At 33.1% G+C, this 46,011-nt stretch carries 49 protein-coding genes; 10 read left to right on the top strand and 39 right to left on the bottom strand.

Translation table 11 applies throughout. The features are described 5' to 3' along the window. The 3 genes from QZU81_RS05820 to QZU81_RS05810 all read right to left on the bottom strand — a co-directional run. Nucleotides 1–666, bottom strand: a 666-nt coding sequence (locus QZU81_RS05820) for a hypothetical protein (protein ID WP_295590251.1), incomplete at its 3' end; no start/stop codon positions are given. Nucleotides 667–688: 22 nt separating this feature from the next. Further along, nucleotides 689–1,771 carry a hypothetical protein gene (locus tag QZU81_RS05815; RefSeq protein WP_295590248.1) on the bottom strand — a complete coding sequence of 361 codons (1,083 nt, stop codon included), beginning with the start codon at nucleotides 1,769–1,771 and terminating at the stop codon, nucleotides 689–691. 51 nt (nucleotides 1,772–1,822) lie between these two features. Continuing rightward, on the bottom strand, nucleotides 1,823–7,135 hold the full coding sequence (locus QZU81_RS05810) for a CotH kinase family protein (protein WP_295590244.1): 5,313 nt from the start codon (nucleotides 7,133–7,135) through the stop codon (nucleotides 1,823–1,825). Nucleotides 7,136–7,247: 112 nt separating this feature from the next. Between QZU81_RS05810 and QZU81_RS05805 the strand changes: the two genes are divergently transcribed. Beyond that, the gene (locus QZU81_RS05805) at nucleotides 7,248–7,373 is read left to right on the top strand and encodes a hypothetical protein (protein ID WP_295590241.1); all 126 of its coding nucleotides are present in this window, start codon (nucleotides 7,248–7,250) and stop codon (nucleotides 7,371–7,373) included. A gap of 33 nt (nucleotides 7,374–7,406) precedes the next feature. Here QZU81_RS05805 and QZU81_RS05800 read toward each other — a convergent pair whose 3' ends face one another. From QZU81_RS05800 to QZU81_RS05745, 12 genes are all read right to left on the bottom strand, one after another. Next, nucleotides 7,407–7,949: a hypothetical protein gene (locus QZU81_RS05800; RefSeq protein WP_295590239.1), complete on the bottom strand. Its 543-nt coding sequence runs from the start codon at nucleotides 7,947–7,949 to the stop codon at nucleotides 7,407–7,409. Nucleotides 7,950–8,042: 93 nt separating this feature from the next. Beyond that, nucleotides 8,043–8,990: a hypothetical protein gene (locus tag QZU81_RS05795; protein WP_295590236.1), complete on the bottom strand. Its 948-nt coding sequence runs from the start codon at nucleotides 8,988–8,990 to the stop codon at nucleotides 8,043–8,045. An 80-nt stretch (nucleotides 8,991–9,070) separates the two neighbouring features. Then, a complete protein-coding gene (locus QZU81_RS05790; protein WP_295590233.1) occupies nucleotides 9,071–10,060 on the bottom strand; it encodes an XkdF-like putative serine protease domain-containing protein in 990 nt (329 codons plus the stop codon). A gap of 116 nt (nucleotides 10,061–10,176) precedes the next feature. Then, nucleotides 10,177–10,608 carry a D-Ala-D-Ala carboxypeptidase family metallohydrolase gene (locus QZU81_RS05785; protein ID WP_295590230.1) on the bottom strand — a complete coding sequence of 144 codons (432 nt, stop codon included), beginning with the start codon at nucleotides 10,606–10,608 and terminating at the stop codon, nucleotides 10,177–10,179. After that, nucleotides 10,589–10,798, bottom strand: coding sequence for a hypothetical protein (locus QZU81_RS05780; RefSeq protein ID WP_295590227.1), 210 nt, complete (start codon nucleotides 10,796–10,798; stop codon nucleotides 10,589–10,591). Before QZU81_RS05780 ends, QZU81_RS05785 begins: the two co-directional genes overlap by 20 nt. 259 nt (nucleotides 10,799–11,057) lie before the next feature. Beyond that, on the bottom strand, nucleotides 11,058–11,609 hold the full coding sequence (locus tag QZU81_RS05775; protein WP_295590226.1) for a DUF6808 domain-containing protein: 552 nt from the start codon (nucleotides 11,607–11,609) through the stop codon (nucleotides 11,058–11,060). Then, nucleotides 11,575–11,907 (bottom strand): hypothetical protein, encoded by a 333-nt coding sequence (locus QZU81_RS05770; RefSeq protein WP_295590223.1) that lies wholly within the window; start codon nucleotides 11,905–11,907, stop codon nucleotides 11,575–11,577. Before QZU81_RS05770 ends, QZU81_RS05775 begins: the two co-directional genes overlap by 35 nt. Nucleotides 11,908–11,965: 58 nt before the next feature. After that, complete coding sequence (locus tag QZU81_RS05765) at nucleotides 11,966–15,772, bottom strand: hypothetical protein (protein ID WP_295590220.1); 3,807 nt, start codon at nucleotides 15,770–15,772, stop codon at nucleotides 11,966–11,968. 61 nt (nucleotides 15,773–15,833) lie between these two features. Beyond that, nucleotides 15,834–18,719 carry a hypothetical protein gene (locus tag QZU81_RS05760; RefSeq protein ID WP_295590216.1) on the bottom strand — a complete coding sequence of 962 codons (2,886 nt, stop codon included), beginning with the start codon at nucleotides 18,717–18,719 and terminating at the stop codon, nucleotides 15,834–15,836. Nucleotides 18,720–18,729: 10 nt separating this feature from the next. After that, the gene (locus tag QZU81_RS05755) at nucleotides 18,730–20,160 is read right to left on the bottom strand and encodes a hypothetical protein (RefSeq protein ID WP_295590213.1); all 1,431 of its coding nucleotides are present in this window, start codon (nucleotides 20,158–20,160) and stop codon (nucleotides 18,730–18,732) included. 21 nt (nucleotides 20,161–20,181) lie between these two features. Continuing rightward, a complete protein-coding gene (locus QZU81_RS05750; protein ID WP_295590210.1) occupies nucleotides 20,182–20,685 on the bottom strand; it encodes a hypothetical protein in 504 nt (167 codons plus the stop codon). Nucleotides 20,686–20,688: 3 nt separating this feature from the next. Continuing rightward, nucleotides 20,689–21,240, bottom strand: a complete 552-nt coding sequence (locus QZU81_RS05745) for a hypothetical protein (RefSeq protein ID WP_295590207.1) — start codon at nucleotides 21,238–21,240, stop codon at nucleotides 20,689–20,691. A gap of 55 nt (nucleotides 21,241–21,295) precedes the next feature. Between QZU81_RS05745 and QZU81_RS05740 the strand changes: the two genes are divergently transcribed. Next, a complete protein-coding gene (locus QZU81_RS05740; protein WP_295590204.1) occupies nucleotides 21,296–21,790 on the top strand; it encodes an NUMOD4 domain-containing protein in 495 nt (164 codons plus the stop codon). A 207-nt stretch (nucleotides 21,791–21,997) separates the two neighbouring features. Here QZU81_RS05740 and QZU81_RS05735 read toward each other — a convergent pair whose 3' ends face one another. The 8 genes from QZU81_RS05735 to QZU81_RS05700 form a co-directional block, all read right to left on the bottom strand. After that, nucleotides 21,998–22,156 carry a hypothetical protein gene (locus tag QZU81_RS05735; protein WP_295590201.1) on the bottom strand — a complete coding sequence of 53 codons (159 nt, stop codon included), beginning with the start codon at nucleotides 22,154–22,156 and terminating at the stop codon, nucleotides 21,998–22,000. After that, nucleotides 22,105–22,791 (bottom strand): hypothetical protein, encoded by a 687-nt coding sequence (locus QZU81_RS05730; RefSeq protein WP_295590198.1) that lies wholly within the window; start codon nucleotides 22,789–22,791, stop codon nucleotides 22,105–22,107. The genes QZU81_RS05735 and QZU81_RS05730 overlap by 52 nt, the downstream gene beginning before the upstream one ends. A 62-nt stretch (nucleotides 22,792–22,853) precedes the next feature. Further along, a complete protein-coding gene (locus QZU81_RS05725) occupies nucleotides 22,854–24,119 on the bottom strand; it encodes a terminase large subunit domain-containing protein (RefSeq protein WP_295590195.1) in 1,266 nt (421 codons plus the stop codon). Next, entirely contained in the window at nucleotides 24,109–24,603 is a 495-nt protein-coding gene (locus QZU81_RS05720) for a hypothetical protein (RefSeq protein ID WP_295590193.1), read from the bottom strand. The genes QZU81_RS05725 and QZU81_RS05720 overlap by 11 nt, the downstream gene beginning before the upstream one ends. A 3-nt stretch (nucleotides 24,604–24,606) precedes the next feature. Further along, nucleotides 24,607–24,930: a hypothetical protein gene (locus tag QZU81_RS05715; RefSeq protein ID WP_295590191.1), complete on the bottom strand. Its 324-nt coding sequence runs from the start codon at nucleotides 24,928–24,930 to the stop codon at nucleotides 24,607–24,609. A 4-nt stretch (nucleotides 24,931–24,934) separates the two neighbouring features. After that, nucleotides 24,935–25,063: a hypothetical protein gene (locus tag QZU81_RS05710; protein ID WP_295590189.1), complete on the bottom strand. Its 129-nt coding sequence runs from the start codon at nucleotides 25,061–25,063 to the stop codon at nucleotides 24,935–24,937. Between the two features lie 189 nt (nucleotides 25,064–25,252). Continuing rightward, a complete protein-coding gene (locus tag QZU81_RS05705) occupies nucleotides 25,253–25,840 on the bottom strand; it encodes a hypothetical protein (RefSeq protein ID WP_295590186.1) in 588 nt (195 codons plus the stop codon). Continuing rightward, on the bottom strand, nucleotides 25,816–26,361 hold the full coding sequence (locus QZU81_RS05700; protein WP_295590183.1) for a hypothetical protein: 546 nt from the start codon (nucleotides 26,359–26,361) through the stop codon (nucleotides 25,816–25,818). The genes QZU81_RS05705 and QZU81_RS05700 overlap by 25 nt, the downstream gene beginning before the upstream one ends. 331 nt (nucleotides 26,362–26,692) lie before the next feature. Here QZU81_RS05700 and QZU81_RS05695 point away from each other — a divergent pair, with 331 nt between their 5' ends. Further along, the gene (locus QZU81_RS05695; RefSeq protein ID WP_295590181.1) at nucleotides 26,693–28,063 is read left to right on the top strand and encodes a phage integrase SAM-like domain and Arm DNA-binding domain-containing protein; all 1,371 of its coding nucleotides are present in this window, start codon (nucleotides 26,693–26,695) and stop codon (nucleotides 28,061–28,063) included. A 158-nt stretch (nucleotides 28,064–28,221) separates the two neighbouring features. Here QZU81_RS05695 and QZU81_RS05690 read toward each other — a convergent pair whose 3' ends face one another. Both QZU81_RS05690 and QZU81_RS05685 read right to left on the bottom strand, forming a co-directional pair. After that, entirely contained in the window at nucleotides 28,222–29,013 is a 792-nt protein-coding gene (locus QZU81_RS05690) for a hypothetical protein (protein ID WP_295590179.1), read from the bottom strand. A 417-nt stretch (nucleotides 29,014–29,430) separates the two neighbouring features. Then, nucleotides 29,431–29,646: a hypothetical protein gene (locus QZU81_RS05685; protein ID WP_295590176.1), complete on the bottom strand. Its 216-nt coding sequence runs from the start codon at nucleotides 29,644–29,646 to the stop codon at nucleotides 29,431–29,433. A 188-nt stretch (nucleotides 29,647–29,834) separates the two neighbouring features. Here QZU81_RS05685 and QZU81_RS05680 point away from each other — a divergent pair, with 188 nt between their 5' ends. From QZU81_RS05680 to QZU81_RS05670, 3 genes are all read left to right on the top strand, one after another. Then, nucleotides 29,835–30,212 carry a hypothetical protein gene (locus QZU81_RS05680; protein ID WP_295590174.1) on the top strand — a complete coding sequence of 126 codons (378 nt, stop codon included), beginning with the start codon at nucleotides 29,835–29,837 and terminating at the stop codon, nucleotides 30,210–30,212. 193 nt (nucleotides 30,213–30,405) lie between these two features. Then, nucleotides 30,406–31,005 carry a hypothetical protein gene (locus tag QZU81_RS05675; protein WP_295590172.1) on the top strand — a complete coding sequence of 200 codons (600 nt, stop codon included), beginning with the start codon at nucleotides 30,406–30,408 and terminating at the stop codon, nucleotides 31,003–31,005. Beyond that, on the top strand, nucleotides 30,995–31,774 hold the full coding sequence (locus QZU81_RS05670; RefSeq protein WP_295590169.1) for a glycosyltransferase family 2 protein: 780 nt from the start codon (nucleotides 30,995–30,997) through the stop codon (nucleotides 31,772–31,774). The genes QZU81_RS05675 and QZU81_RS05670 overlap by 11 nt, the downstream gene beginning before the upstream one ends. Before the next feature lie 366 nt (nucleotides 31,775–32,140). On the opposite strand, the gene QZU81_RS05665 is transcribed toward QZU81_RS05670, so the two are convergent. Next, nucleotides 32,141–32,566: a hypothetical protein gene (locus tag QZU81_RS05665; protein ID WP_295590166.1), complete on the bottom strand. Its 426-nt coding sequence runs from the start codon at nucleotides 32,564–32,566 to the stop codon at nucleotides 32,141–32,143. 133 nt (nucleotides 32,567–32,699) lie between these two features. Beyond that, nucleotides 32,700–33,947 carry a phage portal protein gene (locus tag QZU81_RS05660; protein WP_295590163.1) on the bottom strand — a complete coding sequence of 416 codons (1,248 nt, stop codon included), beginning with the start codon at nucleotides 33,945–33,947 and terminating at the stop codon, nucleotides 32,700–32,702. 173 nt (nucleotides 33,948–34,120) lie between these two features. Here QZU81_RS05660 and QZU81_RS05655 point away from each other — a divergent pair, with 173 nt between their 5' ends. From QZU81_RS05655 to QZU81_RS05640, 4 genes are all read left to right on the top strand, one after another. After that, on the top strand, nucleotides 34,121–34,366 hold the full coding sequence (locus tag QZU81_RS05655; RefSeq protein WP_295590161.1) for a hypothetical protein: 246 nt from the start codon (nucleotides 34,121–34,123) through the stop codon (nucleotides 34,364–34,366). A 10-nt stretch (nucleotides 34,367–34,376) separates the two neighbouring features. Beyond that, nucleotides 34,377–34,661: a hypothetical protein gene (locus QZU81_RS05650; protein ID WP_295590160.1), complete on the top strand. Its 285-nt coding sequence runs from the start codon at nucleotides 34,377–34,379 to the stop codon at nucleotides 34,659–34,661. Nucleotides 34,662–34,676: 15 nt separating this feature from the next. After that, nucleotides 34,677–34,853: a hypothetical protein gene (locus QZU81_RS05645; RefSeq protein WP_295590156.1), complete on the top strand. Its 177-nt coding sequence runs from the start codon at nucleotides 34,677–34,679 to the stop codon at nucleotides 34,851–34,853. A 137-nt stretch (nucleotides 34,854–34,990) separates the two neighbouring features. After that, entirely contained in the window at nucleotides 34,991–35,584 is a 594-nt protein-coding gene (locus QZU81_RS05640) for an HNH endonuclease (RefSeq protein WP_295590154.1), read from the top strand. A gap of 79 nt (nucleotides 35,585–35,663) precedes the next feature. On the opposite strand, the gene QZU81_RS05635 is transcribed toward QZU81_RS05640, so the two are convergent. From QZU81_RS05635 to QZU81_RS05580, 12 genes are all read right to left on the bottom strand, one after another. Continuing rightward, complete coding sequence (locus tag QZU81_RS05635) at nucleotides 35,664–36,968, bottom strand: hypothetical protein (protein ID WP_295590151.1); 1,305 nt, start codon at nucleotides 36,966–36,968, stop codon at nucleotides 35,664–35,666. A 59-nt stretch (nucleotides 36,969–37,027) separates the two neighbouring features. Further along, entirely contained in the window at nucleotides 37,028–38,869 is a 1,842-nt protein-coding gene (locus tag QZU81_RS05630) for a leucine-rich repeat protein (protein ID WP_295590147.1), read from the bottom strand. Nucleotides 38,870–38,875: 6 nt separating this feature from the next. Further along, complete coding sequence (locus tag QZU81_RS05625) at nucleotides 38,876–39,307, bottom strand: hypothetical protein (protein ID WP_295590144.1); 432 nt, start codon at nucleotides 39,305–39,307, stop codon at nucleotides 38,876–38,878. After that, nucleotides 39,292–40,122: an NAD-dependent epimerase/dehydratase family protein gene (locus QZU81_RS05620; protein WP_295590142.1), complete on the bottom strand. Its 831-nt coding sequence runs from the start codon at nucleotides 40,120–40,122 to the stop codon at nucleotides 39,292–39,294. The genes QZU81_RS05625 and QZU81_RS05620 overlap by 16 nt, the downstream gene beginning before the upstream one ends. After that, nucleotides 40,122–40,763, bottom strand: coding sequence for a hypothetical protein (locus QZU81_RS05615; RefSeq protein WP_295590140.1), 642 nt, complete (start codon nucleotides 40,761–40,763; stop codon nucleotides 40,122–40,124). The genes QZU81_RS05620 and QZU81_RS05615 overlap by 1 nt, the downstream gene beginning before the upstream one ends. A 4-nt stretch (nucleotides 40,764–40,767) precedes the next feature. Beyond that, nucleotides 40,768–41,613 carry a glycosyltransferase family 2 protein gene (locus QZU81_RS05610; protein WP_295590138.1) on the bottom strand — a complete coding sequence of 282 codons (846 nt, stop codon included), beginning with the start codon at nucleotides 41,611–41,613 and terminating at the stop codon, nucleotides 40,768–40,770. Further along, nucleotides 41,613–43,016 (bottom strand): hypothetical protein, encoded by a 1,404-nt coding sequence (locus QZU81_RS05605; protein WP_295590136.1) that lies wholly within the window; start codon nucleotides 43,014–43,016, stop codon nucleotides 41,613–41,615. Before QZU81_RS05605 ends, QZU81_RS05610 begins: the two co-directional genes overlap by 1 nt. A 69-nt stretch (nucleotides 43,017–43,085) precedes the next feature. After that, on the bottom strand, nucleotides 43,086–43,889 hold the full coding sequence (locus QZU81_RS05600; RefSeq protein WP_295590134.1) for a hypothetical protein: 804 nt from the start codon (nucleotides 43,887–43,889) through the stop codon (nucleotides 43,086–43,088). 4 nt (nucleotides 43,890–43,893) lie between these two features. Further along, entirely contained in the window at nucleotides 43,894–44,250 is a 357-nt protein-coding gene (locus QZU81_RS05595; RefSeq protein WP_295590132.1) for a hypothetical protein, read from the bottom strand. 45 nt (nucleotides 44,251–44,295) lie between these two features. Then, nucleotides 44,296–45,096, bottom strand: a complete 801-nt coding sequence (locus QZU81_RS05590; protein WP_295590129.1) for a hypothetical protein — start codon at nucleotides 45,094–45,096, stop codon at nucleotides 44,296–44,298. Nucleotides 45,097–45,121: 25 nt separating this feature from the next. Next, entirely contained in the window at nucleotides 45,122–45,292 is a 171-nt protein-coding gene (locus tag QZU81_RS05585) for a hypothetical protein (RefSeq protein ID WP_295590127.1), read from the bottom strand. Between the two features lie 68 nt (nucleotides 45,293–45,360). Beyond that, on the bottom strand, nucleotides 45,361–46,011 hold a 651-nt coding region (locus tag QZU81_RS05580), incomplete at its 5' end, for a leucine-rich repeat domain-containing protein (RefSeq protein WP_295590124.1).

The following is a 46,011-nucleotide window of genomic DNA, read 5'->3' as shown; positions in this document are numbered from 1 at the left end:
GAAAGCTTCATTACCAATACTTGTAACACAATTGCCAATTTCTGCCGATATCATTGAACTATAAGGTGTTGAATGACCAGTAACCTCAGTTCTAGAAAGAGTTGTTGAAGAATTACATTCTACAGTATAGGTTGTACTGTCAGAATAGTTTGCTGACAGTTTTATATTTGTTAACGGGCAATCATCACAAATATACGTATCAGGGTTAGAAGTTGGTGTTATTGTTGTCCATCTATATATTGGTTCTACAGGGCAATCATCACAGACATATGTTGATGAATCACCTGAAATCGGAGTTATTTGAGCCCATCTATATATTGGCGTTGGCGGAATATATCCGCAATCAGGTGAATTTCTTTCTACCAATACATCAGCGGTTCCTGTTGTTGACCAAGTTATACCTCCATCATATGATACCTGATATGTTTCATATACATATTTATCATACCCTGTTTCTCCGCTACAATATGGTGTTCCTGATACTGTTCTGTATTGAACTTCTGTATCAGGAATCCATCCGCAATCTGTGTCATACATTTGCCTTGCCCTTAATGGCTGTGAACCCTCGCCATCAATGGAATATACGTTTGGATAAGATGGAAGCCAATTTTGGTTTCCTCTCTTTTCATATCGTTGATATAAATAATAAGAACTACAATAAGCCATATTTATATTTTAAACTATTTTATTATGCATTTGTAACAGTCCAACCTGATGGAATACCATTTTCACCTGTTGGCCAACTTGACATTGATGATGCTTTTACAAATGTACCTGATGATGAAACATCTTCAAGCCAAACACTGGTGCAATCCGTTGCAGATATATTAGTTGCAAGACACTTTATATAGTTCAATGATGAGCAATTTCTGAACATACCCGTATAGCATCCTTCTACTAATGTCGTTGCAGATAAAACAGGTGCTGTTGTTAATGATGTACAATTATAGAACATTAGCCAATAACAATGATACTCCAATGTTGTGGCCGGCAATTCAGGTGCCGTAGTCAATGATGTACAACCATTGAACATATGACTATAGCATTGTCTTGCTAATGTCGTTGCCGGTAATGCAGGTGCTGTTGTTAACGAAGAACAACCATCGAACATATTAACGTAACAACTACCGGCCAATGATGTAGCAGGTAGTTCAGGTGCTGTTGTTAATGATGTACAGCCTGAAAACATTCTAAAATAGCAATTAGTAGCCCCACTAAGATTTGTAGAAGGTAAAACAAGTTTATTAGTGTTTATAACATTTCTATTGTCACTAAACATACATGAGAAAACATATTTTTTATCTACTATACTTGTTTGACCAATGAAATTATCGCTATATAGCAATGACATTATGTTTCCTTCAATATTGAACCTACCAGTTGATGAAAATACTCCAACTCCCCCATAATAAGGTATTGGTGTCAAACTTTCTTTCCACATTATCTTTTGTCCTGCTGATACAGTTGGAGATTGGGTATTTCTATTCAATGTATTCCAAGAACTTCCACTGTCTAAAGAATACTGAATCGATGAGTTGTTAACTGAGCCTGATGAAGAACCTGAAAAACTAAATGTTCCTGAATCTATTGCAACAAATGTAAGATATTGCCCTGAAGCAGGAGGCGTTGGAGGCACATAGCCGCAATCAGGAGAATCCCTTTCAATTAATTCCCCTTTTCTATATTCTGCCGGTACAACATCAACAAATGTAACGCCATTATCATAAGATACTTGTTTCTTTTCTTTATAAAATTTGCAATTTTGAACCATATTTTTTTAATATAAACATATGAAAAATGGGAGAAATTTTCTCCCATTCATTTAAAAGTTATTTATCAAATTATCTAGATAACTTAGTCTGTCTATGTAGAACTCCTTTGCTCTTCCCACAGCTTCTGAGAATGTCAGATTATAGTCTGGATGATGCCAAGGCTCAAAATCGTCTGGTATTTCCCACATTGCCCAATTCAATTGTTCAGAAGCATATAATTTATTATACCAGTAGTCAAACCTATTAATTATGGTATCCAATCTTGATTTTATTGAATTCCATCTTTGTTTAACAACAGCCTTAAACTGACTGTCTTGGAACAAATAATCATAATAAATGTTACAACTTACCATAAGTGTCTCTGGCATATAACCATTCTCTGGTACTGTTGTTCCATCACAAAAAGTTTGATTTGCCTTCAATGGCCAATACAGATTGAATGTGCCATAGTCAAAGTCCCAAGGTGGCCCCATCTTCAATTTACCCACTCCTGAATCTGGCAAGAAATAACAATATACAGAACCAGGTGAATGACCCCAAACTTCAATATTTTGGCATAGTTCATAAACTATCCAGTAGTCAGCGAAACTATTGTAATCAATGTAAGGCTCATAGCCACTTCCGTTGTTCAATAGAATTTCGATTGTATCAATTTTATCTTCGATATATGAAACGTCTGGAGCCTCTGGACTCTTGATGTTGTAAGGATAATCCTTGATGGCACTTCTGAACTTATATGTTTCGTCATAGTTTCTATCCATTTCTAACAGATAATCACTATCATCATCAATGTTCAGACGATTAGTTTCAACCCTCACTTGCTCTGATAGGTAATAGTTACCCCTATGCTCACCGTTAAGGACAAGTTCAACAAATACTCCATCTGGAGACCAACCCATACCAGTTGATAGGTCTGTGCATTGTGCAATTTCATTTGCAATTTTAGTCCTCATAAGAGTTCTATCGCCATAGTTGGCTAAAAGCACCCATCTTTTTGATTTTGGCATTCCAAGTATTTCAGATTTATTTTCTAATTTTAAAGCATATGGTTTCTTATCAGAATATACCCAAGATGAATTTCCTCTGCCTCTAATACTAAGTGCTGAATTATCATATACTATAGTGTTTATATTTTGGTATATTTTTATTTCTGCACCTTCCATCCAAACATCTTTACTTGTAATAGGTTGTCCGCCAGGAGTATTTATAACAACAACAGGTAAACCAGTGTCCCAATAAGTTTCGCCACCTCCGCAATCAATAATTTCTTTATCAAAAATACTTGAAACGTTATTTACAACGACAGTCATTGAAGCAGTCCCTAAAGCCATTCCTGAAGTATTAAATGAGCCACTACCAGAACCCCCTGAAGGTGTAACACTAGTACTAAACATATTTCCTTCACTATCGTATAAATTGAAATTTTGTGGTGTAGTGCAAGCATTATCTGCAACAGTGAAATCAAATTCAACCTGTTCACTTCCTCTACAAACATCACCCGGTGTAAATGCAAATGATGTAATTTTACAGTCAGCAGCATAAGCACTTTGGGTAATTGAAATTTGTATGGTTCTGTCTGTGCCTTTTTGGGTTAACGTTAACGTTCCTGTTCTTGCGGTAGTTGATGTATTGTTATCAAGATATACTGTATTATTAATACCGGGTCTTAACTCATTTTGATTAATGTAATAATCTCCATTTGTCTTAATCCAAGATACGTTTGAACTCATTACTGCGTTTACGTCATTATCATTTATTGTTGAAATAAATGTTATTGGTGAAGCAAAACCATTCCAATTTGTTGCTATTGTTGAACTACTTACCAATTGGAATTGGCTACCGCATGAGTTAATTCGTATCTCCTTTGAAACTGTCGTTGTACCAATAACAACGTTCATTTGTGCCGTTCCTGCAACCATTCTTGAAGTATCAAACGTTCCTGTTCCTCTACCGTTATATGGTGAAGACGTTGATGTAAACGTAGTACCTGATGCATCAAATACATTAAAGTAGAATGTTCTATCACATCTAGCATCATTAACTGTGTATGAGTATTCAAGAGGCTCACCAATACAAACATTATCAGGTATTTCAAATGATGAAATTGAACAGTCTGCAACATATGCTCCCTGAGTTATATAAACTTGAATATAATCAGTTCCACCCTTTTGAGTAAGCGTTAACAAACCAGTTCTCTCACTAACACTTGTATTTGGATTCAAATAGATTGTTTCATTTCTATTTGGTTTAACCTCATTATAATTGTAATATAATTGGTTATATGTTATAATCCAATTTGAATCACTTGATAATACTGCATTTGTTTCAACCCCATTAAGCAATGAATAAAAAGGCATAAGCGGTAACGTACCATTCCAAGTTGTTGTTGCTGAGTAAACTGACGGATGGGTGTTATCACTCCACTTAATGTATGTTTCTTCAGGTGCCCCCGCTGCTGATTGGTTTATTTCAAGTCTTATATTTGCATGGCTACCATTCTGTTCAAGATAAACTATACAACTTCTCGATGTATCTCCCGTATTTTCGTCATATGATACTTTGAAATTTGTGTTTGTTGCAGAATATGAGCCAACCCAATCACAGCTATCTGATGCTGTGTATGATGTTGAAACTCCATCATATGTACTTATTAAATTTTCATCTATTATGCCTGCATCTGATGAAACATCAACTTTTATATATGTTAGGCCATTTGACCAATAAAAATTATATGGCCTTGGAGTTGCGCCACCCAATTGTTTAACAATAACTTCTGCTGTTTCGCATTGGCCAGGTGTGCCGCCTGAAACTTTTTCCCATTCAACCGTAAAAAATCTACTTTCAGAACTTGTGTTATCAGTTAACGCTGAATAAGTAACATAATTTCCATTGTTTGTCACTGCAAGCCAATCAGGTAATTGTGTTGTTGTCATTCTAATTTTTGCTCCTCCCAATATACCATCATCCTCACTTCCATATTGTCTACCAAGTTCAATATCACAATCGGGGTGTGTTGAAGAATCAGAAGAGCCGCAACAACTATCAAGCAATCTACTGCAACTTGGGGAACCAGCCGCTTGGAGAATATTTAACGCCACTTGTTTTCCACTTATGCTTTGATTCATGAATATTACACATTCCCTATCTGACGTAGCATCTGTATTTTCTTCTACAGAAACTGTAAATGCTGATGCATCTTTTGTAATAGATACCCAATCACATATTTTAGTTATTCTATAATCAATATCTTCGCTTCCTCCTATTGACCTGATGCAATAAGAATAAGTACCGCCTGAATTTGGAACATCTTGCATTAAGAATTTTCTTCCATCGCAATATTCAAACATATATTCTGTTCCATCACCACATTGCCATTTTTCTGTTAATCTCCAATCATATTCAGGCACAATATTACACCAAGTAGAACTTGTTTCAACTATTTCTCCCAATTGAGTTAATCCTGTTTTTTCCCAAGTTAAGCCATTATCATAACTTTCAAACTGTTCAATTGCTTTTTGTTTATTTCCATTAATGCAATAATAGTTTCCATCAAATTCCCATTTGGTCATTCTATTATTACATCTACTATCATTTTCTAAAATAAGTTCGCCTTTTCGCTTTTCTGTTGTTATATGAAGGTTATTAGGCGTTTCACCTGTATATCTAACCTCTTCTTTATAAGAATTGCCACCAACACACATATAAAAACCTGAATCTATCCATTCTTCATAAACCTTATCTTGAATTATACGAAGTTGAACAGTTCTATTGCCACAGTCTCTAACCTCAATTTGCCATACCTTTTGAGAGGTGGTTAAAAGGTTTGCAGGAACATTTACTTTCAATGTTGAATTTCCTATTTCATATGTTAGCCTTGAATCAATTGAAGAAACAGTAATTGGGCATTTAGAATCAAATGCAAATGTAACGTCCTGACTTACACAAGTAATTGAAGTAACAACAGGATTTATGAAACTATCTTTTAATAATTCAACAGTAACAATTTTAATATTATTTCCTGCTTGAAGTGTAAATGTTGATGTTTGACCTGATATTTGTGAAGAATTATTGCAAACCGTTACATTATATAATTGATTTGCATTTCCTGAAGACGGAGAAACTGATAAATAAGAAACAACATCAGAAGCATTCCAATCACAGGATGCAGATACGGTATAAGTATTACAAGTTGTTGATGAAAACACAATAACATCAGGTATTGTTGTGTTTATCTTGCAATCATCACCGCCACAACTAATTTCATTAAACCGTTCATCATCATCAAATGTTCCAACAACATTCAACATCTGATATTGTGATTGATAACCATCTTTAACTTTATAATTGCCTGTAGGATTACCAAATGTATCAACTTCCTGCTGAACAAGGTATCTTGCAGTAGAATAGCCAACACATTCGTAGCATTGAATATTTCCAATCCATTTTATGTATCTCCAAGATGTTGTATCATAATCTTCATCCTCATAGCCTATAGCGGCAGTTGCACCATAGTTTGATTCTTCTATGAGTGTAACAGTTATAATATCTGATTCCCCATTATTTGAAGATGACTGAATGGTATATGATGGTTGAAGACCAAAGTTAAAGCCTGAATAATATATATTCTCACCTCCCTTTGAAACAATTTTTGCAGCATATAAGTTATCTAAAAATTCTAATAAATTCCAAGTCCACCCAATTTTATGATTTAAAGGAATATCAAATGTAATTGTATCAGTTACCCTTTCGCCATCATAAACCTCTTGAAATACGCAAGAATTTCCAAGAAACTCAATATTGCTCCAACTACCAGTTAACTTAACTTTCTTATTTGCTATATCCAGTCTTGCATAATCCTTATTGATAAGATTTAGTTTATCAATTCCATTAACATTATATCCAAGACAAGGTAGATTTTCTACCTCAAAATTTGAATTTAATTTTATTGTTGGAAAATTGGATAATGAATGAAAGGTAAAATCTGTTTGATTAGCGTTTTGTGATAAATTGAAAGTATGTGTAATCTTTGAAGGGAAATCAACATTGACCATGTAATATATGCCATCATTATCTTCAATGATAGCGTAATATTTTCCTTCAAATGACTTATAATTCACATAACCCTTCATTGAAAGGGTTATTTTCTTATCAAACTTATATCTTTCATCCAGTGAAGTTTCCTCAGAATATTGGATATTGAAACCATTTATTCTAAGTGGCAATTCTGATAAATCTTCAATATATGCCTCTCCATTATCTATATGAACATCTTTAACATGTTCAGCAGATACCAGATATAAGACATTCTTTAATTTTGAATGATTGTATTTACATTTCTCTAATGTATAATTTGTGACACTCATATAATATGTTTATTTAAATATAAATATTTCTTAATTTGAGAAAATTTAGTATTTTTACCCACGAATCAAAGATTCGTGGCATACAATAATAATTTATTATAAACATATAGTTATGGGAAAAATAGTTATCAAAAACGGAATAAAATGGGATTATGATTCAATATGGAATCGTTATACATTTATTGAAAAGGTTGAAGAAGAGAAACCTAAGAAAAAGAAAAAAGGTGAAGACATTTAAATCTTCACCTTATTTTTTTGCACTAAGCCTAAATTAGTCAGCAACATTTGCAAGCAATGCAGTAACAGCTGCTTCACTTAATGGAAGCGGAGATTCTGCAATATTACCTGCTAATACAATCTGCAATCCATTGGTATCAGAACCACCTGCAAGAGTTGCAGTTTCAGCCTCAAGTGGGCTAATTCTTCCGAATCCAAGATAGTTGCCATCAGCAGTTTTCACAACAACGAAATAACGTCCAAGTGAAAGAGCATCAAGTGAACCATGCATACATTCGTCATATTTACCAGCAACGTTAAATGTAATTGAAGCGTTGCGATACTTGTTACCATTATCCTCTACAACCAATGTATCTTCGAAACTTGCAGAATTCTTTGTAGGCTCAATATGGTATACTTTCTTTCCAGTATCAAGTGTAACAGCAGTGATGCTTTCGCAACCTGCGCTATCTGCTGAAATTGCAGGAGTACCACTTAATTCCTCATAGTTAACCAAGTAAAGGTCAACAATCTCTGGAAGTGAATAACCACAAGAAGTTGTACGAGTAAGGTTTCTATTTAAAGCACAAATAGCCATAATTATATAATTATTTTAAATTCTTATTTTCTTTTAATATGGAGGTAAACCCTATTGTTTACCTCCCGACTCTCTATTTAATGGTTTTCGTTATTAAGGTTTTGAAACAACGAATAACTCAGGAAGTATGATACCAACAGCGATATTAGAGATAGCAAGAACTCTGAACATATTGTCACCAGTCGTATCTCTCATATCAATAAGTTTATATTCGATATGTGAATCAAATGTATCATAACCAAGAACAAGGTTTCTAGCAGGGCCGAATATGATAGTGTTCTTTGACTGCATTGTTGGGATAACCTCATAACCCATTACATAAATTCTGCCATTCTCTCTAGCGTAGTTAGAGAAGATAGACTCCTTATTTGGGCAACAAACCTTACCAAGAGCAACCTCTAAAAGACGAACATCCTGATGGTTCATAAATATCTTGTAACCCTCGGTGTCAACCTCTGCATTACCAGCAACCTCAAGACCCTTCATTATAACTGCTTCAACCTGAGCAATTGCATTGTCAACTGTGATTGTAGCACCTGAAACCTTGGTTACACCACTGTTACCTGCAAACTGCTTCTCGATACCATCAACAGCCTTTAAGTAAGTCTTAGATGTTCCTGTATAACCAGTATCACCTTTCCAGAAAATTTCCTGATATTCCTGACTCATCTTCTTACGAAGTTTTGCGAAATACCAATCAGCAAAAGTCTGTGGGATTCCACCTCTTAAACTGATTTCAGTTTGGTCAACAAGGAATGTGTTCCAGAATGTGTCATAACAGTTTTCCTGATTAACCTTAATAGCAGCAGGCTCAATAAATGCCTCTGCAAGTGAAGCAGCACCAGCAGGGGTGAAAGGACAGGTGTATAACTGCCAAGCATCACCAATCTCACCAGTGTACATCTTCATCTTACCTTTTACTCCGTCCATGAAAGTAATTCCATACTGACGAAGGTCGATGTCGTAGATGTCCTTTGAAAATATTTCCTGTGCCTCTTTGCCACAGTATGTCAATCCACTAACGTTAATGAAATTTGCCATAGTATTAAATTATTTTTTCTATATTATTTTTTTACTTTTATTTTACATAAACATACTACATTTTTTTTTGTTAAAGTATGTTATGATATATATGCTCTCATTTGTTCTCTCCAAGCAGCATATGTGTCTTTTGGATTAGGTTTTGCAGTTGTTGAAGCAGGTTTTGCCGATGGCTGTTTGCCCAAGTCCTTAATTTTATCCTTCAAACCTGAATTAACCTCTTTCAATGCCTCAATTTCAGCCTTTAAATTGTTAATCAGTTCTTCCAAATGATTATCCTCTTTCTTTGGTTCTTCCTTTGGCTCTTCCTTTACCTCTTTTGGCTCATTTTTAGGCTCTACAGGCTCTTCTTTTGGCTCTTCCTTTACTTCTGTAGGCTCTTCAGGTTTTGGCTCTTCTACGGGCTTTTCCTCTTCCAATTCAATATTGGTAGGCTCAATCTTATGTTCCTCAACAACCTCTTCTTCATTTTTACCTAGGGCTTCAAATAATACGTTCTTTAACTTCGCCCAAAATGTTTCATTTTCTACTTCCATGTTATCGTTATTTTCAACTTTATTAAATTCTTCCAAATGTATTGCACTTTCAACACTAAAACCTTTAAGTTCTCCTGACTTAACCCTTTCCCATGTATCAATGTTATTAACTTTCATTCCTACCATCCAAGTATTCTTTGGAACATTGAAACCTAATGCATTTGCCTTATCCCTATATGGGTCTTCAACAATCCAACTTTCGCAAACATAGACTTCATCAACATTTTCCTCATGTTGAAGATTTACCTCATGTTGTTTGTAGTTTTTCATAAATTCTTGGGACATTTTCACAATGCTTTCCTCTGTAAAGTTAATATAGAATTCTTGTTCGCCATTATTTCTATAAATGTCTTTATTTGGGATTAATGCAGGGCCATAACAAATATGACGTTCATCAGATGATAATTTAACTTGAACTTCATCTTGCTTGGATAATGCAACATAATCAACTTCAATAGCCGGTTCTGATACCATTGATATTTTGTAAGTTTCAGAATCTAATCCAACCTTATATTTCTTTATTTTTTTAGCCATATTGTACAATATTTTTATATTAAACATATGTAAAGCAAGGAACGTGACAAAAATTGTCACGTTCCATTATCATCAGTCCTTTTATTAGGTAGCGAGCCCGGCACCAATGACGTATATTATTTCAAATGAAGAATTTGATTATTTGGTTTTCCATTGGTTCTAGGAAGACTAACATGAACCCAACTATAACCGTATTCATCAATTAATTGACCAACTTTCAATTCTCCATTGCTTACCATCTTTTGAATAAGATTGAACAGAGCCTTATTCTGAGCCTTTGAGCCTACTTTTATATCTGCTGCTTCCCCCAACCTATGTTGGCTTGTTTTAGAGCCTCCTACGGCTTTATTTAAGGCTTCACAGCGATATGCAGACGTTACCACAACAGCAGAACCCCACTTATTTCTAATTGGTTGAAGAATTTCTTTTGCCAAACGTATAAGTTTTTCCTTTATTTCTTTGTCCGGTGTGTTATCAATTCCCAATCTATTAGCAGTAGGACTATAGATTAATTCATCTAAAGCAAAATTAGCCGTTATTTTCTCCATATTCTTTCCTTACAATATAAAAATTATCAGTTATATCCCTAGCAAATATATGGTTTCCAAAGTTTGTACCATTTGATTCAAAATAATATCCTTCTGGCAATACATACTCATATATCGCAGGATATATTTCATTCCTTTCGATTTCAATTGGATATTTACAGTCTATATATTTATACATCATCATTTTCATATCTTAAACATATTAGAATTAAAAAATGGCTATTACAAATTTGGATTATAGTAATAGCCGCCTGTTGTCATACAAAATCTTTGGTAATTCTTAAAATACCATTTAATAAACTTCTTAATCTTTCTCATAATTTCCTCTATTTAGTGTTTTATTTGCCCTCCAGGGCGTTTTCTCTAAACAGATGGATAACTATAAGGGTGCGTAAAAATTAAGGGCTTAAATCGTAAAAAATGTTAATTTGATGATTTATGATAAGAAATTATAAATCAAAACTTCCTCCAATGCCCAAATAAGGCTCAAACTCTTTTGATGTAAATCCATAGCCACAACCTGTTTGTAAACCAAAATGGAATCTATTCCAGAAAGTTTTCTTTTTGGTTATATACTTTTCTATAGTCACAGTGTTGGTAATTACAGTTTCTTGCCTTTTCCATTCGGCTGAGATAGAGTCTAATGTTGGATTTTGTCCTGAAATATAACTCTTTAGTATGATTGAATCGTTTGCACATGTAAGAGTGTCTTGATATTGTTTATTTTCAGTTTTAATTAAAGTTTCGCTTCCATCTTTCTTATAAAAAGTATCAATTTTAATTGTTTCAATATACTTTGGAACTGGTTTTTCTTTAATTATATACAATGTGGTATCTTTATAAATTGTATCTGAATGATAAACAGTATCTATTTTATTAACATGTAAAATATATTCTTTAATATTATTATAATTATTATATAAAAATATAGATAATATACATGTTAATATAATTAATATAATATATTTAGTCTTCTTCATCTGTTTCTGGTATTTCTTCAACGTCAACGCCTTTTCTCAATTTTTCCCTTTCAATCAACATTCTCTCAGTATGGGCAATATGTCTGTCGATTTCTCTTTTCATATTTCTTGATTCTGCATTAAAGTACATTGAAACTCCAAATACTGCTGCCGAATATGTCATTGCTTGGCCTAAAATCCACAAAATGCTCTGTTCTGATAATAAAAGCGGAACAAAAGCTGCCATACCAGTAAGAACCCATCCCATAATGAATGCAGCACAGGCAGATATAATAGCCAATTTTTCTTTTATGTTTAGGTCTTTAAACGTAATTTTCATATCTTTTTTTTCTAAACATATCGCATAAAAAATGGTGGTCGTTAAACCACCATTTCATTTATAAGCCTGCTAATGTCCTAACGTATCTAACTTGTTCCATTCTATTTTCAATATCAGTTACTGTTACGTAGATTGGTCTATTTGAATAATTTTCAAATGATTGTATCAATCTATCATCAAATGCATCAATTGAATTTGGCAATGTTGGAATATAGCCACCATCTTCAAATTTTGTTTTAATTCCTGAAATATTTCTCTTAATATTGCCTGAAGAATAGAAATCAATTAAATCAGAAACATCAACTTTCTTTTTCTTTGAATTTATAAACTCTAACAGGTCAATGTTTTTCTCTGTTGATAATCTATTTGTTATAAATTCTCCGCCTTCTATTGAAGCCCTTCCACCAAGAACAGGTATTCCACCGTCTCTATGTCTGTTACCAACTGCAACGCCACCTTCAAGTTGTCCACCCTTTGCATAAGGTTTTTGTTGTTTTGCAAGCGCATATTGAACCATTCCAAGAGTTGTTGCCAATGCTCCCATCGCAAGACCAACAGGAATAAATGGTTGTGTTGCAAGACCATTTGCAGTTGCCATTGCTGTTGAAACCATAATTTGCATAAGATTACGCTTATATTCAGCTTCTCTTCTTTTCTTTTCAAGGGCTTCTTGTTTTCTTTCAGTGGCTTCTTTTTCTTTTTGAATTCTCTTTTCTTCTGCCTGTGCTGCCCTCTGTGCTGATATTTCAGCGTTTAACTGGTCAATAAGATGCTGTCTTCTGTCACCTCTTGAATTTGCAAGTTCATCTTCAATTGAATCAACATTTGATTTATGCTTTTCAATTATATCCTGTTGTTCATCAAGTTTTTTATCAAGCATTTCATTATATTTATCAAGTTCCTCTTGTTCTTTATCAAATTGATAATCCTGATAATCTGATAATGCATTCATTACAGTTTGAACAGCTTGAAAACCTGCTTGAACATACTGATTTATGGATTGAATAAACTTTCCAATTTGGTCTCCAATGGTTAATTCCCTCTTAACCTTATCCATCTTCTGGCCAACATCTTCTACAAATCTATCTAATTCCCTGTTTGCATTTTGGAATTCATCAAACGAAATCTCTTTAGCATCAAGTTTCTTTTGCAAATCATCTTTTAATTTAACAATATCTTCTGCTAACGTTTCATATGATTTTAAAAGATTTTCATTATTCTTTTTTGTTTCTCCTATATTATATATTCCCCAAGCATTATAAACAGGTTGTTTTGATTCAAGATTTGATATTGCAGTTTGGAAATCTCTTAATTCCTGAAGTCTTTCTCTATAGTAATTAGCATTTGTGTTTTGAGAATTTTTTATTTTATCCTGTTCAAGTTTTTTAAGTTTCTCATCATGAAGCTTTGTTATCGCTTCTGTCCTATCACTATGTTCTTCAACCAACCTGCCTAAAACTTCATAATATTGTTCTGCTGTTATCGTACCTGCTGAATATTGCAAATATGTTTGGTGCTTCATATCTTCTGCATGTGCAGCGGTATCCCTCAATTCCTTCTGATAACTTTCATTTTCAAGTTTTAATTGTGCATCATAATTTGCATTAGCAGAAGCGATTTCTGTTTCTATTCTTTTTTTCCAATAATCTTCAATAGTTTTAAGCCTTGCTTCATATATATCACTAAGTTGCCTATTTATTTGTTTGTCAAGGCCAAGACTCTCCTGTGTTCCTTTTGATAACTGATTTTTGCCTTGTACGCCATATGATGATGTTATGTCCCTTCCATAAATGTCTTTATAAAACAAATTGCCTTTGCCCTGTTCTAACTCTTGGGATTTAACTTCGCCACTTAAAGACGTTAAATCAGCCATTTTACGGGTTGTTTCAAGGGAATAATTATATATATTATCCCACATATCCCTGTAAGCCTTTTCAACCTTTTCAGCCCACTCCTTTTTAGCATCATATATCTTTTTGTCATACAGTTTATTGATTTCTACCTGACGTTCGCCAACCATTATACCATCAGCTTCAACCTTTGCAAGACGTTGTTTTCTTTCCTCTTCCAACTGCGTAAGGACTTTATTTAATCCTTCCTTCATATTGGCTATTTTGAGGTTATTAAGGTCTCTTTGAGCCTCCAATTCGTCTCTATTATCCTGCTTCTGTGATGCTAACGATTTTTTATTATTCTCTTCCCTTTCTCTTCTTTCATCTTCCCATAATTTTCTTTGCAAATCTTTGTATTCATCACTTCCCTTTTCTGTAAGAGCAAGCTGTTTTTTAAGATATTCCTGGGTACGCTTATGAGATTGGCCATACTTTGCTTCCTCATCTTTAAGAAGTTCTTCATTGGCTTTCTTTTGGTTTTCCCTGACTTTCTTATTATGTTCTGTCTGTTGCCTTTCAATTTCTTTATGATAGCCTTTTTGGTAATTTCCGACAACATCAAACGTTTTTTTCAAACCATTAGAAATAATATTTGGAATTTCAGAAAAATTGCCTTCAATAAGAGCCTTAATTGTTTTTGCAAGTGTTGCAAATGGTTGAACAATAAAATTCAATACAGCACTACCAACACCAACAGCCGCAGCCCTTATTTTTTCAAACCATGTTTCAAGATTCTTCAATACAGGTACTGTATCAGTCATCCATTTATAAATGTCCTCCCAGTACGTTATAAGTGTTGCAATTGCAGATATAACGAGTCCAATTCCAATGGCTTTTAAAGCCACAGATAAAGCCTTTGTAGCAACAGTTGCTGTTGAAGTTGCTGCTGCTTGTGCTGTTTCTGCTGCTGCAAGACCCTCTGAAGCTGTCTTTCCTGCTGTTGTTGAAGCATTTAATGCCTCTTGTGCCTTATTTGCTCCTGTAAGTTTTTGAACAAAAGAATCAATTGCCGCATTACCCTTTGATAGCCAACCACCAATACCTTCTCCAGTATTCATCTGTTGGTTAATCTTCTCAATGCCTTGCATAACATTCTGTAATGCTACCAACTTCTGGATGCTCTTCTCTATTTCAGAATCATCAAACCCAAATAATGCAGAAAATCCTTTTGTAATAGAACCAATTGAAGCAATTGACTGCATCGTATCTAGAAGGTTATCCATAGCCTTAGAAGATACAGTAGCATCCTTAATATCACTATTTAATGTTGCAACAGCCTTTTGCAAGTCCTTAAATTCCTTAGTTCCTTGCTGGCCATTAACTGCCATTGTTTTAAGTTCATTACCAAGTTCTTTTGCAGCTTGCTTTGCATTATCAAATTCTCTAACAGTACCACCAACATTAATTTTAACCTTGCTAAGACCTTCTGCAACACCTTCAGCATAGTTACCAACATTACGGCCAAATTGACCGTATGACTCTTCAATCTTCTTTAAAGAATCATTCAGTTCTTTTGCTCTTTGTGTCATTTTATCCAATTGGTCAGTGTCACCAAGGTCAACAGTTTGCATTGCCGATTTAATATCAGCAAGTTCCTGTTTCATACCCTGAATTGTGTTGGAATATGACTTTGCTTGCAATCTTTCAGTTGCGGCAATTGATTTTTGGTCATTATCAACCTCTTTTAATACATCTTTTGCCGCAAGGTAATTCTGATAAATTTCCTTTGAATGGGCAATTCTCTTTTCTTCAAGTTGTTCAATCTGCTTCTGAATCTTTTCCTCTTCTGACAATGCGCCAGTTGATGATGATTTTGAACCACCACCTGAAGAAGTTGAACCAACTTTAACTGCCTTTCCTTCCAATGCCTTAATCTTCTTATCAAGTTCTCCCAAAGAAGAATTAAGGGCATCAACAGCTTTTATACTTTCCTGTAAACCATTAATAACTATGGAATATGTCTTATTAGCCATTTTAAATAAATATTTTTATAAACATATTAAAAAAAGGGAGAAGTAAAACCCTCCCTTTTCATCATACCTTCTTTATCATCTTTATTTCTGTTGTATTCTCTCCGGATGGGTCAAACCCACTTATTTCAACAGGTATATATATATCAGAATCAAAATGTATTGCAGCACCATTCTTTATCATCTTATATTCATTAGCTGATATATAAGCTTCAACTATAACATAGTTTGAACTCAAATATGGTGTTAAATTGAAATATTCAGACAATAGTGATTTTTCCGTATCTTTATATGATAAATTAAGCCCCTGATATTCATTTGTTGGTATATATATATTAACTATTTCAGATGGGTATGTTCTTGTATATACGTAGCAATTAGTATATTTAGGAGCAAACCAAAATCTTTGAGTTAAACCATATCCATCATGTTTCATAGATTCAGTGTAATCATATCCATCAATCATGTATTCTTCTTTTGAAATAACAGGTATTCTTAATATTGTTGGTTCAACTCCCTCTTGCTGATTAAAATTGCTATCAACAGGAAACCATTTAAAATTATCGTACCAAGTGTAACTGAATTGAGTATTTTTATTTGACTCTTCTGTTACATATGAATCATCATTCAAATAAACTGTTGTGAATCCAGAATCACCATAATCCTTCCAATCATCATCGTTAATATATTCAGTAGGAACTGTAATATAAAAACCATGTTCATCTGTATCTATTTTATATCTTACAGACATTGATTTGGGGTATTCTATAATTGAAGATTCTGCTTCTGATGTATTAACTCTATTATCAAGGTCAACAACACCTATTCCCAATGGTTCAAATTTCTTTTTTGAATTAATTTCAACCCTGTTTCCATTCTGAACAAATTCAAAATTGAAAGCATCAATAACATTCTGCATCCATTCGCTTACCTTTTTTTCATTGTTCAAAAAATTTGTAACTTTTAAATTTACAGGAAATTCAACAGTTGCGTCATATCTATTTGCCTTATCAGCTTTTAAAATATCATAATGTCTTGGAGAAAATGCCGAAATGCTCAAATTAACTTGTGAGGTTGTCTCGTATCTTACAAGGCCACCATTAGTTGTATGATAACCCCTATGAACAGCATATAGTTGTAAAATATCGTTCTTTTTAAGATATACCATACAACTCAAATAACCTGTCATATTTCTTTCTGTTGCATTTATTCTTGAAACAGGAGTATTGATATAAGTATTTTCGTTAAATCTTGTTTGTTCTGTCAAAATACTGCTTGAACCTTCTTCCCTGTATAACTTTGAATAGCCTATTTCAGGATAAAATGATTCATTCTTTTTTGCATTCGATTTACTCCAACTATAACCATTCTTCATAACTGCAACAGTTCCACCTTTCATTGAAGAAAAGCCACAAATAAAAGCCTCTGAAACGGCTTGGTCATATGCCATTATTTCATTGTCATTATAAATATAACCGTATTCTGCATAAGACCATCTTCTACTACCCTCCCTTTCAAATGCTCTGCTTCTTTGACCCCCAATTCTTCCACTGGTGGTTTCTGTTGATTCTGTTCTAAGACCTCCAATTCTTTCTGATGTATTTCTATATCTTAAATCATTCTCTTTCGTTGGAAGTTCTGCTCCATATAAATCTTCATGAGGAAAACAGGTTTGCCAATTCTGTTGATTTGGGTAGCTATCCCAAGCAATAGAATCATTTGGATTTCCATCAACATAAGATGTATTATTCTTTCCCTTTATTAATTCAATATTATCGCCATAATTTCTAACCAAATGTATTTCCAATGGTGTTATTTCAAAAAGACCGGGTGCTAATTGCAAATCTTCCTCATTTAACTCTTCTTCTGCCTGGCTATATCTTGTATATTGTGCGGCTGTTATGTTTGATGTTGTATTAAGATTTGAAGTAACGTCCATTTCTATTTTATAAAAACCATCAGCAGGAATAACAATTATATGTTCATCAGGTTGATACATATATGTTGATGCAGATAAGGTCACATTTCCTTTTTCCAACATATCATAAATCATAATATCCTTAAAATTGTATTCTTCTGCAATATCAAATGTTGTTGTTGATTGTTTTGCTGATATTTTATAATAAGGAAATTGCAATTCCTGAGCGTAACCACTTTTTGACACAGTAGAAAATGAAGTTGATAGTTTCACAGAGCCAAACTTTGGATTACCAATGTTATAATCAGGAGTTTGTCCGTCAGCAAGATTTGTTGACATGAATATTGAATTCAAATTTGGGTTATTGAAAACATCTCCACCAACAGAATACCCCTTATAGTTGAAAGACTTTTTAATATACTCCAACATATTAAGTGAAGGGGCAAAACTCTCAACGTACCACCTATTATACTTATCAATGTCATACTTTGATGTATAATCACTTGCAACATCATCAGAGTTGTAAGGTGTCTTCTGAAAAGCACCATAGCTTACCAATGGAAATTTAACCATTTCTTGCGGTACGCTATTATAATAGTTAATTGTATATTGATAATTGCCTGCACCTTCAAATGGAACAGACCAATCTATGTCTGATAATACCGTATCGCCAAATATTTCTTCAAGTGAATATGTCTTAACGCTAACAAGATTACACTTATATTTTTTAGACTTGAAGCCATTAAGCGTTAATGTTCCTTGAAATATTAAAGTCCCATCGCCATACACCTCTGCATTGAACCTTGCTCTGAACTTATTTAACTTTGAAAGATTATTTGCATAATTAAATATCTTATCGTTGTTTGGTGTGCTAGGTATTTCAAATTCAAAGGAATATTCAGCCTGAGTTGAAGATATTTTCTCAGGGTCATAAATGGTGTTTTGAAATCTTAGATTTAAACTATCCTGAGATTCCAATTCAAGTAAATTACCATTTACGTATATTTCAATATAATGAGATTTATATACCATATCAATTTAATTATATTAATGAAGGCTCTTGTGAATAATGATATTTAACAGTAGCTTCATATATGTTATTATTATTTGTTTCTTCAACTGATACAGAATCAATTATAATACCGTATGTTTCTCCATTTCTTTCAACCCAAGCATCTGTTGTTTGCATAAGGTCATTGAAGATATATTTTCCATCATTCTCAAATAAATGAGATTTCAAAGAAACAGTATATTTTACATCATTGTTATATATTTTTTCCAATTCATTCTTTTCATCATCATAATATCCGAATATATTCTTTTGATATGTTTGAATATCAACATCCCTTGTTTCAGATTTTTGTCCAGTAAAATCGAAGAATGAAATACCCCCATAAGAATTCCTCCAATATATTCTCTGATAATATTCTGTGGCCTTTATTGGTTTAATAACATTATATCTTATTGTCTTTGTACCAAGGTGAACGTCAATATAAAAAGACTGCTTAAACCTCTCAGAATATCCTGTACTTGGAGCGAGGTCAATAGTTATATCCCAAAGTTTTTTTGAAGAATCTGTATTTGTCCAAGTCATTACAGTTACAGTTTCAAGAATATTACCGGCAGAATCAACATAATCTACAGTAACATACATTCTCCCTTCATTACCATTATAGAATGAAATAGGTATGTTTGGAGAATATACATACAATAAAGAGTTATTTTCAAATCCCCTTTCCGTACCTCTTTTAAAATTCTGAGCGACATTGAAAGCATCAATATTTATATATTTATTCCCCTGATTAACCATATACCCAACAGTTGAATAAACATCATCAATTTTATTCAAAAGAGAATAAACCCCATCTTTTAATTTATTTATAGTTAATTCAAACGGTGTCACTTTACCCGGTTCTGATAATGTTGATAATATTGGAGAAATATTAAACGAAGCATCAGAGCCATAATAATTTTTCTCCAATGTGGTAACATATTCATCATTTGATGTAACGTCAACTATTATTTTTGAATTATACAACGTACTTTCAGCTGTACCATCAACATAAGAACTTACAAGATATTGATTGGAAATGTTTGTTTTTAAGATATTGCCATTATTAATACTTGAGCCAATATTCTTTGCAACAGTTCTAACAATGTTTCCTTCAATTTTTACATTGAAATTTGCTGCAATTGTCGGACAACACCTCAATGCTCTAGCAACAGAAGCAGCTGTTGAGGCAGTTGACTGCGAAACAAAGAAATTCTTTCCAACAGCCATATTTGGGTCAAGAACATTTGTTATTGTTTCATTAAATAGTGTAATATACCATTGTCCATCTTTTGTTGTTAGACTTGCTAAACCTGAATTAAATTGTAAATTATATATTGTATATGTTCCACCAGATGAATCCTCAACCTTCAATATATTTGGAATGTCTGTCAAACATACAATATTTGAAGGATTCTGCAAATTATTTAATTTAATATCCATTTATTCAAAAAATTTATCTATATCATACATTATTTTATCAAACACCCAATCAGCCCACTTATCAAAGAAATCATCCAGAAACGGCAATATCTTTGAAACATCATCATTCTCATCGTAATTTATAAATGGTCTTGGGGCTATCTCCCTACCATCAATCAACATTCTCTTATACAGGTAGAAAACAATCTGATTCTCGGTCATATTTCCCAACCTTATATGCTTTCTCCTTACCCAATCTGTGATATTCTTGATGAACTGTGATGATGTACCCGGGAATCTTCCTGTTCTTTTCCAACCTCTAACAATATATTCGTAATAATCTGCAATTTGAAATACAATGGTTTCATCATCAACTGCCTCAACCTTTATAGACCTTTCCAAATCAGAACCAATAAGGGTATTTGAACCTGTGCGAGGATTAACGCCAACAGGAGAATGAAGCCTTAATATGATTTCATTCTCAATCTGTTTTGCCAATATCCTTAATTCCTTTTGCAAATCCATATATTAACAATGTGTTCTTGGTAAATCTATAGGTTTTAAATTTATTTCTCCTATATTATTTTCAATTAAGTCAATTTCATTATCCTGTTCAGGTGTATACGGTTCGTCATTAAACCATTCTTCGACTTCACACAAATTAATTGGAGAAACGGCATTAAGAACAACACTTACCTTTACGCCTGCATTACTATCATCTGTAAATCTATCCAAAGTTAAAATGCTCCAATCGTATAATGAAATTAAATTCTGAAATTGAGGCATATTGTCAATATACGCCAAAAAATTAACAGCTGCATTATAACATCTGTCTTGAATATCAAGCACACTATCAGGAGTTTTATCAGGAAAACCTAATATATACACTTGAAACTCTATTTTATTGATATTTGTGGTTAAATTATATTGGCTATGAGATATGTTATCAATCCAACATTGCAACGTTTTATTGTTGTTCTGTTGGTTTATAAGGTCATCACCCGTATATTTTACATAATTTACACCTTTAAAACGGCTTAAAACACCAATTAATGCTTCAACAATTTCTTTATAATACATTTTTTTTGTATATTTGTATAAACTATTATTAACTTTAATTTAAACATATTAACCTATGGAAGAATGGAAAGATATAAAAAACAAAAATGGCTATCAAATAAGTAGCGAGGGAAGAGTTAAATCAATTGAAAGAACAGTTGTTAGGTCTAATGGAAGAAAACACTATGTTAAAGAAAAAATATTATCAACATATATTGATAATAGAGGCTATGAAAGATGCGGTATTGGAAAAATACATAAACTAGTTGCAGAAGCGTTTGTAGATAATCCAAATAATTATAGTGTTGTACACCATAAAGACCATAACAAACTTAATAATAAATCTGAAAACCTAGAATGGAAGAATGAAACAGAACATAACCAATCTCATGGAGGGCAACACCCTTGTAAAACTGTTCACCAATATACAATTACTGGAGAATTAGTTTCAGAATATAAATCAACACAAGAGGCTTCAAGACAAACTAATTATCCATATGGCAACATAGCAAGTGCTTGCAGAAATAAAAATCAATATAAAGGTTTTAAATGGTCATATGAAAAAATGTGATTTGTTAACAAAATGTTAATGGTTTATTACAACTTGGTTGATTCAAAATAAAATATTAATTTTGCACTGTCAATGGTTCGGGAGAATAGTTGACAGGCGGTTCGAGAGAATAGCCCTCTTTATACATTTAATTTGATTATAATTAATTTTGTCAAAAAAGGGTAGGAAGTGAATCCTACCCTTTTTTCATTATTATGCTTCATAATATCATCTATGTTTGCTTTTTGCTTTTCTGATTGTTTCTTGGAATTGGTCTTCAGCCTCTTCCATATCTCCCTTCTGGATAAGATATGTAAGATAGGTGAATGCATCTGTCAGGTAGATTTGATTGACCTGAGCGATTTTTTCAATTTTTTCATCTGCCAATTCAAAGACAATTTTTTGAAAACCCCAATTTTCTCCAAACTCTCTATATTCTGCTGAATGTGGCTTATTCCTTCTTCCACCGCTGAATACATATGGGAAAGTCTCTCTGATGCTATGTATAAGTTTAAAAAAAAACTTATGATTGGTAATATCTTCATTACCGGCTGCTTTTCAAACATTTCCTTTCTCTTTTCAAATACCTCCGCTTCAAATTTGGAATCATATATTTCATCTTTCTTCCTGCATAATATTGCCAACATTGAAGCATAATCATGTTTATCAGCCTTTAATACGTTATCAATGGCAACATATTCTCCCAGTTTCAACTTTTCCATAAAATTAATTGAATATTCCTCACCATCAATTACAATTTTATTGGTTGGCTCTCCAACTTCAGGAGTTGTTGCAAGAAACACAAGATGAGTTAATATAACATCAAGAAATTCAGCCGGTAAAGCATTAATTTCATCCTCTGTTTTGTCTGTAAGTATATTAAGAACGTCTCTAACATCAAATTTCTCATCTTTGCCTTCATAATATCTTTCAATTTCTTCATATATCTTCAAAGTTATATCATTCCAAGACGTTGGAACATTCCAGGAGCCAAAATCTTTAATTATATCTTCATTTTTCATTATTTGATAATGTTTTTAAACGATACGTGGCAAAAATGCCACGTATCTTAGTGTATAATTATTTATATTACCATTCTATATCCACTTGTTATCATAAAATCTACATTTGGAGTACCTGATAATTTGAAATCTTCCTTGCATTGCATACATATTCCCAATGATGTAACAGTATCATCATGATAACCTTCCTTTGCGGCATATGTTATATTACCTGTCTTTGTTAATTTAAACGTAAATGTCGCCAATTCAGAGTATAATAAAGTATTATCCTGTTCAAAGTGTATCTCATTGTTAGCAATAGCGACTGCAAGAAGAGATATATACTGCTTTTTCGTTTCATTTGTGGTTGTAAATGTGTAGAAATTGCTTTTATTTATCAGTTGCTTCTTTATTTCATTGGCCATAACCTCACCAATTGAGTTATTTTCAATATATGTTGCTACAGGCTTATATTCATTGATGATTTTTGCAATTTTGGCATACTTCATATCCAATGTTCCATCAATCTTATATTGTTTAACCTGTTTATCTGCATTTATAATTGATACAATTGTGTTATCTTCACCAACTGATGAAGGGTCTACACCAATCCAACACTTTCCCTTTTCAAACTTTCCATCAAAACAATTCTGAAAATTGGGAAATACGGTTAATGCATTATCAAGAAATTGCACTTCAAACTCCTGTTGAAAGGCTAAAGGTGGATAGCCTTTCTTTAATTCCTCAATTTCTTCTTTCTTTATTAAATCATCATCATATATTGAAGCTGTTAATTCCCTATATCCTGATGTTTTATTATATGCCTTTAAATATAAATCATAATACATTCCCTGTCTTCCATTTGGTGTTGATATAACCAATACTTTTGGCTTTCTCGCCTTTATAATTGGGAATATGACGTTATAGTAAGGGTCACTTCCATCAGGCAATTGTGAGGGAAAGAACGCTGCTTCATCCATTACCAATAATCCTGATACAGTATTACCTCTGATTGATATTGGTGATTCCATTGAGAAGAACTTCAATGTTGCGCCATATATTGATTCAATCTTTAAATCCTGAGCATTAGCCTTTTTGATAATACCTGTTGTTTCAAGTAATGCAACTAATTCTGCAAATACCTTTTTGCCCTGAGCAAATGTTGGTGATATATAAGCATTAAATGAATTTGACTTGCAAAGATACTCAATCATCATGATTTCAGCGAACACAGTCTTACCACACTGTCTGCTCCATCGAGCAATCAGAAACTGTGTTTCTTTATCATGCATTATATCATATGCTTCTTTTTGTTTTCTTGTTAAATTAATATTGAAATTAATCTTCATTCTTATCAAAGCCAAAATTCACAGTGACACCACCTTCTTTATCACTGTTTATTTGTATCGCAGTCTGAGGTTTATCATTTATACCTCCAAGTTTCATTATTTTCTCTAGCGCTGCCAATGCATTTGTTCTATCACCTTCTTCAACTGCATCATTATATACAGCCAATATCTTGCTATATATTTCAGACCTCAATTCCTTCATATCAGCTTCATAATCATACATCATCCTGTCTTTGGCAGCAGATATATAATCAAAGGCTGTTCTGGAACCAATTGCTTTCTTTTGGCCATCATATTGACAATTTGCAAACTTCTGTATAATTTCAGAACTAGGTATGCCATTTACCATATCACAATATACTTGGTCAACAATATGGTCTGCTGTAAGCCATCTTTGCCTTTTCAATGGATTTGAACCTTTGATTGCAGCTTTCCTTTCCTGATATGTTGGTAAACTATGTGATTTTGAAAAATTACTAGGCATATCTTAATTCTTCTTTGGTCTACCCACTCTTTTCTTTTCCTCTACAGCCTCATTATTAGGCTCTACAGTGGGTTTATTTTCTTCCTGAGTATCATTCTTCGTCTCTTCTGTTTCTTGCTGTTTAGCGAGGCTTTTAAAACGTCTTAGAGCATCTTCAAGTTCTGTTATTCTACCTCTTAAACAACTACCACAATTGGTAACATTTACATTCTTTTCCAAAACCCTGTTATAAACATCTGTTACTTGTCCTCCATCAGCGTAATAGCCTTTGTTTCTTATTTCAATAAATTTCTCAATTAAACTAATATCTTCCTTTGTAAATTTCATATCTTTAAACCTTAATTGTCTTATTTTTCTGGTCAATATGCATTGCAATTGCTGTCAATATCGCCAATATTATTCCTGAAAACATGAAGTAATACCAATCAAATGATAATCCAATTACCAATGATATTCCCATCAAACTCCAAAATGTTAGGCACTTTCTGCAATGGAATGGTGGGAATTGAAGCCATTCAGGTAATCTTTTTATTTCCGTCCAATAATATACTACAGGTATTACAATTAGATATATTATGAACATTAATGAAAATTGTAAAAATAGTATCCACATACTTTTCTTATTTTAAACATATATTATTTCGTAAAATTACAATATATCACTGTATATATCATCAAATTCATCTTTTATATCCTGTTGTTTAACATTATCCTTTAACCAGTTCTTAACATCAACAACCTTTTGCCTGCATCCCTTTATTCCTGTCTTCTCTGCCAACTGTGCGTATGTCATATTGGTGAATGTCTTTAATCTGAATAAATAGAAATGTTCATCATCAAATTGTTCTTCAACCTTCTTCATTAGATATAGTGTGGCGAAATCTTTATATAAATCTGATTTCAACTTTTCTTCTGATGTTAATTTGGAATTTAAATATACCTCATTATGTTTTGACAGGTTTGTTACGTTTGCATCCCTTTTCTGATTCCTTGCGTATTGTTGTTCTCGTTTTAGATTACGTTTAAATGCCTGAAACATAAAGTTCTTGCATCCTTGATATGATGAATCTTTCATTTCACCATTCTTATCAATCAGGGTATAACATTTAATAATTGTGTCTTGGAATATATCTTCATCAAATTTCTCGCCAACTGAATCACAATATGACTGTAGTTCTTTCTTTATTGTTTCATAGTTATCATTTACAGTATTTATGAATCTTTTTCCGTCTTCCATTCTTCTCCCACTCTCTTAACTAAATTATAATTGGAATCATATATTGCAGCATCAACCAAATATAATCCCTGTCTGTTTCCAAATTCCAATGTTTTATATCCTTTTGAATTTATCTTTAGATTTAAATGTTTCCTAGGTCTTACAGATAATTTTGATAAATTGAAGATTAATACCCAACCATTTGCAAGGAAATTAATATATAGTGGTTCTAGTCCGTATGCTACGTAATCCATTAACATATCTGATACCTTATGGTCTTCAATAAATATATCATCATCAATGTATGGTTTTCCATTCTGTGTACAACCTGATATTTTACCATTTGTTAACAATACTTGGTTCCTGTTCTTTAACTCAATGTTAAAAATTCTATCCATTGAATAGCCTGTAGCATCAGTATAATGCTTTATTTCTGTTTCCTTGATATGCTCAAAGATGTGTGTCTTTTCATTGAACTTGATTAATTTATCAAAGTCATTTGATTCATTCTCTCTAAAATATTTATCGTTCTTTTCTTCCATTCAATTTATATTTTAATCATTATCATATATAAATATCATGGAAAATTCAAAAATACTCAGAAATAGAAAAAAATTAATCTCATGTGTGCAAACATGAGACATTTCTTATAAATAATAAGATTACCTAACTGATAATCAATAATATACAGGCTTAAATACTACTTTCGTTCTGAGAGTTTCCTTCCATATTTTGAATGTTTGTCTTTCCCTTTATTTATCAGGGTTTTGATTATTTAACTTAAAATATTTCCTGCGACAGATTTTTCTATTTAATTTTGCAAAACGAGACAAGTCAAGTGACAGGTTTTTATAATTTAAAATAAGGTATATTATGGCAAAATTAAGTAGTGCAAGTATCAGATTGGTTCAAAAAATGAATCGTCAGAATCGAAATGGTGAATATCCGATTTACATTGTTGTTTGCTTTTCAGGTCGTTGTGAGAAGGCTACCGGGGTTTCTTGTTTACCTAAGTATTGGGATGCTAAGAGAGAGATTATCAAGGGTGGCTGTTCCAATGCTCCTTTATTAAACAAGATGTTAAATGATGTTAAATCGAGGGCTATTGAGCGAAAGAATGAATTTGAGTTTAATGGAAGGAGATACACACCTCAGATGATATTGGAGAATACTGTTATTGATTTATCAGTTAGGGATGGTGATTTTTGGAAGTTATGTAATGATGTGATTAATGAGAGAAGATTAAGGGATGGAACAATAAGACGTTATACATATACTTACAGGAAGTTATGTGAATTTATTGGAAGGAAGAATTTCATTATTGATGAATTGAATACAGGTATAATTAAGGATTTTGCATCATGGATGGAAAAGACAGGTATTAAGGTTAATACTATTAAGTCTTTATTAAGTTGTGTTTGCAGTATATGGAATTATGCCATTAGAAAGAAGATTACGACAAATGATAATTATCCGTTTACTGAATTCAAATATTGTGAGAAGTATAAGGAATGTCCTAGGGATTATTTCTTGGAAGAGAGTCATATAATCAGGTTAAAAGAATATTTCCTTAATTTGGTAATTGAACAGTCAGGTGATAGTTGGAAATATAAGGAGGGTGCGCTGGATGCATTGCATAAGCGTTATTCAAAGGAATTTGGAATATTATGGTTCTTGATGTCATACAAGTGTAATGGTTCAGCCCCTATTGAATTAGCGTTATTACGTTGTACAGATTGCAAGAGGGTTACAATTGGTGGTAATGATTATTGGGCAATTGACATTAGGAGAAAGAAAACAGGTAGGGATGTTCATATTAGATTGAAGAGGGATATATTAACCATAATTGGTTTGGAACATTTCCTAGGTTTTTCAACAAATGGTTATGTTTATCCGATTATCAATTGGTCTGATGGTTTAACTGAGCGTCAAATTCTAGAGCAGTCGCATAAGATTGCGAACAAGGCTATAATAAAGGTCAGAGAGGCGTTTAAATCAATAAATGAGGATATTGCAAAGGCTAATGCTGAGAGTGATGTTGTAGAGCCTACAGTTGATGTTGACAGGTTGGTATTTTATACCTGCCGTCATTCATTTGCTCAACATTATTTATGTTCTCCTGGGTCAACTGTTAATGGTTTGGCATCGTTGATGGCTCGTTCTCCTAATACGATTGCAACATACATTAAGCAGATTACTAGGGATGAAGACATTGTTTCTTCTGTTGGTAATATGCCAATTTAAAAAAACGTTTGGGACTGTTGTTTAAGCAGTCCCATTCGTATAAATGAGAGAATTTTAAAAATTTTTTGTGTATAACCACATATATCATTATGTAGTTGGTTAACCAGTGGAATGTAGTAACCACTGATTGATGGTGGTTTAACGTCACTCCACCAACGTTAGTTATATGAATATTTGACTCTAAGCCTACAGATTTCCAAGCGTTCTTTGATGACTTTTACTTCTTCATCTGTTTTTGCAAGAGCCATCATTTGTTTGGCCTTTTGTTCAATCTCTTCCAATTTATTTCTAACGATGCTTCTGGTTATCAAGGGTTTTTCTTCCTTGGGTTTTGGAAACAGTGACTTATATTTTCTCTTATATGTTGAGAGGTTTCCATTTGCCAGAGCAATTTTCCTTGTGAGGTCGTTTTTTTCCTCATCGTTGGTTGTTTGTCTGCGTCTTTCTTGGAGGTCTGCAATAAGTTCTTTGAGGTCATTGATTTTATCATGAACCTGTTCAATTGATAGTTTATTTCTGCCCATAAGCGTTTGTTTTAATGATTCTTGCATTAATTGATTCCAATGGAGTTTTTCTCCCGTTAGGAATTGTTCTCTTTCTTGAAGCTGTTGAAGCCACTTTTGATAGATTTCTTTGGCCTGTTTTTTTGATTTAACTGGAGGTTGTTGATAGGTATCAAGTTTCTTTGTTGGTATTCCTTTTTGTCTATTTCTCCAATACTCTCGATAGTATTCCCGGTGGTTATCTCTATATACCTTTGCTTTCTGTTGAAGTTCTGCGCTGTGTTGGAGTCTATAGTTTCGTTGGTATTCTCTTATTTCCTCCCGGTGTTGTTGATGGTATTCTTTAACTCTTGCTTTTTTAAGTAGTTTCTTTTCTTCTTCTTCCTTTGCTTTTTGTCGGAGGTTTATTTCCTTCTGTTGTTGAAGCCATTGTTGAACGTTCCTCATGATGTTGATACCATTTTTGATAAGTTAGAGTGCAGCTGCACATTTGAGGTGGTTGATGTTGCATGTTGTTCATAATATAAATATTTCTAACATTGCAAATATACAAAAATATTTTGAAAAAAAGAAGAAAAAATTAAAAAAAATGAAACAATTATACGATTGTCGTAGACAATAATACTCAATGATTGTTTGATATTTGGGAATTTCCCTTAATATATGACATGATATAAAACTATCATGATATATTATAACTTTCAGTTATCATGTAATAGTTTCTGGTTTTATTTAAATTTATTTACATGATTACATGTAATATATATTATTATATATTTAATTATATATTATATAATATATTATAATAACTGGTAGTATTAATAACTAGAAGCTCTAGAAACACCCACCATTGAAAAGGGGAGCTCATTTGCTCCCCTTCATTTCAGTTATGTTTACTTCAACACCATCAGCATTATCAAATTCCCCAGTGAATATTCGATGGATTAAATCTCTACTTATTCCAACTTTTAATCCTCTCTTTTTGGCTTCATCTGCATACTTGGTTTTCTCAAATGCATGTTCATCACCATTTTTGAATTTCAACGCTAGTTGAATAAACTCTGCTGTTGCTAGTGCCAACAACTCTTCATCTGATAAATTCTTCAATTTTTTTGCCATGATTAATAAAATTTTAATTGTTAATGAATGTTTAAGTTATCTCCAGAGATATTGCAAATATACACTAAAAAACATCAAAACAAAAACATTTTCTGTTAAATTTGGTTAATTCAAATATTTTTTGTATATTTGTAAAAAATTGAAAAACAATGAAAGAATGGGAAATAAAACAGAATGAAAAATTCAAAGAGCAATACAATAATAGTGCTCAATTTAGGGCATATATTTTAGCATCAAGTTATAAAAGTCAAGATAAGAAAAAAGGATTTGATATTTCAGATAATGCAGACAGCGAATTTATTGAAAATATGTTCAAAGGAGGATGTGTATATTGTGGAGAGAAAGATTGGCATGAACTAGGGCTTGATAGAATAGATAATTCAAAAGGCCATTCGAAAGATAATGTTGTATGTGCATGCAAATTGTGTAATTGGGTAAGAAACTCAAAATTTTCTTTCCAAGAAATGCTAATGCTAGGAGAAACTATTAGAAATATAAAGAAACTTCGCAACCAGAGCCCAAATTAGGCTCACCAGTCGATTTGTTTGTTTCAGATGATAAATTATATGTCTGAGAGAAAATAAACGCTTCCAGGGGCTTTATTTTCATTTTAACTTTTTTAATAAAAATTTCTTTTTTTGAAAAAAAATGTGTATATTTGTAGAAAATTCTGATTTTTTTAATTTTACGAAATATTTATATATAGATAAAAAAAATGCCATGTGTAGAGAAGAATTAATTGATTTTGACAAATATATTTTTTCAAAGGATGGAAAGATATATAGTAAGCATTTTAAAAAAGCGTTAGATGGATGGGTTGATAAAGATGGATATTTGGTTAATTGTTTAGCTTTAAAAAATGGGAAAAGACAGCCTTATAGAGTGAACAGAGTTATTGCTTATTTATTTGTTCCAAAACCAGAACATTTAAAAGATATACCATACGAAGAACTTCAAGTTGGTCATGATGATACCAACAGAACAAATAACAATTCATGTAACTTATATTGGTGTACTTCAAAAGAGAATAATAATAATTTGTTAACAAAAGAGAAACAAAGAAAATATTGGAAAGGAAAAAATAATCACATGTTTGGGAGGCATTTGGATGATAACGCAAAAGAAAAACTTTCTGAAATAAACTCTATACCAATATTGCAATACACTAAAGAAGGGGTTTTAGTGGGTGAATGGAAATCAACAAAGTCTGCAAGTAAAGAACTTGGAATAAATGCTGCAAATATAACTGCTTGTTTAAAAAATTACCCTTTTCATAAAAGTGCTGGGGGATATAAATGGAGTTATAAAAATGAAAATTGATTGGTATACGTTGTGTTTTAATGAAGAATTCATAGTTCCTTGGGTTATTCAATATTGGGAGAAGATTAGAAATGATGGAATAGATTTACATGTATATATTTGGGATAATTATAGCACAGATTCAAGTGTTGAAATGTTATCAAAATATGATTGGATAACGATTAATTATTTCAAAACTGATGGTCAGAATGACCCAGTACAAGCACAGATTAAGAACACTGTTTGGAAGAATTCAAGAGGTAAATCTGATTTTGCTGTTGTGGCTGATTTTGACGAAATAATTTGGTCAAACGATTTGGAATCAGAACTTCAATATATGAAGGATAATGATTATAATGTTCTAGGAACCGCATGGTACGCTTTCTGTGGCGATGAAATTCCTGTTTATACAGAAGATAAATACCTTCATCAATTGGTTGGAAAAGGATATAAACAGCATATTAATCATATGTCTGAATATGGGCATTTGGGTAAATTTATGATTATTGACCCAGATAAAATTGATGATATGCATTGGAGTGTTGGAAATCATATATGCAATCCAACACCTGAAATTAGACTATATATAAGTAGTAAAATTGTAGCGTTCCATATAAATAAAGGTTTATCTGAGGATTTTTTCGTAAATAAAAGGAAAACAATGGGGAAAAATTTGTCAGATGTCAACAAAATGTATGGCATGTGTTTCGAATATAATTATCCGGAAGAACAGAGTAGGAAAGAGTATAGAGAATATCAAAAAAAATCTATAGATATTTCAAAATTTTGACTAAATAGTTTCTTTTTTTCAATAATTTTGTGTATATTTGCAAAGAGGAATTTAAAGTATTCATATATGAATATTGTAACTGTTCATTTTATAAAAAATTAGATGGTTTCTCCGGGCAATAAAGACTTTTCTTTTGCCATTTTATTGCTCGGTTTTTGAAAGGACATATTAATATTTAACAATATATAATTTTTTCAATTTCCAAAAAGTCGAATCATTATGCCAAATTAAAACAATATGAATGGGTTTACGACTTCCCATTCATTTTTATGGAAATTCTCTATCATAATTTAAACTAGATATATTTATTAATTTGTTTGTTAATTGAAAATATCCCCAACCTTTACAGGAAGGGGATATTTGTTTTTATATTAGGTCTGTACAGCGTTTGAGGGTGCTATATATTGTCCAGAGAGGTTGTGGTTTATTCAATTTTGCTCCGTCTGAGCAAGGGCAACCACAGCCACATATTCCTGAAGGATTGAAGATTGGATAAGATTTGCAGTGTTCGCAAAGGAACTTGATAAGATAATCCTTTCTTACTTCAACCTGTCTTCTAAGATGTGATTCAATATACGTAATATCTTTAAGGGTAATTGAATCTGAATTATCTGATTTTCCCAAAGTGATTCCAACTTCTGATATATGCGACCAAATGAAAGGTAATGCTTCCAATGCTACAGCATAGCCCAGTAATGGATATAATGCCTCTGTAAAGAGCGTTGAATTCTCTTCTGACACCTCATTAACCTTCACCTGATATAACAGTTCCTGATAGAAATTATAGCCCAATATTGGCTCAAGCCATATTTGTTCAGCAATCTTGATATAATTTTGAACCTCTTTAAGATTATAGTTTAAAGGAATTGGACTATATTCTTTAAGCCATTTTTCGTTAAATAATATATTCATCATGGTGTTTCAATTATTTGGTTTTATTATTTCCATCCTTCTGTTCTTCAACGTTACTGGTTGAAATATTATCATCTGAATCAGTATTCTTTGTTTCAGTTGCGTTATCTCCCTCAGTTCCAAAATCATTGAATTTCAAAGGCTTTAATATAATTTCAGTGTCGATTCCATTCATTTGGAATAACTGGTTAATTGTCTTAATAACAGCGATTCTATTGTTATTGCCTGTCAACTTCTGATACAACTGATAAGATGTTTCAATTTTATCTGCATCAGAACTAAATCCTGCATTATTTACATCAGGCATACCAATAAGCATTGGACTAGGTATTTGATGTGCTGCCAATATTCTGCTTATGCAACGTTTATTTGATTCTGAATATTGGTCAACTTTGGTATCACTTGCAAAAGGCGTCCATTCTGCTGGTTTATCTTCCAAATTTGTTCTGAATGTAATTGCAATCTGATTGGTATTATTTGAGCCTTGGAACATCGATTGAATATTGTTGATGATTGCTTTCTTCTGTTCATCAGTTTCAACCTCTGGAAGGGTTAAAATGCCTGCTGTGGAGAATCCATTTACAATATGTTTTAAATCATAGTTAATGAACTCTATTTCACTCTGGATGGCTTTTATTGCAGGCGTATAGCAAGGTGATGTGTAATAAGTCAGAGTTGGGCTATATTGACGATAAACATAAAGATAAGGTGTTCCCCTTTCAATTGTTTGGTCTTCTCGCATATCAAATGCAGGAATTTCAAATGGAGGGTTTTGTCCTACAGATGTCCAGTCAGAACTTATCCAATATGATGTGATTTGTCCATCTTCATCATATTCTGACCATCTTACTTTTTCCAATGGCATATGATAGAATGAATATGTTTTATCATCCTTATTTTTGATAATCTGAATTGCATAAGAACCATAAAGCATATAATCTAGAGCAAGGTTTCTTACAATCATATCCCAAGTTTGGTAATAGTTTGGAACAACGTCACCACTATCTAATTTCATTGCATCATAATCTACTCCATTGCCACAAATTGACTGTACGCCAAAGTTAATAGCTGAATGATGCGTTGGAGATTCATTATAAAGGTTAAGCAATAGATTTGGGTAATCGTTCTTCAAGCCCCACTTAATCCAACCTTGCTGAGAGTTGTTTGTAATAGGGCTACCTTCAATCTGTTTCTCAAGATTTGTAATATATAAACCACTGGTTATTTTGGGCTTATTTAATGAGCCTTTTGTTCTTGGCATAATATGTTAATTTATCTTAATTTATTATTTATCTAAACATATCTATTATATATAAGGTATTAATGGAGATATTTCATTTAACATCTTTTAACAGAAAATATTTCTTTTCCCAAATTATTTTGTGTATATTTGCATCAGTTGAAACAATTTATACATTTTTAATTATTTTATTTATGGCAAAAGAAAAAATTAATTTAGAATTGACCCAGGAAGAATTTAATATGTTGGGTCAAGCGTTAGAAGGAGAGTTCGAATCTGTTGCTGAAACTGACGATGAAAAGTACCAAAAGAAATTCATCAAACTATGTGAAAAACTAGGTATTGATTATTTCAACCAAGAATGGATTGATGAACACATGTCCCGCCTCATAGAAGATGAGGAATATGAAGAGGCAAAGAAAGAAGTATATGGTCTTTAACTAGAGAATTATGGAAAAAATGGAAATCAAGGGAATCCTTTTCAAGGATGTGGATGCTGATGGCGAAGAGATTATGATAAAGGCATCTTGGGTAGTTGGCAATAAAGCAACAGTAAATTATCATTGGCTAGATTATGGTGATGGAACTGTGGACAAACAGCTTCTTTATGCAACTAGGAAAGATGGCAAACCACATGCCACCAAGGATATTGAGAAACAAGCAGCAGAATTAATTGAAGCAATCAAATTAGATTGTCTGGATGAATATGTTGCTAAAATGACAGCAAAACATTAAAATAACTAGAGAATTATGGAAAAACTAACAAAAGAAGAATTTAACATCATCAATGAGATATTGGCTGATGAAATAGAGTGTCTTTCAAATGGTGAGAAACACTATGGTGATTTCACACAAGTGCAAAAACTGGATAGATGTGATGTCATAACATCCATTAGGTCAAAAATTGACCAGTTATATTTTGGCTAATTTTTATTTTGTCCATTTAAATATTAATAGATGAAATTGTCTTATAAAAATTAAGTTAAGTCCTCTCCAGTATCGTTGTGAAACGAGAAAGATTGAGGCAAGGGCGTTATCTATTAGCGCCCTTTTATTTTTTTACTATGGAACAGGTAGATATAAAAAATTTCGAAGATTACCAAATAACTGATGATGGTAGAGTTTGGTCTAAAAAAAGAAATAAATGGTTAAAACCAATACATTATAAAAAAACAGGTTATTTCCATGTTAATTTATGTAAAGATGGAGTTCATTATACTAAAAGAATTCACCGATTGGTTGCAGAAACATTTATTCCAAATCCTGATGATAAACCATGCATTGACCACATCAACACTGTGAAAACAGATAATAGAGTTGAAAACCTTAGATGGTGTACTCACAAAGAAAATACAAATAACCCAATTACTAGGGTAAAAATGGAAAATGTCTGGAAAGATTATGAGAGAAATAAAAAAATATCTAGCAAAAAACGTTCAGAACAGTTTAAAATAAAAAACAAAGAAAGGCAAATAAACAGACAAGATTTGTCAAAGCAGGTTATTCAATGTACACTTGATGGAGAAATAGTTGGAGTTTATTTGTCAACTATGGAAGCAGAAAGGGTAAATGGTTTTTGCCATTCAGGTATAAGTAAAGCATGCAAAGGTGTGTCAAAAACATATAAAGGATTCAAATGGTCATATGATGGTCTGTGAAGATAGTTATATGGTTATTGTTTATTTTTTTCATTTTAATAAAATCCCTGTAGATTGATTTCTACAGGGATTATTTTTATTATATTGCAAATATGTAATTTGCGTATCTAGACCAAATTGTTGCAGTTTTATATGTATTAACTGCTGACGCAGGAACATATATTTTGAAACCTGTTGGTATTGTTTCAGCATCAGGATATGCTGAGAATAAACCTACGCCTCCTGAACCTGTTGTTTGACGGAATGCAGGTGGTGTTTCTCTATTTATTGTAAGAGTCTGCATTGCTGTGCATCCTTCAAGCAATGTATTCTTTATTGCTGTTACAGAAGAAGGTATTACAACATCTGTAAGATTATATTCTCCAGTCAATAAGCCATTTCCAATAACTTTTGTACAAGGCCCAACATTTATTGTTCTCAATTGGCCTGTATTTGCTGCTATTTCATGCAAATCCAATTCATCACAAGTGATTGGGTCATATTCATCAGGCTCACAGCAGGCACCTGATATTGTTGTGCCTCCAGTTGTTGTTGCAACATATTTATAATCTCCTGTTACCGGTGAATAGCCGCATTCAATACAATTCTCTTCCAAAACTGTCGAACCACTTCTAATATTACCTGTATCAGTCCAATTTATACCATCAGTTGAAGATTGTTCCTTCTCCTTTGACATCTTCGTTGTACCAGAACACCAATAATCATTTTCTCCTGTCATTGTAATCCATCTGTATTGTGTTTCACCTGATTGAGAACCACAACATCCGCTTACTGCTGTTATCAATGAATTAATCTGTTCTTGAAGATTTAAAATATTCTGATTTAACATGGATATTGTTACATAATTTGACAAATCCGTTGGTGTATAAGCAGATGCATCCAATTTGTCGTTTAAAGCCTCTGTAATCACTTTGTTTTGTACAGGGTTGGTACTTGCACTGTCAAGGTGGTCATCGACTGTTACGGTGCTCCCTGAGCATTCTATTTCAATATTTCCTGTACCTGATATAACTTGTCCATTGATTGTTTTCAATGGTTGGTGTTCTGTTAGATAACCTTGTTCTTGAACCCATTCCTCTGTTGCATATCCTGATAATGATGGAACATCAGGAATAAGTTCATCAACCTCTTCCTTTGTATAATAATCAGATAAATCTACAGGTGTATAAGCAGATGCATCAAGTTTTGTATCTGTAATGCCTGAAATATAATCTATTTCATCTTGTAGAACCAAATCATCCGTATGTAGGTTTGATATTTCTAACAATATGCGTTCACATTCGCAAACATCTTCCTTTTTGCAATCAGCTGATTCGATGTGAATAAAGTTATTGGCGTTGCAGCATCCTTCTCCTGCTAGCCATTTATCATAAGCATTTCTCATATTTAATTAAATATTTATATAAACATATTAAAAAAAAGGATAGATAATACCTATCCTTTTTAAGGTCTATTACTAATTGGTTGTATAATATTGGTTGACCAAGATTTGTTAGTCCAAACCGTACCATTTATTGCTCTGTATGTTGCAACTGCACTGTCAGGAACATATATTACAGGCGGGCAATAATCATGGAATACACCACTATATTGATTTGTGAACGTTGGAGGTGTAGTACCTTCGAATATCACTTCTCGCAAACCACTACAACGAGTAAACGCCCAGAAATCAATCTGTGTGACATTGCTTGGTATTGTAAGAGTTGTCAACTTGGTTGTTTCCATGAATGCCTCATGTGCTATTATTGTAACAGTGCTGCCAATTGTAAGTGCTGATAAAGTTGCTTTTGGAGTTTGGAAACAATACGCTCCAATGGTTGTTGTTGCGTTACCAACCGTTCCTTCAACTGGATATGGACTAGTCCAATTACTTTGAGTAAGTGTTGTTGTACCATTATTAATTATAACGTCACCGCCATTTGCATTAACGCCACAGAAATTATACAAGCAAATATTTTGGCAGTCTGGTGAGCCACTTTCAATCAAGTCACCCTTCACATAGTTTGATGATGGTGATAAAGTGCCGTCAGCATGCCTGTCATACTCTTGCATTTTCTTGTATTTATCTCCGTTATCACATATGTATTCGCCACTTACTTCAACATATGAGTACTTTGTTAGCCATTCATTTCCCTCACAGAACATATAGTCTTCACCGGCAATTAATGCTGACATTCCATACCAAGGGCATTCATATTCCTCTGCTTCTTCCATTGAAGAGAATACAAGATTATCTGGTGGGTCTTCTCTTACAACATATTCCAATGGATATTCAGTTTGTCCGCCGCCGCCACCTTCATTATATGCAATTACTTGTTGAACTTGTTCATCGGTTAATGTTGTCTGGGACATATAAATCCAATAGAAGTCACCAGCAAACCATTCTCCAGATGAAGTGTCATAACCAGCAAACAATGCTGTGGCTCTGCTGTTTGTACTACCATAATTGAAATTTGAATATGTAGAGGATGTGCCATTGGTATAGTTGTTATATGTTGCCAATCTGCTTGAATTAATCCTTACCGACTCTATTACAGGTTGCGTTGTTACAGATACAGAGCCTTGTTCTCTAGTTCCATGTAATGTAAGCATATGGCTGTATGCCCTATACATCCAGTTGTAACTTGAGCCTCTGTTTGCGAAAATATGACAGTTGCTACCATTTGTCATCTGTTTTGATATGATGGTCAAGTTTGGATTAGTGGAATTTCTATTGAAGTATGTCTGATAGCCAGTTATTGTTGCTCTTGTGTTTGTTGCAATGGTAAGATAACCATCATGAACGGTTGGAGTGCCAGCAGTGATGACAGCATCAACATTAGCCAACTGTCCTTCAGTCTTCAATAATGTCTTCGTTGATGAGTTATAGTTCTTTGCGTTATAGTTAACTGTAAACGGTACATCTGGCAATGATGCTGTTCCACCAGTCACTTCTCCAAGATTAACCCAAGAGCCACCGCTGTACATATATTCATAACCATCATCAACGGTTAATTTGCCATCATAATAAGTGATATTCCTACCCTCTCCATATATGCCATACTGCTCATATTGGTTAAGGTTGTTGAGTTTATACCACTTGTCATTAGCAAGGTTGAACACATCCTCAAACTCCGTTTCTGAATATTGTAATATGTTGTCAACAACAGCGAAACAAGGTTCTTGAACTGGTGTATCACCACTTGTTACCTTGTAATAACAAACAGCATTATTGCGGTAAACCTTGATGATGTTGTCCTCACCAAAGTTCCAATCGTTTATGTTATTTAAATTGTATTTTATCATAATATATTATGCGTAAATGTATAATTGAATATCATTTGACATATTGGCAATTGTCTTGCTGCTTACAGTGCATGAATCAGAACAACCAATATTGGAGAATATATATTCCACTGATGTATTTGAAAGAATATCATATTCACTGTAACAAGGAATGGAATAGTTTCCAATAAATACATTGTACTTATTCCTTCCTGCATCTTCAACAAATATATCTTCAAGAAAATCAATAAACACTCTGCCTAAGTCATTCACAATTCCCTTAATGCCATATATCTGTAAGTCTGATGGTATTGTATCGCCATTGCTGAATGTAACCCATTGAAGGGTTTGTGGCTGTGTTCCACCACTATACACCAAGGTATCACCAATGTAAGCAGCAGTTACATCACTGCTGCCTAACTTTAATGTTATATCGTTATTCCCTATTTTAACTGCCATTCTCTTAAACCTTTTTTAATATCATACCTAGGCTTGAAACCAAACCATTCGTATAGTTTATTTGCGTTTGCCAATGTTGCTTTAACATCATAAGCCTTTTCATCTTGGTATATCACCTTGTCATAGTTGATATTTATAATACCCTTCAATATACCAATCAATTCATTCACTGATGTACTGCTACCATATCCAATGTCAAATACCTCATTCCTCCATTCCTTATCACTTTCAAGAATCAACTTTATTGCCTCACAAATGTCATCAACATAAGTGAAATCTCTCTTCTGTTCGCCATCGCCATAAACATATAACGGTTCATTGGCTTTCATTGCCTTGATGAACTTGCTGATTGCAAGGTCTTCTCTTATACCCTCACCATAAACTGTAAAGAACCTCATTCCAGTGAACTTCATATCAGATAGATTACTGTACATTGCAGCTTGCAGTTCATTAGTTGCCTTTGAAACAGCATAAGGAGACTTCTGAGTTCCGTCATCACCATATACACTTGATGATGATGCATAGATGAAATGCTTCACATTATGCTTTATTGCTGCTTTTGCAAGAACATCAAACCCAATTATATTATTGGTTAGCACTTCTTCAGAATGTTCAATGGAATAACCAACACCAGCAATGGCTGCAAGATGGATGATTGCATCAAAATGGTAAAACTCAAACAGTGCATTTATATAATTGGAGTCTAGGATGTCATTACCATCATTTAAATCGACTCCAATTATTTTGTGTTTTTCAAGTTTCTTTACAAGGTTTGTGCCAATAAAACCCTTATATCCAGTTAATAGTATTTTCATTACACTGGTAAGTTACCTTGATATTCTGAGATTGGATATATACTACTTGACGCATCACTCCAAGCAGTCTGATATACACTTACAGCATTGTCTGGAACATAAATATCTCCTACAAAATCAGACCACTCAACACTAATTGTTGGAGGTGTTGCAGCCTCTACAACCACATTTAGGACATTCTGTGGTAAATTCTGTATTTCAGTTACTTGTGATGGAATTAAGAAATCAACACTACCAGCATCACTTCCCCAACCTCCACCAAGGTCTCCACTGAATATATCAGTGATTGCGGAATCATCGATTAACTCATATTTTGCAAGATAATCTGTATCTGGTGTTGAATAATTATTCAAAGTTCCAGCTTGACTAGCAATATTCATAACATCAACATCATTCAATGTAAGACTGACAAATAACAGTTCTGGTTCTATTGATGCACCGCCATTCCATAATACAATGTCCTTTCCAGATGGTTCATCAGAAGGACTATGCCAAGCCATCATAACTTTATCATTAACAACAACAGGTGCAGTCTTGTCAAAATGCACATTATCAGTAGCAGTTACCCATGATACTGCTGGGTAGTTCAACGTTGCAGCACTGTAGTCTGCTTCAGTACTAAACTTTTTAAGATTATTCATTTTATTAAACGTTTAATAATATATTATTTCTCTTTAAATATTCTTCCTTGAACTTCATACATTCATCATACATTGGTAGCATATCCTTGTTTATCTCGAAGAAATCCTTGTCCTTTCTATGGTCGTTGAAGCAATGCATTCCTCTTACATAAATCTTCCAAAGATATTCTTCCCAAGACCTTGTGACATAATGACTAAGATACATCTTGTCATACACTGTACTTCTTCTGTTCTTCTCTCCGTTGGTCTTTACCCAATTCCCAGCACAGCAATGAAGCCCACATAAGTTCCATCTTGTAATCTTCCTCAAGTTCCAAGCAATCTTTGAATCCATTTTGAACTTCTCATCAGCGTTTGAAAAGTCTGCTTTTTCAACATAGAACTCCCTATAATCCCTTCCATTGTAATTTGGCTTGGAAATCCTCCCAGAAGCACCATAATTGAGCCATTGGAGAATTACAGCATCCTTATCTTGAAACTCGCTCAGAACGTCTGAAATTGCCTTATATGGCTCTTGAAATGTAATGAACTCATCAATGTCAAGAGTGAAACACCAATCATATTCATTCATCCTTTGGATGTATTGTACTCCATCCATTATGTAGTATCTCTGGTTTATTCCACCTTTCTCTCTATGTTGTATAAGCCATTCATTTTTTGTTCCATCATAGATGTCAAAGACTGACAATAGTGTTACATTTGAATATTGGTCTGTAATATGCTTGTGTGAATGACTGTCAATGTCTTCGAAAATGAAGATATGGTCAACCATCGGTGAATGATGGTCTAACCATGCCTTCAAGTATTCGTCTAGTTCATTCAGTATGACAGTATGTATGCAAGTCTTCATTAGTTGACAATAATGTAAAGTGTTGATGCATCCTTTGTTGCAAGGGCATTATATTCTGCTTGAGTTAGACTAACAAGTTTCAAGCCACCAAACTTGTCATTAACAGCATTAAGACCAGCAGCAGTTACTTCCTCAACCTCATCAATCTTGTTATAGATTACTCTGTTTTCGACTGGATTTGTTGAACCACTATCCAATGCTGTATCAACAGTTATTGAACTTCCTCCAAGTTGGTCTTGCAGTTTAACATCTTGACCATCCAAGGTAAGATATATATCACCATTCTGCCTTATCTCAAATGCATTATGCCTTGCATTATCTGCCGTACCATTACCAACAGAAAACAAGGTGTTACCACTATCACCAAATGTACTTGAACCACTTACAGAGTTATTGTATTTTCCCAATGAAAATTCATCATTGTTACTTGGTTTAATACCATAACCAAAAATGAAATTATTAATTTTTTTATTAATTGTATTATTGTTTCCTATAACAAAATTGTTGTTGACTATATTGTTTTGTGTACCTCCAGGAGTTACTGTATTTGAAAAACCAAAAATATAATTATAGTTATTAACACCAAAAATATTGCCTAAATTGTTTGAAGAACCAATAACAATAGAATTCTCCATTCTCAACGATTGGTTATTGTAGCCAATTATTGTTGTATTTTTTTCTATTCCAGTAGCACTATTTCTACCTTGTAATGTGTTATTAATACCAAAAATTTGTCCATAATGGAAATAGCCAACAAATGAATTTCCTGAAACAGTTGTTTTTAAATTGTCTCCTTCATAACTAAATGGCAATGTGCAGTTGATGGTATCAGCAGTTTCTCCAGTTGTAATTGAAATATTTGTACCACCACTGACTGCTTTTCCACCACCACCTCCACCTTGAATATCAATATTTCCACTACCAAGTAATGATTCATTATTAATGGTCTTGATATTTGTTCCACTGACAAGGGTGTCTTGTTTTCCAGATAATGCTGTTTCAACACTTGCGCTATATGTGTTGAAATCACTTGTATCTACCTTTCCTGATGTTGCTGCTGTGATAGCATTATCAGTTTCAGTCTTGGTATAATAGTTTGTTAAGTCACCAGCTTGTGCATCAGTGATGATATAATATGTATCAGCGCTTACGGTTCCTGCTGAAACCATTGCGTCATATTCTGCTTGTGTCACCTCAACTGTAGGGTTGCCGCCTCCGCTTATGCTGTCAATCTTTTCATCAAGCGCATTGAGAGCAGCAGCAGTTACTTCCTCATCCTCGCCAATTCTTGAGTCTGTTGATGCTGTATATGCTGTAAATACATTCTCTGGCACACCTCCACCGCTTCCTTGAATCTGATAGGTCGTACCACTAAGTTGTATTGAATCAATTATATTGCTCATATTACGTAATATTTTTAATAAACATATTAAAAAAGGGTAGATAATTTAAATCTACCCTTCTTATATTCTTTAGGAGAATATCAACGTTGTTCCTGATACTGTTGGTAGTGTTTGAACGTCAATATTTCCGCTTCCCAATATTGATTGGTTGTTAATTGTCTTAATATTGCTTCCTGATACCAATGCGTCTTGTTTTCCTGACCAAGTTGATTTATCGGTTGTGGTTACATGGATGTCAGTGTTGGCGGTATGTGCTGTAAGAGTGTCATTAATTCCACTAACGGTTGAACTGTCTGCTTTTCCTGATGTTGCTTCTGCTATTTTATTATCAGTTTCAGCAGTTGTGTAATAATTTGAAGCATCAAATATATCAGTTAATGGAACATTTATATCCTGTTTTCCAGCGTCAGTGTTGAATGATATTACAAGACAAGTGACCACTTCTCCTGATATTGTTACATCTTTAATTTCAACATTCTGTACCATTCCATCAATTAAGAATGGGGATGCATCATATTCGAATACCTTTGTTCCACCGGTGCCACCATGATAGAACTCAACATATTTTGATGTTGAATTATAAGTTACGCTGTCAGCATAACCACCCAATTCTGTTGCTGTAGCTGCTGTATAGGCTGTATAAGCCGTTGTATCAACCTTGCCTGATACTCCTTCAGCAATTGCATTTTGAACGTCTCCAGACGTCTGATAATGCATATTTCCAATGGTTTCAGCAAGTGCTGATGTTGCTGCCGTTATTGCTGATTCGGTTTGTCCTGAATTCCAATAGCCATCAAGCGAATGAACTGCTGTTGCGTCTATAATGTCATAGGTCACACCTGACAATTTAATTGTATCTAATGTATTTGCCATTGTTTTATATTGTTATGTTTTCGTTATTTAAGATTAAAGTTGTATTTTCAACTTTTGAATAATTTGCAAACATTGAATTTGCTTCCAATTTTGTCAGATATGCTTGAAGTAATTCATTTGTTTCTTGTTTTGTATATCTATTAAGTATTTCTTCTGTCTGACCTGAAACAATTGTTGCTAACTCATTAATTTCTTCTGTAACACCACTTATGGATTCATCAATCATTTCTTCTACCATTCCTGATGTAACACCTCCGCCACTAATCACAATGTCTTCAAGCATTTTGTCAATCTGCCATTTCTCATAGTAGCGTTGAGCATCAGCAAGTTCTGTTGTGCAACATTGTTTCCAGTTATTCATACTATCATATGGATTGATGTTCAACATAAGATATTATAATAATTTTTAAGTGTTATTTTGTTCTTCAAGTGCTTTTATTCTTGCTTCAAGTTCTTCCAATTTTGGATATACGTTATTCTCTATTGCTTCTGCTGATTGATATGATGGATATTTTGCTGTTGTTATATAATATTTTGCAGTATTTCTTATTGCTTCGCCATTAACATTAATGTTACAACTCAATATCCTATAATCTCCAGAAGGTTCTATTGTTGCACTATATCTATTTTTTTCTGTAACGGTGAAATACTGGCTATATTCCGAAGGATTCCAAATGTTAGTAGCCTGACCATCAGGAACGGTGTAATCTAACACTATATTATCAGAACTATCAACTATTTTAATACCTCCTGAAATTCTGTTATAACCATCTTGAAGCACTTCTTCTGATTTATAATAAAATGCTCCATTTGCATAAGAATCTGCTGAGAAAACATAATCTCTTCTTGCAGTTTCGCCAGAAGAAGTTTCTATGCCATAAGCATCAACTTGGTTATCAACTGTGTTAACCTTTCCTGATATTGATTCATCAATCATTGATTGTGCTTCATCAGCATTAATGAATGAATCAACCATATTATTCTTATAGAAGGTTTCAAGTTCTGATTTTGACATTCCAATTTCAGAATATAGACCCGATACGAAAATATCATTTGTTGCAGATTTCTTGAATGTGAACATATCGCTATCATCTGTAACAAGAGTTAATGAATTAACAGGTACTTCTATCGTACCATTGTAAAGATAATGACCATTATCATCAAATGTAAATTTGATGGCATTACCTGTTTTTTGTAAACTAATCATTTGAACCTATCTCTTTAATTAATTATTATTTTAAAACGTAACCAATGGTGCATCTTGATGCAGTGTTCTTAACTGCAATTGCGCCTGATTCATCATCAACCAATATTATACTTGAAGATGGTAACATATATTTAGTGCCATCATCGCTGGTTAATGTAACATAACCGTCTCCTGTTTCTATATCTATAAATCTCATAATTTTATATTTATTTAAACATATGTAAATAATAAAAGACCATCAATGAATGACAGTCTTTTATAATATTATGCATATTTTGCTTGTATTCTATCTGCGTAATTACTCCAATTTGTAGCTGATTTATATGCGTTAACTGATGAAGCAGGAACATAGATTGGGTAATTGCTAGTGGAATCAAAAGCAAATTCGCCTAAAGTCGGAGGAGTTGTTGCATTAACTGTTATACTTGTAAGACCACTACAACTATAGAAAACCCCACCACCAATACTTGTAAGGCCACTACCTATTGTACAACTTGTAAGACTAGTACAATTTCTGAAAGCATCACTATCAATACTTGTAACACTATCAGGTATATTTATACTTGTAAGGCCACTACAATTATAGAAAGCAGCATCACCAATACTTGTAACACCACTTGGTATAACTATACTTGTAAGACTACTACAATTATAGAAAGCATAATAACCAATACTTGTAACGCCACTTGGAATATTGAATACACCATCAACGTTACTGTTCAATCTTGTAAGACCACTACATTGAAAGAAAGTAAAATTACCAATACTTGTAAGGCCACTACCTATTGTACAACTTGTAAGACTAGTACAATTTCTGAAAGCTTCATTACCAATACTTGTAACACAATTGCCAATTTCTGCCGATATCATTGAACTATAAGGTGTTGAATGACCAGTAACCTCAGTTCTAGAAAG

It is taken from the genome of uncultured Methanobrevibacter sp. (genome assembly GCF_902770715.1).
In the GTDB taxonomy this organism is placed as follows: domain Archaea; phylum Methanobacteriota; class Methanobacteria; order Methanobacteriales; family Methanobacteriaceae; genus Methanocatella.
The sequence above is the reverse complement of the archived record's forward strand: the minus strand, read 5'-3'. Positions and strand labels throughout refer to the sequence as shown.

Excerpts from the sequence above, each read along its gene's own strand:
- QZU81_RS05625 (WP_295590144.1), bottom strand. The coding sequence starts at position 39,307 with ATGGCAGTTAAAATAGGGAATAACGATATAACATTAAAGTTAGGCAGC.
- QZU81_RS05790 (WP_295590233.1), bottom strand. The coding sequence starts at position 10,060 with ATGGCTAAAAAAATAAAGAAATATAAGGTTGGATTAGATTCTGAAACT.
- QZU81_RS05730 (WP_295590198.1), bottom strand. The coding sequence starts at position 22,791 with ATGAAAAATGAAGATATAATTAAAGATTTTGGCTCCTGGAATGTTCCA.
- QZU81_RS05800 (WP_295590239.1), bottom strand. The coding sequence starts at position 7,949 with ATGGCTATTTGTGCTTTAAATAGAAACCTTACTCGTACAACTTCTTGT.
- QZU81_RS05795 (WP_295590236.1), bottom strand. The coding sequence starts at position 8,990 with ATGGCAAATTTCATTAACGTTAGTGGATTGACATACTGTGGCAAAGAG.
- QZU81_RS05600 (WP_295590134.1), bottom strand. The coding sequence starts at position 43,889 with ATGGCAAATACATTAGATACAATTAAATTGTCAGGTGTGACCTATGAC.
- QZU81_RS05705 (WP_295590186.1), bottom strand. The coding sequence starts at position 25,840 with ATGGAAGACGGAAAAAGATTCATAAATACTGTAAATGATAACTATGAA.
- QZU81_RS05690 (WP_295590179.1), bottom strand. The coding sequence starts at position 29,013 with ATGAGGAACGTTCAACAATGGCTTCAACAACAGAAGGAAATAAACCTC.
- QZU81_RS05615 (WP_295590140.1), bottom strand. The coding sequence starts at position 40,763 with ATGAATAATCTTAAAAAGTTTAGTACTGAAGCAGACTACAGTGCTGCA.
- QZU81_RS05655 (WP_295590161.1), top strand. The coding sequence starts at position 34,121 with ATGGCAAAAGAAAAAATTAATTTAGAATTGACCCAGGAAGAATTTAAT.
- QZU81_RS05680 (WP_295590174.1), top strand. The coding sequence starts at position 29,835 with ATGAAAGAATGGGAAATAAAACAGAATGAAAAATTCAAAGAGCAATAC.
- QZU81_RS05630 (WP_295590147.1), bottom strand. The coding sequence starts at position 38,869 with ATGATAAAATACAATTTAAATAACATAAACGATTGGAACTTTGGTGAG.
- QZU81_RS05785 (WP_295590230.1), bottom strand. The coding sequence starts at position 10,608 with ATGGAGAAAATAACGGCTAATTTTGCTTTAGATGAATTAATCTATAGT.
- QZU81_RS05700 (WP_295590183.1), bottom strand. The coding sequence starts at position 26,361 with ATGGAAGAAAAGAACGATAAATATTTTAGAGAGAATGAATCAAATGAC.
- QZU81_RS05745 (WP_295590207.1), bottom strand. The coding sequence starts at position 21,240 with ATGTATTATAAAGAAATTGTTGAAGCATTAATTGGTGTTTTAAGCCGT.
- QZU81_RS05770 (WP_295590223.1), bottom strand. The coding sequence starts at position 11,907 with ATGAAAATTACGTTTAAAGACCTAAACATAAAAGAAAAATTGGCTATT.
- QZU81_RS05695 (WP_295590181.1), top strand. The coding sequence starts at position 26,693 with ATGGCAAAATTAAGTAGTGCAAGTATCAGATTGGTTCAAAAAATGAAT.
- QZU81_RS05815 (WP_295590248.1), bottom strand. The coding sequence starts at position 1,771 with ATGGTTCAAAATTGCAAATTTTATAAAGAAAAGAAACAAGTATCTTAT.
- QZU81_RS05765 (WP_295590220.1), bottom strand. The coding sequence starts at position 15,772 with ATGGCTAATAAGACATATTCCATAGTTATTAATGGTTTACAGGAAAGT.
- QZU81_RS05715 (WP_295590191.1), bottom strand. The coding sequence starts at position 24,930 with ATGAAATTTACAAAGGAAGATATTAGTTTAATTGAGAAATTTATTGAA.
- QZU81_RS05780 (WP_295590227.1), bottom strand. The coding sequence starts at position 10,798 with ATGAAAATGATGATGTATAAATATATAGACTGTAAATATCCAATTGAA.
- QZU81_RS05750 (WP_295590210.1), bottom strand. The coding sequence starts at position 20,685 with ATGGATTTGCAAAAGGAATTAAGGATATTGGCAAAACAGATTGAGAAT.
- QZU81_RS05590 (WP_295590129.1), bottom strand. The coding sequence starts at position 45,096 with ATGATTAGTTTACAAAAAACAGGTAATGCCATCAAATTTACATTTGAT.
- QZU81_RS05650 (WP_295590160.1), top strand. The coding sequence starts at position 34,377 with ATGGAAAAAATGGAAATCAAGGGAATCCTTTTCAAGGATGTGGATGCT.
- QZU81_RS05720 (WP_295590193.1), bottom strand. The coding sequence starts at position 24,603 with ATGCCTAGTAATTTTTCAAAATCACATAGTTTACCAACATATCAGGAA.
- QZU81_RS05660 (WP_295590163.1), bottom strand. The coding sequence starts at position 33,947 with ATGCCAAGAACAAAAGGCTCATTAAATAAGCCCAAAATAACCAGTGGT.
- QZU81_RS05675 (WP_295590172.1), top strand. The coding sequence starts at position 30,406 with ATGTGTAGAGAAGAATTAATTGATTTTGACAAATATATTTTTTCAAAG.
- QZU81_RS05585 (WP_295590127.1), bottom strand. The coding sequence starts at position 45,292 with ATGAGATTTATAGATATAGAAACAGGAGACGGTTATGTTACATTAACC.
- QZU81_RS05635 (WP_295590151.1), bottom strand. The coding sequence starts at position 36,968 with ATGAGAAATGCTTATGATAAATGGCTAGCAGGAGAAGGATGCTGCAAC.
- QZU81_RS05760 (WP_295590216.1), bottom strand. The coding sequence starts at position 18,719 with ATGGTATATAAATCTCATTATATTGAAATATACGTAAATGGTAATTTA.
- QZU81_RS05810 (WP_295590244.1), bottom strand. The coding sequence starts at position 7,135 with ATGAGTGTCACAAATTATACATTAGAGAAATGTAAATACAATCATTCA.
- QZU81_RS05620 (WP_295590142.1), bottom strand. The coding sequence starts at position 40,122 with ATGAAAATACTATTAACTGGATATAAGGGTTTTATTGGCACAAACCTT.
- QZU81_RS05595 (WP_295590132.1), bottom strand. The coding sequence starts at position 44,250 with ATGAATAACTGGAAACAATGTTGCACAACAGAACTTGCTGATGCTCAA.
- QZU81_RS05740 (WP_295590204.1), top strand. The coding sequence starts at position 21,296 with ATGGAAGAATGGAAAGATATAAAAAACAAAAATGGCTATCAAATAAGT.
- QZU81_RS05610 (WP_295590138.1), bottom strand. The coding sequence starts at position 41,613 with ATGAAGACTTGCATACATACTGTCATACTGAATGAACTAGACGAATAC.
- QZU81_RS05605 (WP_295590136.1), bottom strand. The coding sequence starts at position 43,016 with ATGAGCAATATAATTGATTCAATACAACTTAGTGGTACGACCTATCAG.
- QZU81_RS05645 (WP_295590156.1), top strand. The coding sequence starts at position 34,677 with ATGGAAAAACTAACAAAAGAAGAATTTAACATCATCAATGAGATATTG.
- QZU81_RS05670 (WP_295590169.1), top strand. The coding sequence starts at position 30,995 with ATGAAAATTGATTGGTATACGTTGTGTTTTAATGAAGAATTCATAGTT.
- QZU81_RS05725 (WP_295590195.1), bottom strand. The coding sequence starts at position 24,119 with ATGAAGATTAATTTCAATATTAATTTAACAAGAAAACAAAAAGAAGCA.
- QZU81_RS05805 (WP_295590241.1), top strand. The coding sequence starts at position 7,248 with ATGGGAAAAATAGTTATCAAAAACGGAATAAAATGGGATTATGATTCA.
- QZU81_RS05640 (WP_295590154.1), top strand. The coding sequence starts at position 34,991 with ATGGAACAGGTAGATATAAAAAATTTCGAAGATTACCAAATAACTGAT.
- QZU81_RS05710 (WP_295590189.1), bottom strand. The coding sequence starts at position 25,063 with ATGGGAATATCATTGGTAATTGGATTATCATTTGATTGGTATTACTTC.